Annotated in this window: 52 protein-coding genes and 1 pseudogene (1 of these 53 only partly in view); 35 read left to right on the forward strand and 18 right to left on the reverse strand. The window is 58.9% G+C overall.

Annotated features, from left to right (window positions below; genetic code table 11):
* The first annotated feature begins 126 nt into the window (after window positions 1-126).
* Window positions 127-1,695, forward strand: a complete 1,569-nt coding sequence (locus tag AC3WN7_RS11575) for a SulP family inorganic anion transporter (protein ID WP_102673701.1) — start codon at window positions 127-129, stop codon at window positions 1,693-1,695.
* 90 nt (window positions 1,696-1,785) lie between these two features.
* Here AC3WN7_RS11575 and aroE read toward each other — a convergent pair whose 3' ends face one another.
* Both aroE and hemF read right to left on the reverse strand, forming a co-directional pair.
* Window positions 1,786-2,607, reverse strand: coding sequence for a shikimate dehydrogenase (aroE, locus tag AC3WN7_RS11580; RefSeq protein ID WP_095964429.1), 822 nt, complete (start codon window positions 2,605-2,607; stop codon window positions 1,786-1,788).
* A gap of 13 nt (window positions 2,608-2,620) precedes the next feature.
* A complete protein-coding gene (gene hemF / locus AC3WN7_RS11585) occupies window positions 2,621-3,535 on the reverse strand; it encodes an oxygen-dependent coproporphyrinogen oxidase (RefSeq protein ID WP_015092863.1) in 915 nt (304 codons plus the stop codon).
* A gap of 164 nt (window positions 3,536-3,699) precedes the next feature.
* Here hemF and AC3WN7_RS11590 point away from each other — a divergent pair, with 164 nt between their 5' ends.
* On the forward strand, window positions 3,700-4,677 hold the full coding sequence (locus AC3WN7_RS11590; protein WP_102673702.1) for an NADPH:quinone reductase: 978 nt from the start codon (window positions 3,700-3,702) through the stop codon (window positions 4,675-4,677).
* A gap of 116 nt (window positions 4,678-4,793) precedes the next feature.
* Here the strand turns inward: AC3WN7_RS11590 and tsaC are convergent, their stop codons facing one another.
* From tsaC to AC3WN7_RS11605, 3 genes and pseudogenes are all read right to left on the reverse strand, one after another.
* Window positions 4,794-5,351: an L-threonylcarbamoyladenylate synthase type 1 TsaC gene (gene tsaC, locus AC3WN7_RS11595; RefSeq protein ID WP_095964427.1), complete on the reverse strand. Its 558-nt coding sequence runs from the start codon at window positions 5,349-5,351 to the stop codon at window positions 4,794-4,796.
* 54 nt (window positions 5,352-5,405) lie between these two features.
* Window positions 5,406-6,512: a DNA-processing protein DprA gene (gene dprA, locus AC3WN7_RS11600; protein WP_095964426.1), complete on the reverse strand. Its 1,107-nt coding sequence runs from the start codon at window positions 6,510-6,512 to the stop codon at window positions 5,406-5,408.
* Between the two features lie 81 nt (window positions 6,513-6,593).
* Window positions 6,594-7,373: pseudogene (locus AC3WN7_RS11605) on the reverse strand (peptidoglycan-binding protein); the annotation flags it as partial.
* Window positions 7,374-7,605: 232 nt separating this feature from the next.
* On the opposite strand from AC3WN7_RS11605, the gene def reads away from it, so the two are divergent.
* The 5 genes from def (at window position 7,606) to AC3WN7_RS11630 (ending at window position 12,321) form a co-directional block, all read left to right on the forward strand.
* Window positions 7,606-8,112, forward strand: a complete 507-nt coding sequence (gene def / locus AC3WN7_RS11610) for a peptide deformylase (RefSeq protein ID WP_007969867.1) — start codon at window positions 7,606-7,608, stop codon at window positions 8,110-8,112.
* 57 nt (window positions 8,113-8,169) lie between these two features.
* Window positions 8,170-9,129 carry a methionyl-tRNA formyltransferase gene (gene fmt / locus AC3WN7_RS11615; protein WP_095964424.1) on the forward strand — a complete coding sequence of 320 codons (960 nt, stop codon included), beginning with the start codon at window positions 8,170-8,172 and terminating at the stop codon, window positions 9,127-9,129.
* Complete coding sequence (rsmB, locus tag AC3WN7_RS11620) at window positions 9,126-10,436, forward strand: 16S rRNA (cytosine(967)-C(5))-methyltransferase RsmB (protein WP_102673703.1); 1,311 nt, start codon at window positions 9,126-9,128, stop codon at window positions 10,434-10,436. The genes fmt and rsmB overlap by 4 nt, the downstream gene beginning before the upstream one ends.
* Before the next feature lie 22 nt (window positions 10,437-10,458).
* Window positions 10,459-11,835, forward strand: a complete 1,377-nt coding sequence (gene trkA / locus AC3WN7_RS11625) for a Trk system potassium transporter TrkA (protein ID WP_046042728.1) — start codon at window positions 10,459-10,461, stop codon at window positions 11,833-11,835.
* Window positions 11,836-12,003: 168 nt separating this feature from the next.
* Entirely contained in the window at window positions 12,004-12,321 is a 318-nt protein-coding gene (locus AC3WN7_RS11630) for a tetratricopeptide repeat protein (RefSeq protein ID WP_102673704.1), read from the forward strand.
* On the opposite strand, the gene AC3WN7_RS11635 is transcribed toward AC3WN7_RS11630, so the two are convergent.
* From AC3WN7_RS11635 to AC3WN7_RS11645, 3 genes are all read right to left on the reverse strand, one after another.
* The gene (locus AC3WN7_RS11635) at window positions 12,312-12,551 is read right to left on the reverse strand and encodes a pilus assembly protein PilZ (protein WP_095964421.1); all 240 of its coding nucleotides are present in this window, start codon (window positions 12,549-12,551) and stop codon (window positions 12,312-12,314) included. The two genes, AC3WN7_RS11630 and AC3WN7_RS11635, sit on opposite strands and share 10 nt — an antisense overlap.
* A 73-nt stretch (window positions 12,552-12,624) precedes the next feature.
* On the reverse strand, window positions 12,625-13,512 hold the full coding sequence (locus AC3WN7_RS11640; protein ID WP_095964420.1) for a lysophospholipid acyltransferase: 888 nt from the start codon (window positions 13,510-13,512) through the stop codon (window positions 12,625-12,627).
* 40 nt (window positions 13,513-13,552) lie between these two features.
* The gene (locus AC3WN7_RS11645; RefSeq protein ID WP_007985082.1) at window positions 13,553-14,110 is read right to left on the reverse strand and encodes a DNA-3-methyladenine glycosylase I; all 558 of its coding nucleotides are present in this window, start codon (window positions 14,108-14,110) and stop codon (window positions 13,553-13,555) included.
* Window positions 14,111-14,191: 81 nt separating this feature from the next.
* On the opposite strand from AC3WN7_RS11645, the gene glyQ reads away from it, so the two are divergent.
* From glyQ to AC3WN7_RS11665, 4 genes are all read left to right on the forward strand, one after another.
* Window positions 14,192-15,145 (forward strand): glycine--tRNA ligase subunit alpha, encoded by a 954-nt coding sequence (gene glyQ / locus AC3WN7_RS11650; RefSeq protein WP_003187265.1) that lies wholly within the window; start codon window positions 14,192-14,194, stop codon window positions 15,143-15,145.
* A complete protein-coding gene (gene glyS / locus AC3WN7_RS11655; RefSeq protein ID WP_102673705.1) occupies window positions 15,142-17,196 on the forward strand; it encodes a glycine--tRNA ligase subunit beta in 2,055 nt (684 codons plus the stop codon). Before glyQ ends, glyS begins: the two co-directional genes overlap by 4 nt.
* A 6-nt stretch (window positions 17,197-17,202) precedes the next feature.
* Window positions 17,203-17,736 (forward strand): D-glycero-beta-D-manno-heptose 1,7-bisphosphate 7-phosphatase, encoded by a 534-nt coding sequence (gmhB, locus tag AC3WN7_RS11660; protein ID WP_095964418.1) that lies wholly within the window; start codon window positions 17,203-17,205, stop codon window positions 17,734-17,736.
* Between the two features lie 82 nt (window positions 17,737-17,818).
* A complete protein-coding gene (locus AC3WN7_RS11665) occupies window positions 17,819-18,598 on the forward strand; it encodes a lysophospholipid acyltransferase family protein (RefSeq protein WP_095964417.1) in 780 nt (259 codons plus the stop codon).
* Between the two features lie 371 nt (window positions 18,599-18,969).
* On the opposite strand, the gene gyrB is transcribed toward AC3WN7_RS11665, so the two are convergent.
* From gyrB to dnaA, 4 genes are read right to left on the reverse strand one after another with little or no spacing between them, the layout of a single operon-like run.
* On the reverse strand, window positions 18,970-21,387 hold the full coding sequence (gene gyrB / locus AC3WN7_RS11670; RefSeq protein ID WP_007969881.1) for a DNA topoisomerase (ATP-hydrolyzing) subunit B: 2,418 nt from the start codon (window positions 21,385-21,387) through the stop codon (window positions 18,970-18,972).
* A 5-nt stretch (window positions 21,388-21,392) separates the two neighbouring features.
* Window positions 21,393-22,496 carry a DNA replication/repair protein RecF gene (recF, locus tag AC3WN7_RS11675; RefSeq protein WP_102673706.1) on the reverse strand — a complete coding sequence of 368 codons (1,104 nt, stop codon included), beginning with the start codon at window positions 22,494-22,496 and terminating at the stop codon, window positions 21,393-21,395.
* A 20-nt stretch (window positions 22,497-22,516) separates the two neighbouring features.
* A complete protein-coding gene (gene dnaN, locus AC3WN7_RS11680; RefSeq protein ID WP_007969885.1) occupies window positions 22,517-23,620 on the reverse strand; it encodes a DNA polymerase III subunit beta in 1,104 nt (367 codons plus the stop codon).
* A 39-nt stretch (window positions 23,621-23,659) separates the two neighbouring features.
* Window positions 23,660-25,183, reverse strand: coding sequence for a chromosomal replication initiator protein DnaA (gene dnaA / locus AC3WN7_RS11685; protein ID WP_095964415.1), 1,524 nt, complete (start codon window positions 25,181-25,183; stop codon window positions 23,660-23,662).
* Window positions 25,184-25,749: 566 nt separating this feature from the next.
* Between dnaA and rpmH the strand changes: the two genes are divergently transcribed.
* The 19 genes from rpmH (at window position 25,750) to glmU (ending at window position 43,206) form a co-directional block, all read left to right on the forward strand.
* Window positions 25,750-25,884 carry a 50S ribosomal protein L34 gene (rpmH, locus tag AC3WN7_RS11690; protein ID WP_003213577.1) on the forward strand — a complete coding sequence of 45 codons (135 nt, stop codon included), beginning with the start codon at window positions 25,750-25,752 and terminating at the stop codon, window positions 25,882-25,884.
* A 16-nt stretch (window positions 25,885-25,900) separates the two neighbouring features.
* The gene (gene rnpA, locus AC3WN7_RS11695; protein WP_015097448.1) at window positions 25,901-26,302 is read left to right on the forward strand and encodes a ribonuclease P protein component; all 402 of its coding nucleotides are present in this window, start codon (window positions 25,901-25,903) and stop codon (window positions 26,300-26,302) included.
* Entirely contained in the window at window positions 26,295-26,540 is a 246-nt protein-coding gene (yidD, locus tag AC3WN7_RS11700) for a membrane protein insertion efficiency factor YidD (RefSeq protein ID WP_010207715.1), read from the forward strand. Before rnpA ends, yidD begins: the two co-directional genes overlap by 8 nt.
* A gap of 2 nt (window positions 26,541-26,542) precedes the next feature.
* Complete coding sequence (gene yidC, locus AC3WN7_RS11705; RefSeq protein WP_102673707.1) at window positions 26,543-28,222, forward strand: membrane protein insertase YidC; 1,680 nt, start codon at window positions 26,543-26,545, stop codon at window positions 28,220-28,222.
* Between the two features lie 80 nt (window positions 28,223-28,302).
* A complete protein-coding gene (gene mnmE, locus AC3WN7_RS11710; protein ID WP_095964413.1) occupies window positions 28,303-29,673 on the forward strand; it encodes a tRNA uridine-5-carboxymethylaminomethyl(34) synthesis GTPase MnmE in 1,371 nt (456 codons plus the stop codon).
* Between the two features lie 550 nt (window positions 29,674-30,223).
* Entirely contained in the window at window positions 30,224-32,122 is a 1,899-nt protein-coding gene (mnmG, locus tag AC3WN7_RS11715) for a tRNA uridine-5-carboxymethylaminomethyl(34) synthesis enzyme MnmG (RefSeq protein ID WP_102673708.1), read from the forward strand.
* Window positions 32,119-32,763, forward strand: coding sequence for a 16S rRNA (guanine(527)-N(7))-methyltransferase RsmG (gene rsmG / locus AC3WN7_RS11720; protein ID WP_102673709.1), 645 nt, complete (start codon window positions 32,119-32,121; stop codon window positions 32,761-32,763). The genes mnmG and rsmG overlap by 4 nt, the downstream gene beginning before the upstream one ends.
* Before the next feature lie 18 nt (window positions 32,764-32,781).
* The gene (locus AC3WN7_RS11725; protein ID WP_007969897.1) at window positions 32,782-33,579 is read left to right on the forward strand and encodes a ParA family protein; all 798 of its coding nucleotides are present in this window, start codon (window positions 32,782-32,784) and stop codon (window positions 33,577-33,579) included.
* Between the two features lie 9 nt (window positions 33,580-33,588).
* Window positions 33,589-34,461, forward strand: a complete 873-nt coding sequence (locus tag AC3WN7_RS11730; RefSeq protein WP_095964409.1) for a ParB/RepB/Spo0J family partition protein — start codon at window positions 33,589-33,591, stop codon at window positions 34,459-34,461.
* Between the two features lie 148 nt (window positions 34,462-34,609).
* Entirely contained in the window at window positions 34,610-35,017 is a 408-nt protein-coding gene (locus tag AC3WN7_RS11735) for a F0F1 ATP synthase subunit I (protein ID WP_007969901.1), read from the forward strand.
* A 16-nt stretch (window positions 35,018-35,033) separates the two neighbouring features.
* A complete protein-coding gene (atpB, locus tag AC3WN7_RS11740; protein ID WP_015097443.1) occupies window positions 35,034-35,903 on the forward strand; it encodes a F0F1 ATP synthase subunit A in 870 nt (289 codons plus the stop codon).
* 134 nt (window positions 35,904-36,037) lie between these two features.
* Window positions 36,038-36,295, forward strand: a complete 258-nt coding sequence (gene atpE, locus AC3WN7_RS11745) for a F0F1 ATP synthase subunit C (protein ID WP_003097235.1) — start codon at window positions 36,038-36,040, stop codon at window positions 36,293-36,295.
* A 58-nt stretch (window positions 36,296-36,353) separates the two neighbouring features.
* On the forward strand, window positions 36,354-36,824 hold the full coding sequence (locus AC3WN7_RS11750; RefSeq protein ID WP_007969903.1) for a F0F1 ATP synthase subunit B: 471 nt from the start codon (window positions 36,354-36,356) through the stop codon (window positions 36,822-36,824).
* 12 nt (window positions 36,825-36,836) lie between these two features.
* Window positions 36,837-37,373, forward strand: coding sequence for a F0F1 ATP synthase subunit delta (locus AC3WN7_RS11755; RefSeq protein WP_007985049.1), 537 nt, complete (start codon window positions 36,837-36,839; stop codon window positions 37,371-37,373).
* A gap of 21 nt (window positions 37,374-37,394) precedes the next feature.
* Entirely contained in the window at window positions 37,395-38,939 is a 1,545-nt protein-coding gene (atpA, locus tag AC3WN7_RS11760) for a F0F1 ATP synthase subunit alpha (RefSeq protein ID WP_007969905.1), read from the forward strand.
* A 50-nt stretch (window positions 38,940-38,989) separates the two neighbouring features.
* Complete coding sequence (gene atpG, locus AC3WN7_RS11765) at window positions 38,990-39,850, forward strand: F0F1 ATP synthase subunit gamma (protein ID WP_007934344.1); 861 nt, start codon at window positions 38,990-38,992, stop codon at window positions 39,848-39,850.
* A gap of 27 nt (window positions 39,851-39,877) precedes the next feature.
* Entirely contained in the window at window positions 39,878-41,254 is a 1,377-nt protein-coding gene (gene atpD, locus AC3WN7_RS11770) for a F0F1 ATP synthase subunit beta (protein ID WP_007969907.1), read from the forward strand.
* A 45-nt stretch (window positions 41,255-41,299) separates the two neighbouring features.
* Window positions 41,300-41,725 carry a F0F1 ATP synthase subunit epsilon gene (locus AC3WN7_RS11775; protein ID WP_007969909.1) on the forward strand — a complete coding sequence of 142 codons (426 nt, stop codon included), beginning with the start codon at window positions 41,300-41,302 and terminating at the stop codon, window positions 41,723-41,725.
* A 113-nt stretch (window positions 41,726-41,838) separates the two neighbouring features.
* Window positions 41,839-43,206, forward strand: a complete 1,368-nt coding sequence (glmU, locus tag AC3WN7_RS11780; RefSeq protein ID WP_102673710.1) for a bifunctional UDP-N-acetylglucosamine diphosphorylase/glucosamine-1-phosphate N-acetyltransferase GlmU — start codon at window positions 41,839-41,841, stop codon at window positions 43,204-43,206.
* 109 nt (window positions 43,207-43,315) lie between these two features.
* Here the strand turns inward: glmU and AC3WN7_RS11785 are convergent, their stop codons facing one another.
* Window positions 43,316-43,573 (reverse strand): bacteriocin immunity protein, encoded by a 258-nt coding sequence (locus AC3WN7_RS11785; RefSeq protein ID WP_102673711.1) that lies wholly within the window; start codon window positions 43,571-43,573, stop codon window positions 43,316-43,318.
* Entirely contained in the window at window positions 43,563-45,581 is a 2,019-nt protein-coding gene (locus AC3WN7_RS11790; RefSeq protein ID WP_102673712.1) for a pyocin-S2/colicin E7-DNase domain-containing protein, read from the reverse strand. The genes AC3WN7_RS11785 and AC3WN7_RS11790 overlap by 11 nt, the downstream gene beginning before the upstream one ends.
* Window positions 45,582-45,872: 291 nt before the next feature.
* On the opposite strand from AC3WN7_RS11790, the gene AC3WN7_RS11795 reads away from it, so the two are divergent.
* Both AC3WN7_RS11795 and glmS read left to right on the forward strand, forming a co-directional pair.
* Window positions 45,873-46,649 carry a DeoR family transcriptional regulator gene (locus tag AC3WN7_RS11795; RefSeq protein WP_102673713.1) on the forward strand — a complete coding sequence of 259 codons (777 nt, stop codon included), beginning with the start codon at window positions 45,873-45,875 and terminating at the stop codon, window positions 46,647-46,649.
* Window position 46,650: 1 nt separating this feature from the next.
* Entirely contained in the window at window positions 46,651-48,483 is a 1,833-nt protein-coding gene (glmS, locus tag AC3WN7_RS11800) for a glutamine--fructose-6-phosphate transaminase (isomerizing) (protein ID WP_102673714.1), read from the forward strand.
* 44 nt (window positions 48,484-48,527) lie between these two features.
* On the opposite strand, the gene AC3WN7_RS11805 is transcribed toward glmS, so the two are convergent.
* From AC3WN7_RS11805 to AC3WN7_RS11820, 4 genes are read right to left on the reverse strand one after another with little or no spacing between them, the layout of a single operon-like run.
* A complete protein-coding gene (locus AC3WN7_RS11805) occupies window positions 48,528-49,553 on the reverse strand; it encodes a DUF2955 domain-containing protein (protein ID WP_102673715.1) in 1,026 nt (341 codons plus the stop codon).
* Window positions 49,543-50,661 (reverse strand): HlyD family secretion protein, encoded by a 1,119-nt coding sequence (locus AC3WN7_RS11810; RefSeq protein ID WP_102673716.1) that lies wholly within the window; start codon window positions 50,659-50,661, stop codon window positions 49,543-49,545. The genes AC3WN7_RS11805 and AC3WN7_RS11810 overlap by 11 nt, the downstream gene beginning before the upstream one ends.
* Window positions 50,654-52,165 (reverse strand): efflux transporter outer membrane subunit, encoded by a 1,512-nt coding sequence (locus tag AC3WN7_RS11815; protein WP_102673717.1) that lies wholly within the window; start codon window positions 52,163-52,165, stop codon window positions 50,654-50,656. Before AC3WN7_RS11815 ends, AC3WN7_RS11810 begins: the two co-directional genes overlap by 8 nt.
* A gap of 14 nt (window positions 52,166-52,179) precedes the next feature.
* Complete coding sequence (locus tag AC3WN7_RS11820; RefSeq protein WP_095964400.1) at window positions 52,180-53,337, reverse strand: AI-2E family transporter; 1,158 nt, start codon at window positions 53,335-53,337, stop codon at window positions 52,180-52,182.
* A 572-nt stretch (window positions 53,338-53,909) separates the two neighbouring features.
* Here AC3WN7_RS11820 and AC3WN7_RS11825 point away from each other — a divergent pair.
* The 3 genes from AC3WN7_RS11825 to AC3WN7_RS11835 form a co-directional block, all read left to right on the forward strand.
* Window positions 53,910-54,812 (forward strand): LysR family transcriptional regulator, encoded by a 903-nt coding sequence (locus AC3WN7_RS11825; RefSeq protein ID WP_095964399.1) that lies wholly within the window; start codon window positions 53,910-53,912, stop codon window positions 54,810-54,812.
* 126 nt (window positions 54,813-54,938) lie between these two features.
* Window positions 54,939-55,565, forward strand: coding sequence for a glutathione S-transferase family protein (locus tag AC3WN7_RS11830; RefSeq protein ID WP_095964398.1), 627 nt, complete (start codon window positions 54,939-54,941; stop codon window positions 55,563-55,565).
* A 63-nt stretch (window positions 55,566-55,628) separates the two neighbouring features.
* Window positions 55,629-57,531, forward strand: partial view of a pyridoxamine 5'-phosphate oxidase family protein gene (locus tag AC3WN7_RS11835; RefSeq protein ID WP_102673718.1) — the 5' portion only. Its footprint extends 128 nt past the window's final position; the window shows 1,903 of its 2,031 coding nt (coding positions 1-1,903); the start codon lies at window positions 55,629-55,631; the stop codon falls past the right edge of the window.

The raw sequence follows: 57,531 nt of genomic DNA on the forward strand, positions 1-57,531 counted from the left end.
GCTTGCTCGCGAAGGCGTCGTGTCAGTCGACATTAATGTTGTCTGACCCACCGCCTTCGCGAGCAAGCCCGCTCCCACAGATCATGTCCTGCTACCCTTGCGCAAAATTCCCGACCGAGAGGCCCCATGGCCCTGCCAAGCCGCCATTCACTCTTCCCATTCCTCAGCTGGCTACCTCGGCAAACCCGCGCCAGCGTCGGTCGTGACCTGATTGTCGGCCTCAGCGGCGCGATTCTGGCGTTGCCGCAATCCATTGCCTACGCGCTCATCGCTGGTCTCCCACCGGAATACGGCCTGTACGCCGCAATCATCCCGGTGCTGATCGCCTGCCTCTGGGGTTCGTCGTGGCATTTGATCTGCGGTCCTACAGCGGCCATCTCGATTGTCCTGTATGCCAGCGTCAGTCCTCTGGCCGTTCCGGCGACGCAGGACTACGTCACCGTGATCCTGTTGCTCACCTTACTGGCCGGCATCTTTCAATGGCTGCTGGGTTTGCTGCGATTTGGCGCGCTGGTGAATTTCGTCTCGCACTCGGTGGTACTCGGCTTCACCCTGGGGGCTGCCGTGGTGATTGCCATCGGTCAGTTGCCTAACCTGCTGGGACTGGACTTGCCCAGCCAAGCCACCGCGCTGGATAGTTTCATCACGTTATTGCGCCATCTCGGCGAAATGGACAAAGCTTCGCTGGCGCTGGGGCTGGCAACGGTGGTGGTGGGCGTGACCCTCAAACTGTGGTTGCCACGCTGGCCGACGCTACTGATCACCCTGATCCTTGGCGGATTGCTGGTCTGGCTTTGGCCGTCGATGTTCGGCCATGTGCAACTGGTCAGCGCCTTCACCGGCAAGCTGCCGCCTTTCAGTCCGTTGCCGCTGGATCTCGATTTGATCCTGCGCCTGCTGCCCAGCGCCGTGGCGGTTGGCATGCTCGGGCTGGTCACCAGCCTGTCGATTGCCCGCTCGATCTCGGCACGTTCGCAGCAATTACTCGACGCCAACCAGGAAGTTCGCGCCCAGGGCTTGTCGAACATGGTCGGCGCGTTTTTTTCCGGATCGCTGTCGGCCGGCTCTTTCACTCGCTCAGGCCTGAGCTATGAAGCGGGCGCCTGTTCGCCACTGGCCGGGATTTTTTCGGCATTGTGGGTTGCGCTGTTCGCGATCTTCGGCGCGAGCCTGATCGCGCATATCCCGATTCCGGCCATGGCCGGCAGCATTCTGTTGATCGCCTGGGGCCTGGTGGACCATCGCGGCATTCGCGCGTTGTTGCGGGTCAGCCGCGCCGAGTTCGTGGTCATGGCGCTGACCTGCGTCGCTACGCTGCTGCTGGAATTGCAGACGGCGATCTACGCCGGCGTACTGGCCTCGCTTTTTTTCTATCTCAAACGCACATCCCAGCCACGGGTGCAGCATGTACGTGATGGCGATGAGGACATTCTGCGGGTCGGCGGTTCGATCTTTTTCGGTGCCAGCCACTACCTGCAAGTACGCCTGCAACGCATGCACGGCGCGCGCGTGGTGATCGAGGCGCAGCAGATCAACTTCATCGATTACTCTGGGGTGGAAATGCTGCACCAGGAGGCGCGACGATTGCTGCGCCAGGACCGCAGCCTGACCTTGCGCCGGGCCCGGCCGCAGGTGGTGGAAGAGCTGAGGAAGCTGGAAGGGGCGGAGAAATGCCCGATCCGGTTTGAGGATTGAGCCGAAATCGGTGTCGCGCCATTCGCGAGCAGGCTCGCTCCCACAGGTTCTTGGTGACCCCCTGTGGGAACGAGCCTGCTCGCGAAGCTTTTAAAGGGCCAACTGCCGACGCAACTCAGCCAGCACCGGCGCTGTATCCGGTCGCACGCCGCGCCACAGGAAAAACGCTTCCGCGGCCTGCTCGGCCAGCATCCCCAAGCCATCCATAACCACCGCAGCCCCGTGTTCGCTGGCCCAGTGGCAGAACGAGGTCGGCTCCTTGCCGTACATCATGTCGTAGCACACCGTTTTGCCCGGTTCGATCAGGCTCGGCGCAATCGGCGGCACATCGCCCGTGAGGCTCGCGGAAGTCGCGTTGATGATCAGGTCCACCGACTCTTGCAACCAGTCGTAGCCACTGGCCGAGACCGGCCCCAGATCGCAGAACAGTTCAGCCAGCAACTCGGCCTTGTCCACCGTACGGTTGGCGATGATCACCGAAGCCGGTTGCTCGGCCAGCAGCGGCTCCAGGGCACCGCGCACCGCGCCGCCAGCACCAAGCAACAGGATGCGTTTGCCCTTGAGGCTGAATCCGGCGTTGACCGTCAGGTCCCGCACCAGCCCGGCACCGTCGGTGTTGTCGCCCAACAGACTGCCATCGGCCAGTTTGCTCAAGGTATTGACCGCACCGGCGCGCTGCGCCCGCGCCGTCAGGCTGTTCGCCAGCCGGTAGGCCTCTTCCTTGAACGGCACCGTCACATTGGCGCCGCGTCCTTCAAGGAAAAACGTCCGGGCACAGGTGGAAAAGTCGTCGAGTGGCGCCAGCATTGTGTTGTAGTCCAGCTTTTGCGCGGTCTGCTCGGCGAACAGGCGGTGGATCAACGGTGATTTGCTGTGGCCAATCGGGTTACCGAATACGACATAACGGTCCATCAGGATTCCTCGTTCAAGCTTCGGCCAACCAATCGCGGTCCTGCAGGAAGTACTCGGTCAGGCGCGCTTCTTCGCTGCCAGGCTCGGCCTTCCAGTCGTAGCCCCAGCGCACTTGCGGTGGCAGCGACATCAAGATCGACTCGGTACGCCCGCCCGATTGCAGGCCGAACAACGTGCCGCGGTCGTAGACCAGATTGAATTCAACGTAGCGGCCACGGCGGAACTCCTGGAACTCGCGCTGTTTAGCCGTGAACGCGTCGTTCTTGCGACGCTGCACGATCGGCAGGTAAGCATCGATGTAGGCGTCACCGATGGCACGCATGAAGGCGAAACTGGTGTCGAAATCCCACTCGTTCAGGTCGTCGAAAAACAGCCCGCCGATGCCACGCGGCTCGTGACGATGCTTGATGTGGAAGTAGCTGTCGCACCAGGCCTTGTAACGCGGGTAGACGTCCGGGCCGAACGGCGCACAGGCCTGCTCGGCGATGCGATGCCAGTGGATGCAGTCTTCTTCGTTACCGTAATACGGGGTCAGGTCGAAGCCGCCGCCAAACCACCAGACCGGTTCTTCACCTTCTTTTTCAGCGATGAAAAAGCGCACGTTGGCGTGGGAAGTCGGCACATGGGGGTTGTGCGGGTGAATCACCAGCGACACGCCCAAGGCTTCAAAACCACGACCCGCCAGTTCCGGCCGGTGGGCGCTGGCTGAGGGTGGGAGACCGCTGCCAAAGACATGGGAAAAGTTCACGCCACCCTTTTCAATCACCGTGCCGTTTTCAATCACGCGGGTGCGACCGCCACCGCCGGCCGGCCTGGTCCAGGCGTCTTCAACGAATTGCGTGCCACCGTCTTCGGCCTCCAGGGCGGCGCAGATACGGTCTTGCAGGTCGAGCAGGTAGGCTTTTACGGCCTCGGTGCGGGTCGTCATGTCATCACCTTGAATCGGGCAAAACTACGCGGCGCTCCATTGGAGCGGGGGGCAGCGCAAATGGGCCCGTAGCATACCATCGCAAGTCCACCCGTCGCAGTTGACGAAGATCAAGCTTAGGAGTCCGATAGGGCGCTTGGTAAAACGACCTATGGAGAGTTCCGATGGCAAAGCGTATCCAGTTCCGCGCCCATGGCGGCCCCGAAATGCTCGAGTATGTGGATTACCAACCCGCCGAGCCAGGTCCGAAGGAAGTGCGCGTAACCAACAAGGCCATCGGCCTGAACTTCATCGACACCTATTACCGTAGCGGCCTGTACCCGCCGCCATCCCTGCCATCGGGCCTCGGCTCGGAGGGTGCAGGCGTGGTCGAGGCGGTCGGCAGCGACGTGTCCCGCTTCAAGATCGGCGATCGCGTGGCCTATGGCAGCGGCCCTCTGGGCGCCTATAGCGAAGTTCATGTGTTGCCCGAGGCCAATCTGGTGAAACTGCCGGACGCCATCAGCTTCGAACAGGCCGCTGGCGTGATGCTCAAGGGCCTGACCGTGCAGTACCTGCTGCGTCAGACTTATGAACTCAAGGGTGGCGAAACCATCCTGTTCCACGCCGCAGCCGGCGGGGTAGGCTCACTGGCCTGCCAATGGGCGAAGGCCTTGGGCGTGAAGCTGATCGGTACGGTCAGTTCGGCCGAGAAAGCCGCACTGGCCAAGGCCAACGGTGCTTGGGCGACCATCGACTACAGCCATGAAAACGTCGCCCAGCGCGTGCTGGAATTGACCGACGGCAAAAAAGTCCCGGTGGTGTACGACGGCGTTGGCAAGGACACCTGGCTGACGTCACTCGACAGCGCCGCACCGCGTGGCCTGGTGGTGAGTTTCGGCAATGCGTCCGGCGCGGTCGACGGCGTGAACCTGGGGATCCTGGCGGGGAAAGGCTCGCTGTACGTGACTCGGCCGACCCTGGGCACTTATGCGAACAACGCCGAGAACCTGCAACGCATGGCCGACGAGTTGTTCGAGATGATCATCAGCGGCAAGCTGACCGTGGACATCAGTCAGCGTTTTCCACTGGCTGACGCGGCGAAGGCGCAGACCGAGTTGTCGGCACGGCGTACGACGGGTTCGGTTGTTCTGTTGCCCTGAATGGGTAGTTGACTGGTAGGGCCCCTTCGCGAGCAAGCCCGCTCCCACACTGGATTTGTGAACGACAAAGATCCAGTGTGGGAGCGGGCTTGCTCGCGAATGAGGTCAACCCGGTCTCAATCCGGGCGCACAACCTTGCCGGTCGCCAGATCGCGAATCACGCTCGGGTTCTTGCGCCCGCCCAGATTGCCACCCAGTACCAGATCCAACTGCCCACGGAAGTACTGCTCGACGCGAAGCCGCGTGCGTGCCGCCGGGCGTCCCTGCGGGTTGGCTGACGTCGACACCAGCGGCCCGACCAGTGCGCACAAGTCCCGCACCAGTGGGTGATCGCTGACCCGCAGCGCCACGGTTTCATGCACACCGGTTATCCACTGCGGCAGCAGGTTCTGGTGCGGCACCAGCCAGGTGTTCGGTCCCGGCCAGGTACTGGCCATGCGGTCCATCCACAATTCGGGGAAGTCTTCGAAGAGGAAATCGAACTGACGGATGTTGTCGGCGACCAGGATCAGCCCTTTATCCTCAGACCGCCCCTTGATCAGCAGCAGACGCTCCACCGCTTCCTCGTCCCACGGGTCACAACCCAGGCCCCAGACTGCTTCGGTTGGGTAGGCAATCACCGCCCCGGCGCGAATTGCTTGCGCGGCTTGTTGCACACGCCAACTGTTGACCATGAAAAACTCTCCAGAATAAGGCTCTGCGCAGTTTACCGATCTTGTTTATAAAACCTAGCTCACCCGTGCAAACCAGCGCCCGCTTTCGCAAATAGCGCGACCGTCCATTTCCAGTTCCGTCAACGCCGCCAGCACTTTCGGTAAGGCCCAGCCGCTTGCGTCGGCCAACGCTTCACTGGTCAGAGGTGCGGCATGCAGCAACTTCAACAGGGGGTGAGTCGTTTCAGGGGTAAAGGATTCTGTGGATAACGGCAGTCGTTGCCAGCCGCGCAAGGCTTCGAGGATATGTTCGATGGTTTCCACCAGCACCGCACCGTCACGGATCAACTGATGGCAGCCGCGGGCACCGGGATGATGGATCGACCCGGGCATCGCAAACACCTCGCGCCCCTGTTCCGCCGCCAGCCTCGCGGTGATCAGTGAACCGCTGGCGACACTGGCTTCGACCACCAGCACCCCGAGGGACAAACCGCTGATGATCCGGTTGCGCCGGGGGAAGTTGCCGGCGCTGGGGCCTGCATCCAGCGGAAACTCCGAAAGTACCGCGCTGCCCGAGGCGATCATGGCGTCCGCCAGGCGTCTATTGCGCTGTGGATAAAACTTCTCGAGCCCCGTGCCGAGCACACCCACCGTTTGCCCGCCGACGTCGAGCGCGGCCTGGTGTGCGGCAGCGTCAATGCCCAGGGCCAGGCCGCTGGTAATGACAAAACCAGCACCCGCCAGGCTGCGGGAAAACGCAGCAGCGGTGTCCATCCCCGGCCGGGAAGCGCGACGGCTGCCAACCATCGCCAGTTGTGGTTTTTCCAGAATGCCGGGATCGCCGGCGACAAATAACAGCGGTGGTGCATCGCTGATTTGTGCCAGCAGCGCCGGGTAGTCCGGTTGGTCCCACATCAGCAAATGCTGGGCCGGATGCTCCAGCCAGGCCAATGCATGACTAGCGCCGTCACGGATCTCAGCGCTACGCCTGGCCTCGGAACAGGCCAGTGGCAAACCCAGCGCGCGCCAGGCACTGGCCGGTGCACTGAGGGCTTTGGATGCCGAGCCGAAGGCTTCGAGCAATTTCCTGAAACGCGCCGGGCCGAGTTCCGGCAAACGGTGCAGACGTAAACGAGCTTCCAGTTCCGCGGGGGAAACCGGTGTAACGGCAGGCAGCGACATGGATCATCCTTGATCGTTATGAGCACCCGTACAAACGGGAATAAGCTGTGGATAACTCTGTTGGTAACTTGTGAAACACTCTTACGGATTTCGTACCTTATCCATCACCGACAGCGAGCGCGAAGCGCTGAGCACCAACCCATAACTGAGTTTGTCGTAGGTACGGAAAACCATCAGCAGACCGGCGCGTTCATCGGGAATTTTCAACGGCTGACCGGTGATCCGGTCCCGCACTGTTTCGCCGGTTTTCATCACTGCCAGCAGATTGCCTTCGACCAGACCGTCGCGCTGCCCCTTGTTCAGCGTAACCACGTCCAACTCGCCGATCTGCGTGACCCCGCGCGGAACATCGATAATCAGACCGTTGATTTCGTGGCTCGGCGCCCTAGGCGTGAAGGTCGAGTTGATCGCGTGCTCTTCACCGCTGAACAAACGATCGCCGAGGCGGACCTCCTGGGTCGTGCGTTGCAACTCCAGAGTGGCGACGTCACCTTCGATGGCCACGACATCGCCGCCGCCGATGTCGTCGGCGTTGATCCCCAGGATTTCCTTGCTCTGCGGATCGGTGTAGACCTTGCCTTGGCGGAAGATACCGTACGCCGGTTGCGCCGGATCGAAATGGCCACGGGCAAAGATGCGGTCACCCGCGCCGCTGAGCACCCGTTCGGAATCACCAGCGACGATGTAAGGCGCCTGGGTGAAATCCTCGGCCTTGTCGACGATGCGGTTGCTCAGCAGAAAGCTGTTGATCGATTTCAGCGCAATGCCGGGGATAACCTCGGTCACCGGGCTGCTGCGAACCTGAGGCGACAGCTTTATGGTGGGAATATCTTCCCGAAGTTGCACCTGCCCGTACGCCCAACCTGCCGAAGCCAGGAGCAGCAGGGCGAGTAGTGATTTCCTCATGCGGTGAATCCCTTTATTATGTGCATTCGCGTGAAACGCCAGAGCCGTCAGTGGCTCGCTCCCGGCATGCTTGTCAAAACTTGCTTGTCAACAGAAGGGAGCTACGTTTTACAACGGTAGCCTGCATTTCTTCGGACCCGCCAGGCCATCGACCCGACCTTACTTCACACGTGCACTGATCAAGCTTATGGCCATTTTAAACATCCTCGAATTCCCTGATCCGCGTCTGCGCACTATCGCCAAGCCAGTGGCCGTAGTGGACGACGAAGTGCGTCAGTTGGTCGACGACATGTTTGAAACAATGTATGAAGCGCCTGGCATCGGCCTCGCCGCTACCCAGGTCAACGTGCACAAACGTATCGTCGTGATGGACCTCTCCGAAGACCGCACCGAGCCTCGAGTGTTCATCAACCCCGAGCTCGAACCGCTGACCGACGACATGGGCCAGTACCAGGAAGGCTGTCTGTCGGTGCCGGGCTTCTACGAAAACGTCGATCGCCCGCAACGGGTCAAGGTCAAGGCGCTGGACCGCGACGGCAAGCCCTACGAACTGATCGCCGAAGATTTGCTCGCGGTGTGCATCCAGCACGAATGCGACCACCTCAATGGCAAATTGTTCGTCGATTACCTGTCCACGCTCAAACGCGACCGCATCAAGAAGAAACTGGAAAAGCTTCATCGCCAGAACGCCTGATGCCCATCTTCAAAGGCTTGCTGCGGCAAGCCTTTTTCTTTTCAAGAGACGTCACCCATGACTGAGCCACTGCGCATTGTCTTTGCCGGCACCCCGGAATTCGCCGCCGAACACCTCAAGGCCCTGCTGCACAGCCCTTACGAGATCGTCGCGGTCTACACCCAACCGGATCGTCCGGCCGGTCGCGGGCAAAAACTGATGCCGAGCCCGGTCAAGCAGCTTGCTCTGGAGAACAACATCCCGGTGCTGCAGCCGCCAACCCTGCGCAACGAAGACGCACAAGCCGAACTGGCCGCGCTGGAACCGGACTTGATGGTAGTGGTCGCCTACGGCCTGATCCTGCCGCAAGTGGTGCTGGATATTCCGCGCCTGGGTTGCATCAACAGTCACGCCTCGCTGTTGCCGCGCTGGCGCGGTGCGGCGCCGATCCAGCGTGCCGTGCAAGCAGGTGATGCCGAAAGCGGCGTGACCGTGATGCGCATGGAAGCCGGCCTCGACACCGGGCCGATGCTGCTTAAAGTCACCACGCCGATCAGTGCCGAAGACACTGGCGGCAGCCTTCACGACCGTCTGGCCGAAATGGGTCCACCGGCCGTGGTTCAGGCGATTGCCGGCCTCGCCGCGGGTACGCTGGAAGGCCAAGTGCAGGACGACAGCCTGGCCACCTACGCGCACAAATTGAACAAGGACGAAGCTCGCATCGACTGGACTCGTCCGGCGCTTGAACTGGAGCGTCTGGTGCGTGCCTTCAACCCGTGGCCGATCACCCACAGCACCTTGAATGGCGAAGCACTGAAGGTGCTGGCTGCCAACCTCGCCGAAGGCAAGGGCGCCCCGGGTGAAATCCTCAGCGCCAGCAAGGACGGTCTGATCGTCGCGTGCGGCGAGCAGGCCTTGTGCCTGACCCGTCTGCAATTGCCCGGCGGCAAGGCGCTGAACTTCAGCGACCTGTTCAACAGCCGCCGCGAGAAATTCGCCACCGGCACCGTCCTCGGTCAAGCGGCGGACGCTCAATGAATCCGCGTCTGGCCGCCGCCAAGGCACTTGCCGCTGTCCTGAACGGAAAAGCCTCGCTCAACAGTTCGCTGCCGACGCAGTTAGACAAGGTCGAGGACCGTGATCGCGGCTTCACCCAGGACCTGGCGTTCGGCACCGCACGCTGGCAGCCACGTTTGTCGGCGCTGGCGGCCAAGTTGCTGCAAAAGCCATTCAAGGCTGCCGATGCCGATGTTGAGGCGCTGCTGTTGGTCGGCCTCTATCAGTTGCTCTACACCCGCGTCCCGGCCCATGCCGCGATTGGCGAGACGGTCGGTTGCGCCGACAAGTTGAAAAAGCCGTGGGCCAAGGCCTTGCTCAATGCGGTTCTGCGTAACGCTCAGCGTGAAAGCGAAACGATTTTCGCCGAACTGGAACGCGATCCGGTGGTGCGCACCGCCCACCCGCGTTGGCTGCAGAAATCCCTGAAAGCGTTCTGGCCAGAGCAATGGGAAGCCATCTGCGCCGCCAACAATGCGCATCCGCCAATGATCCTGCGGGTCAACCGTCGCCATCACAGCCGGGATGCCTACCTCGGTTTGCTGACCGATGCCGGTATCGCCGCCACACCCTGTGTGTACAGCCGCGACGGTATCGTGCTCGAAGCCGCCGCCGACGTGCGCAGCCTGCCGGGTTTCGCCGAGGGCTGGATCAGCGTGCAGGACGAAGCGGCGCAACTGGCCGCTGATCTGCTCGATCTGGCACCGGGCCAACGGGTACTTGACGCCTGCTGCGCTCCCGGCGGCAAGACCTGCCATATTCTCGAAGCCGAGCCAAAACTGTCCGGGGTGGTGGCGGTAGACTTGGAAGCCAAGCGTCTGGTGCGAGTGCGGGAAAACCTCGAACGCCTGAAACTGAGCGCCGAACTGATTGCCGCCGACGGCCGCGACACGCAGGCGTGGTGGGACGGCAAGCCGTTCCAGCGCATTCTGCTGGACGCACCATGCTCGGCAACGGGCGTGATCCGTCGTCATCCGGACATCAAGCTGACCCGCCAGCCCGACGACATCGCCGCGCTGGCGCTGCTGCAAGGCGAGCTGCTCGACGCCATGTGGAACACCCTGGAAGTCGGCGGCATTCTGCTATACGCCACCTGCTCAACGCTGCCGACCGAGAACACCGAAGTCATCGAAGCGTTCCTCGCCCGCACGCCGGGCGCCCGTGAACTGGACCTCGCCACGACGGCCGGCATCAAGCAGCCCCATGGTCGCCAGTTGCTCGCCCAGGAAGGCGGCCACGACGGGTTCTACTACGCCAAGCTGATCAAGATCGCCGCCGCACGCGGTTAAACGGATTCAATGGAGTGACTGGATGAAAATCATCATCCTCGGCGCAGGGCAGGTCGGCGGTTCGCTGGCGGAACACCTGGCCAGCGAAGCCAACGACATCACCGTGGTCGACACCGATGGCGAACGCCTGCGCGACCTTGGCGACCGCCTGGACATCCGCACGGTGCAGGGCCGCGGTTCGTTTCCGACCGTGCTGCGTCAGGCCGGCGCCGACGACGCCGACATGCTGGTCGCCGTGACCAACAGCGACGAAACCAACATGGTCGCCTGCCAGGTCGCCCATACCCTGTTCCACACCCCGACCAAGATCGCCCGGGTTCGTGAGGCCGCGTACCTGACCCGCGAAGAGCAGTTGTTCCAGAATGAAGCGATTCCGGTGGACGTGCTGATCAGCCCGGAACAAGTGGTGACCAACTACATCAAGCGCCTGATCCAGCATCCCGGCGCCCTGCAGGTAATCGACTTCGCCGAAGGCAAGGCGCAACTGGTGGCGGTGCGGGCGTACTACGGCGGGCCGCTGGTGGGCCAGCAACTGCGACAGTTGCGTGAACACATGCCGAACGTCGAAACCCGCGTGGCCGCCATTTTCCGTCGCGACCGGCCGATCCTGCCCCAGGGCGATACCGTGATCGAGGCCGACGACGAGGTGTTTTTCATTGCCGCCAAAGCGAACATTCGCGCGGTCATGAGCGAAATGCGCCGTCTCGACGAAACCTACAAGCGCATTGTCATCGCCGGTGGCGGGCAGATCGGCGAGCGTCTGGCCGAGGCCATCGAAAGCCGTTATCAGGTAAAGATCATCGAGATGAACCCGGCACGTTGCCGTCACCTCTCGGACCACCTCGACAGCACCGTGGTGTTGCAGGGCAGCGCCTCGGACCGCGACCTGCTGATGGAAGAGAACATTGCCGACGCCGACCTGTTCCTCGCCCTGACCAACGACGACGAAGCCAATATCATGTCTTCGCTGCTGGCCAAGCGCCTCGGTGCGAAGAAGGTGATGACCATCATCAACAACCCGGCCTATGTCGACCTGATCCAGGGCGGCGACATCGACATCGCTATCAGCCCGCAACTGGCCACCATCGGCACCTTGCTGGCCCACGTACGCCGTGGCGACATCGTCAGCGTGCACTCGCTGCGCCGTGGCGCGGCAGAGGCCATCGAGGCGATTGCCCATGGCGATGCGAAATCAAGCAAGGTGATCGGCAAGGCCATCGAGAACATCGGCCTGCCGCCGGGCACCACCATCGGTGCGATTATCCGCGACGAAGAAGTGATCATCGCCCACGATGACACCGTGATCGAAGCGGGCGACCATGTGATTCTGTTCCTTGTGGATAAAAAACATATTCGCGATGTGGAGAAGTTGTTCCATGTGGGGTTGAGCTTCTTCTGACCCGGATTTAGCGCTGGCCTGCCTTTGTAGGAGCGAGCTTGCTCGCGAAGAACCCGAGAGCGACGCGCGGGGTGTCTGGTTTCCTGCATTATCGTTGACGACCATCGCGAGCAAGCTCGCTCCTACAACAAATCAACGCCTGAAATGCTTCAGGCAAGGAATCCACCGATGATCGAATCCCTGGAAAAAATGCTCGCCAAGGGTGTGGATAACTCATTGCTGCGCTTCGGCCTGGGCAAGGGTTATCTGGATCTGGGGGAGAACGCCAAGGCGGCGAAGCATTTTCAGCGCTGCGTCGAATTCGATCCGAAGTATTCGGCGGCGTGGAAACTGCTGGGCAAGGCCCATCTGGCGCTGGCGGACTTTGCAGCCGCGCGGCAGGCCTGGGAACAAGGCCTGGAAGCCGCTCGCAACCATGGCGACAAGCAGGCAGAAAAGGAAATGACGGTGTTTCTGAAAAAGCTGGATCGCTCCGTTCAGAGATAGCGCAAGCCAATCCCTTCGGCATCCACCAACACCACTTCCATGCGTACCCGCGGTGCGCCTGTGGGTAAGTCTTGCACCCGCCCGTAGACCACCGCGCCCCGGGGCAACGCCGACAGTTTCGGATGCTTGACGTAAACCCCGGTGGTCGACAGGTTGCGCGTCTGGCCCAGGCATTCGCCGATGTTTTCGTGACTGATCTTGATGCGGAATGACTTGCGGTGTTCGGACATCTTCTGCGCCCTTTGATGAACGGTTGTGGATAACCCCCGATCCCAGGGTTATCCACAGATCATGCCAATTGAATCAATACCAGCGCTCTTCACCCGGTGGCCGCTTCTTGAAGCGCTTCATGCTCCACATGTACTGGCTCGGATAGGCCCCGACATAACGCTCGACCACTTTACTCATGGCCGCACAGGACTCCGCCGTATCGGTGCTGTACATGGCCTCTGGCGCGGCTTCGAGGATCACTTTGTAGCCTGAACCGTCGGGCAGGCGCAGGGCATGCAGGAACACGCCGACCGCTTTGCCACCGGCGAGCATGTTCGGCACGAATTTGCTGGTCAGTGCCTGGGTGGCGAAGAACGGCACGAAGATCCCGGCGGATTCGGCCGGTTCCGGGTCAGCGGGAATGCCCACTGCACCACCTTTGCGCACTTCCTTGATGACGCTGAGGATGCCTTCCTTGGTGGAAGCAGCGACCTTGTTACCCAGTTGCACCCGTTGCTTTTGCAGCAACTCGTCCACCGCCTTCAATTTTGGCGGGCGGTAGAAAATGATCGGTTTGCACTGGCTGCAATAGAAGTGGTTGAGCACCTCCCAGTTACCCAGGTGGCTGGTGATGCCAACCACGCCTTTGCCGGAGGCGAGGGCGTCCTTCAAAATGTCGAGGCCTTCGACCTCGCGCACCAGGTCGATGGAGCGCTGGGCCGGCCAGATCCAGGCGCAGGCGCTTTCGGTCAGGGACTTGCCGATGTCTTTAAGGCTCTGTCCGACTAAACGTTCGCGCTCGGCGGGGTCCATGTCCGGAAAGCACTTGGACAGGTTGATCCGTACCACGTCGCGGGAACGGTTCGGGGTTTTCCACATGACCCAGCCAATCGCCGAGCCCACGGCCTGCACGGACCGCCACGGAAGCAAGGCAAACAGCCGCAGAGCGCCTACCAGCAAGGCGCCTTTCAACTTATCCACAGGTCACTCCTGATCTTGTGCTGTGCGCGAGGCGGCCATTCTAACCGCCGTTCGCCAACTGCGCGTAGCGGTCGCAGTCCCGAGTGTGATCCATGACCATGCCCGAGGCCTGCATCAGCGCGTAGCAAATGGTCGGCCCGACGAACGTGAAACCGGCTTTTTTCAGGCCTTTGCTCATTTCCACGGCGGTTGGCGTCACAGCCGGGACTTCGCTGCGGTCCTTGAAATGATTGATCACAGGCGTGCCACCGACGAACGACCAGAGAAACGCCACCGGGTCCTCAAGCGCCAGCCAGGCCTGGGCATTGCGCCGGGCCGCGTTGAGCTTGAGGCGGTTGCGGATGATGCCCGGATCGAGCATCAGTTCGTCGATTTCGGCATCGCTCATCTGCGCCACGCGCTGGACATCAAAACCAAACATCACCTGACGATAATGCTCGCGTTTGCGCAGCACGGTGATCCAGGAAAGCCCGGCCTGGAACCCTTCGAGCAAAAGCAACTCGAACAATCCCTGCGCATCGCGTAGCGGCGTGCCCCACTCCTGATCGTGATAAGCCATGTACAGCGGATCTTCGGAACACCAAAAGCAGCGTGGCATAAGGCTCCAGGGGGCGTGCGCAGCAATGAATCGGGTATACTCCCGCTCTTTAAATCGCAGCCCAAGAAACAGGTGAATTTCGTGAGCCAGCCTACGCCAGCCGTGCGTACCTTCCAAGACTTGATCCTCGCCCTCCAGCAATACTGGGCCGAGCAAGGTTGTGTGGTACTTCAGCCCTACGATATGGAAGTAGGCGCCGGCACTTTCCACACCGCTACATTCCTGCGCGCCATTGGCCCGGAAACCTGGAACGCCGCCTACGTGCAGCCAAGCCGCCGCCCGACTGACGGCCGCTACGGCGAAAACCCGAACCGTCTGCAGCACTACTACCAGTTCCAGGTGGTCCTGAAGCCGAACCCGGACAACTTCCAGGAACTGTACCTGGGCTCCCTCAAGCACGTCGGCCTGGACCCGCTGGTCCACGACATCCGCTTCGTCGAAGACAACTGGGAATCGCCGACCCTCGGCGCCTGGGGTCTGGGCTGGGAAGTCTGGCTCAACGGCATGGAAGTGACGCAGTTCACTTACTTCCAGCAAGCGGGCGGCATCGAGTGCTACCCGGTGACCGGCGAGATCACCTACGGCCTCGAGCGTCTGGCCATGTACCTGCAAGGCGTGGACTCGGTCTACGACCTGGTCTGGGCTGACGGTCCGTTCGGCAAAGTGACCTACGGCGACGTGTTCCACCAGAACGAAGTGGAGCAATCGACCTACAACTTCGAACACGCCAATGTCGACAAGCTGTTCGAACTGTTCGATTTCTACGAAAGCGAAGCCAAGCGCCTGATCGAGCTCGACCAGCCGCTGCCGTTGCCGAGCTACGAAATGGTGTTGAAGGCTTCCCACACCTTCAACCTGCTGGATGCGCGCCGGGCAATCTCGGTGACCGCGCGTCAGCAATACATCCTGCGTGTACGCACCCTGGCGCGTTCCGTTGCGCAAGCCTACCTGCTGGCTCGTGCCAAGCTGGGCTTCCCGATGGCGACCCCGGACCTGCGTGACGAAGTACTGGCCAAGCTGGAGGCTGCACAATGAGTGCTCTGGATTTTCTGGTTGAACTGGGCACTGAAGAACTGCCACCCAAAGCCCTGAACACCCTGGCCGAGGCGTTTCTTGCCGGTATCGACAAGGGCCTGCAAGCTGCCGGCCTGAACTACGAGACCAAAACCGTTTATGCCGCGCCACGCCGCCTGGCTGTGCTGATCACCTCGCTGGCCACCCAGCAGCCGGATCGCAGCATCAACCTCGATGGCCCGCCACGTCAGGCTGCATTCGATGCCGAAGGCAACCCGACCCAGGCAGCACTGGGTTTTGCCAAAAAGTGCGGCGTCGAGCTGAGCGAAATCGATCAGAGCGGCCCGAAACTGCGCTACAGCCAGAGCATCGCCGGCAAGCCGACCGCGAGCCTGCTGCCGACCATCGTCGAAGATTCCCTGAACGACCTGCCGATCCCGAAACGCATGCGTTGGGGTGCGCGCAAGGAAGAGTTCGTGCGTCCGACCCAATGGCTGGTGATGCTGCTCGGTGACCAGGTCATCGACTGCACCATCCTCGCCCAGAAAGCCGGTCGCGATTCCCGTGGTCACCGCTTCCATCACCCGGAAAGCGTGCGTATCGGTTCGCCGTCCAGCTACCTGGCCGACCTGCGTGCCGCCTACGTGCTGGCCGATGCCAACGAGCGTCGCGAGATCATCAGCAAGCGCACCGAAGAGCTGGCCACCCGTCAGGAAGGCACGGCAATCGTTCCGCCGGCCCTGCTCGATGAAGTGACTGCGCTGGTCGAGTGGCCGGTGCCGCTGGTGTGCTCGTTCGAGGAACGCTTCCTCGACGTGCCGCAGGAAGCCCTGATCACCACCATGCAGGACAACCAGAAGTACTTCTGCCTGCTGGATGCCGACGGCAAGTTGCTGCCACGCTTCATCACCGTGGCCAACATCGAAAGCAAAGACCCGCAGCAGATCATCGCCGGTAACGAGAAAGTGGTTCGCCCACGCCTGACCGACGCCGAGTTCTTCTTCAAGCAAGACAAGAAGCAGAAGCTCGAAGACTTCAACCAGCGCCTGCAGAACGTGGTGTTCCAGGAAAAACTCGGCAGCGTCTACGACAAGGCCGAGCGTGTTTCCAGACTGGCTGCGTTCATCGCTCAACGCATCGGCGGCAACGCCGCGTGGGCCGCTCGTGCCGGCCTGCTGTCCAAGTGCGACCTGTCGACCGAAATGGTCGGCGAGTTCCCGGAGATGCAAGGTGTCGCCGGTTACTACTACGCCCTCAACGATGGCGAGCCGGAAGATGTCGCCCTGGCCCTGAACGAGCAGTACATGCCGCGTGGTGCCGGCGCTGAATTGCCGTCCACCCTGACCGGTGCGGCCGTGGCCATCGCCGACAAGCTCGATACGCTGGTCGGTATTTTCGGCATCGGCATGCTGCCGACCGGTAGCAAGGACCCGTATGCCCTGCGCCGAGCGGCACTGGGCGTGTTGCGCATCCTGATCGAGAAACAACTGGACCTGGACCTGACCGAGGCCGTGGCTTTCGCCGTGGATGCGTTCGGTACCAAGGTCAAGGCTGCCGGCCTCAATGACTCGGTGCTGGAGTTCATCTTCGACCGTCTGCGTGCCCGTTACGAAGACGAAGGCGTCGATGTCGCCACCTACCTGTCGGTGCGTGCCCTGAAGCCAGGCTCGGCCCTGGACTTCGACCAGCGCGTGCAAGCGGTAGAGGCCTTCCGCAAATTGCCGGAAGCCGCTGCCCTGGCCGCGGTGAACAAGCGTGTGTCGAACCTGCTGAGCAAGGTCGAAGGTTCGGTGCCTACAGTCGTGGAAGCCAAGTACTTCGACAATGCCAACGAGTTCTCCCTGTACTCGGCGATCCAGCAGGCTGACCAGGCTGTACAGCCAATGGCCGCCTCGCGTCAGTACAGCGAATCCCTGGCACGCCTGGCTGCATTGCGCGAGCCGGTGGATGCGTTCTTCGAAGCCGTGATGGTCAACGCGGAAGACGCAAAAGTCCGCGCCAACCGTTATGCATTGCTGGCGCGTCTGCGTGGGTTGTTCCTCGGCGTCGCCGATATTTCGTTGCTGGGGTAAGACTGTTTGAAACTGCTGATTCTCGATCGGGACGGGGTGATCAATTACGACTCCGACGCTTACATCAAGTCGGTGGAGGAGTGGATTCCACTCCCCGGTTCGATCGAAGCCATCGCGCAGTTGAGCAAGGCCGGCTGGACGGTAGCAGTCGCTACCAACCAGTCGGGCATCGCTCGCGGCTACTACGACCTCGCTACCCTGGATGCCATGCACGAGCGCTTGCGCGCGTTGGTGGCGGAGCAGGGTGGTGAAGTCGGCCTGATCGTCTACTGCCCCCACGGGCCGGACGAAGGCTGCGAATGCCGCAAGCCGAAACCCGGGATGTTGAAAAGCATCGCCGCACATTACAACGTATCGCTGACTGATCTATGGTTCGTCGGCGATAGCCTTGGTGACCTGGAAGCCGCTAAAGCCGTCGATTCACAGCCAGTTTTGGTTAAGACCGGAAAAGGCGAAAAAACCTTGGGCAAGACCTTACCGGCAGGCACCTTGATTTTTGACGATCTGGCGGCGATTGCCGCAGAACTTATCCACAATTAGAGCGTTTTCGAGACTCCTGACCAGGGAGTGATCGGAAGTGCGCTTTATATAGACGGGCAAAGCCCGCACGGTAACCGTCACCATGTCGATACTGCAGGCCATCAGAACCTTCCTCTTTTACCTGCTGCTGGGCACCAGCTCCTTGCTGTGGTGCAGCCTGAGTTTTTTTATCGCGCCGTTTCTGCCGTTCAAGGCGCGCTATCGCTTCATCAACGTGTACTGGTGCCGCTGCGCCTTGTGGCTGAGCAAAGCGTTTCTGGGTATCCGCTACGAAGTGAAGGGTGCCGAGAACGTCCCTAAACGGCCTTGCGTCATTCAGTCGAACCACCAGAGCACGTGGGAGACGTTCTTTCTCTCTGCCTACTTCTCGCCGCTGAGCCAGGTGCTCAAACGCGAATTGCTCTATGTGCCGTTCTTCGGTTGGGCCATGGCCATGCTGCGACCGATCGCCATCGATCGCGACAACCCGAAAGCCGCACTCAAGCATGTGGCGCAGAAGGGCGATGAGTTGCTCAAGGACAATGTCTGGGTGCTGATCTTCCCCGAAGGCACGCGCGTTCCTTACGGCACCATCGGAAAGTTCTCGCGAGGTGGCAGTGCATTGGCGGTCAACGCCGAATTGCCCGTGCTGCCGATTGCGCACAACGCCGGCAAGTTCTGGCCGAAAACTGGTTGGGCGAAGAAGCAGGGCGTCATCACCGTGATCATTGGCACACCGATGTATGCCGAAGGCACCGGACCACGAGCCATTGCTGAATTGAACGACCGGGTCCAGGCCTGGAACGAGCAGATGCAACGGGAAATGGGCTCACTGCCACCGGCTCCGCAAGCACCGGTTTCAAACGACCAGGTGGCTGTCTGAGATTCTGTGGATAACCTGTGTACCGTTTCCTTTAAAACCGTCGTTATTTGTACGTAACTTTATGATTTTTTTACATATTTCTTAGAATGATAAATCCCATAAAAACGTGCATAAGTTTTTTTTGGACGTAAAAAAACCGGCTGATATAGCCGGTTTTTTTATGCCTGTAATGTGGATGTTTCAGGCGGTGTACAAAACGAGTCGAGAGTGAAACAGGTGGGGAAAAATCAAAAGATCGCAGCCTTCGGCAGCTCCTACAGGGATATCAATTTCTGCCTGTAGGAGCTGCCGAAAGCTACGATCTTTTGACCTCAACAAATAAAAAGGCCAACGCAAGAGCGTTGGCCTTTTGTATGGCGGGGCGACCGGAATCAGAAGTCCAGGTTAGACACCGCCAGGGCGTTGCTTTCGATGAAGTCACGACGAGGTTCGACCGCATCACCCATCAGGGTGTTGAAGATCTGGTCCGCGCCAATGGCGTCTTCGATGGTCACTTTGAGCATGCGGCGCGAGCCCGGGTCCATGGTGGTTTCCCACAGCTGATCCGGGTTCATCTCGCCCAGACCTTTGTATCGCTGGATGGTGTGACGCTTGGTGCTTTCGGCCATCAACCACTCAAGGGCTTCCTTGAACTCGGTGACCTGCTTCTTGCGCTCGCCACGCTGGATGTACGCGCCGTCGTCCAGCAAGGTGCTCAGTTGAGCGCCCAGGGAAACCACGGTCTTGTAGTCGTTGCTGCCGAAGAAGTCGCGGTTGAAGGTGACGTAGTTCGACAGGCCGTGAGAGATCAGTTCGACCTCTGGCAGCCAGACGTTACGTTCACGATCTTCACGCAGGCTGGCCTTGTAGACCAGGCCCGACTTCTCGACGGTGCGCAGACGCACTTCGTACTGGGCCAGCCAATCCTGCATCGCTGCGTGATCGGACAGTTGATCCATGCTGACCGCCGGCAGGTAGATGAAGTGCTCGGTCAGTTCCTGTGGGTACAGGCGCGACAGACGCTTGAGGGTCTTCATGACCAGACGGAAGTCGTTCACCAGACGCTCAAGGGCTTCGCCGGAGATACCCGGTGCTTCCTCGTTCAGGTGCAGGCTCGCATCTTCCAGGGCCGACTGCGTCATGTACTCTTCCATGGCGTCGTCGTCTTTGATGTATTGCTCTTGCTTGCCTTTCTTCACTTTGTACAGCGGCGGCTGGGCGATGTAGATGTAGCCACGCTCGATCAGCTCCGGCAACTGACGGAAGAAGAAGGTCAGCAGCAAGGTACGGATGTGCGAACCGTCGACGTCAGCATCGGTCATGATGATGATGTTGTGATAGCGCAGCTTGTCGATGTTGTACTCTTCGCGACCGATGCCGCAGCCGAGCGCGGTGATCAAGGTGCCTACTTCCTGGGAAGAGATCATCTTGTCGAAGCGAGCCTTCTCGACGTTCAGGATCTTACCCTTGAGGGGCAGAATCGCCTGGGTCCTGCGGTTACGTCCCTGCTTGGCAGAGCCGCCCGCGGAGTCACCTTCCACGAGGTACAGTTCGGACAGGGCAGGGTCCTTTTCCTGGCAGTCCGCCAGTTTGCCCGGCAAGCCGGCGATGTCCAGTGCGCCTTTGCGACGGGTCATCTCGCGGGCCTTACGTGCCGCTTCACGGGCACGGGCCGCGTCGATCATCTTGCCGACGACCAGCTTGGCTTCGTTCGGGTTTTCCAGCAGGAAGTCGGAGAAGTACTTGCCCATTTCCTGTTCGACCGCGGTCTTCACTTCGGAAGACACCAGCTTGTCTTTGGTCTGGGAGCTGAACTTCGGATCCGGTACCTTCACCGAAATGATCGCGGTCAGGCCTTCACGGGCATCGTCACCGGTAGTGGCGACCTTGTGCTTCTTCGCCAGGCCTTCTGCTTCGATGTAGGTGTTCAGGTTACGCGTCAGTGCGGAACGGAAACCCACCAGGTGAGTGCCGCCGTCGCGCTGTGGAATGTTGTTGGTGAAGCACAACAGGTTCTCGTTGAAGCTGTCGTTCCACTGCAAGGCGATTTCCACGCCGATGCCGTCTTCACGCTGGATGTTGAAGTGGAACACCTGATTGACCGGGGTCTTGTTGGTGTTCAGGTATTCAACGAACGCACGCAGGCCACCTTCATACTTGAACAGCTCTTCCTTGCCGCTGCGCTCATCCTTGAGGACGATACCGACACCGGAGTTGAGGAAGGACAGTTCACGAATCCGCTTGGCCAGGATGTCCCAGCTGAAGTGGATGTTCTTGAAGGTTTCGCTGGAAGCCTTGAAGTGGATCTGCGTACCGGTGGTTTCGGAGTCGCCAACGATTTTCATCGGCTCTTGCGGAACACCGTGGACGTAAGTTTGTTCCCAGATCTTGCCACTACGGCGAACGGTCAGGACCAGCTCTTCCGACAGGGCGTTAACGACCGACACACCCACACCGTGCAGGCCGCCGGAAACCTTATAGGAGTTGTCGTCGAATTTACCGCCGGCGTGCAGCACGGTCATGATGACCTCGGCTGCCGAAACGCCTTCTTCTTTGTGTACGTCTACCGGGATGCCACGGCCGTTGTCGCGAACGGTGATGGACTCATCCGGGTGGATGATGATGCTGATGTCGTCGCAGTAGCCGGCGAGCGCTTCGTCGATCGAGTTATCGACCACCTCGAACACCATGTGGTGCAGACCGCTGCCATCGTCGGTATCACCAATGTACATACCGGGACGTTTGCGTACGGCATCCAGGCCTTTCAGCACTTTAATGCTCGTTGAGTCGTACGTATTTTCTTCGCTCAATGCCTTCACTCCCGATGGTCGTGGGTCTGGGTGATACGGCCCTGTTCCACTTGGAACAGAGCGACTGGCGTTTCCGTCTGCCAGCCTTCCCTCAATAATTCGTGATCTACACAGGTGATAAATACCTGGCAGCGTAAGTCTTCCAACAAGCGGCAAAGCGCGCGACGGTGGTGCTCGTCCAGCTCGGACGGCAAGTCATCCACCAGATAAATACACTGACCGCGTCGAGCCTGGCTGACCAGGTGCCCCTGGGCAATCCGCAATGCGCAAACCACCAACTTCTGCTGGCCACGGGACAAGATGTCCGCGGCGTTGTGTGCGCCCAGTCTGAGACGCAAATCAGCACGTTGTGGTCCGGCCTGGGTATGCCCCATCTGCTGGTCCCGCTGCAGAGACCCGGCGAGCACAGCACTCAGTTCACGGTCCTTGTCCCAGCCGCGGTAATAGCTGAGCGTCAAGCCTTCAAGCTCAACCAGTTCGCTCAAGGTTTGTTCAAAGACTGGTTTCAAGGCTTTGATATAAGCGCGGCGGTATTCATCAATTTCAGCGCTGGCCTGGCACAGTTCCCTGTCCCAAACCGCTTGCGAAACGGCGTCAAGTGTACCATGCCGCAGCCAAGAGTTTCTCTGGCGCAGGGCCTTCTGCAGGCGCTGCCAGGTTGACATGAAGCGCGGTTCCACGTGGAACACGCCCCAGTCGAGAAACTGTCGGCGAATCTTCGGCGCACCTTCCAGCAATCGAAAGCTGTCAGGATTGATCAGTTGCAATGGCAGGATTTCCGCCAGTTGCGCGGCGCTGCGCGCGTTCTGTCCATCGATACGGATCTGGAATTCGCCTTGGCGATCCCGCGAAATGCCCAGGGCGCTGTGCCCACCCTCCGCCAGTTCAACCTGGCCAAAGACCGTGCATGCCAGTTGCTCGTATTGAATGACCGGCAATAGCCGGGTGCTGCGAAACGAACGGGCAAGCCCCAGCAGATGGATGGCTTCCAGAACACTGGTTTTGCCGCTGCCGTTGGCGCCGTAAAGGATATTGATGCGGGGGGAGGGGGAGAAGGTCACCGGGTGCAGATTGCGCACCGCGGTGACCGAGACGCGACTTAAGGACATCTAGCTTCTGCTGGGCATGATTACAGACGCATCGGCATGACAACGTAGGCCGAGTCGTCGTTATCCGATTCCTGCACCAGCGCACTGCTGTTGGAGTCGGACAGGATCAGACGAACCTGCTCGGTGGTCATCACGCCCAGCACGTCGAGCAGGTAGCTCACGTTGAAGCCGATTTCCAGAGAGCCACCGTTGTATTCGACGCCCACTTCCTCTTCCGCTTCTTCCTGCTCCGGGTTGTTCGCCTGGATCTTCAACTGACCGCTGGCCAGTTGCAGACGGATACCACGGTACTTCTCGTTGGACAGGATCGCGGTACGGCTGAACGCTTCGCGCAGCGCCTGGCGATCGCCCAGTACCAGCTTGTCGCCGCCTTTTGGCAGAACGCGTTCGTAGTCCGGGAATTTGCCGTCGACCAGTTTCGAGGTGAAGGTGAACTCACCGGTGGTGGCGCGGATGTGGTGCTGACCCAGAACGATGCTGACATTGCCATCCGGCTCGGTGAGCAGGCGTGCCAGTTCGAGGATACCTTTGCGCGGTACGATCACCTGGTGACGATCCGGTTGACCGATATCGGCCTGCATCGAGCACATGGCCAGGCGGTGACCGTCGGTGGCCACGGCGCGGATCACACCAGCGGAAACTTCCAGCAACATGCCGTTGAGGTAGTAACGCACGTCCTGCTGGGCCATGGCGAAGCTGGTGCGCTCGATCAGACGGCGCAGCTTGCTTTGCTCCAGGCTGCAGGTCAGCGAGCCCGGGCCTTCTTCCACGGTTGGGAAGTCGTTGGCCGGCAGCGTCGACAAGGTGAAGCGGCTACGGCCGGCCTTGACCACAAGCTTCTGCTCATCGACCTTGATGTCGATCAGCGCATCGTTTGGCAGGCTCTTGCAGATGTCCATCAGCTTGCGCGCAGGCACGGTGATGGAACCCGGATCCGCCGGCTCTTCGAGTTGAACACGACCAACCAGCTCGACTTCCAGGTCGGTACCGGTCAGCGACAATTGCTGGCCTTCGACAACCAGCAGCACGTTGGAGAGCACCGGCAAGGTCTGGCGGCGTTCGACGACGCCTGCGACCAGTTGCAGGGGTTTCAACAGGGCTTCGCGTTGAATGGTGAAATGCATGGTCTAGTCCCTTGCCTTAATTAGCTGCGCTGGTGTTCATCAAGTGGTCAGTGTACGCAGCAGGTTCTTGTAGTCCTCGCGGATGTCCGCGTCGGATTCCTTAAGTTCGTTGATCTTGCGGCAGGCGTGCAAAACAGTCGTATGGTCGCGGCCGCCAAACACGTCGCCGATTTCCGGCAGGCTGTGGTTAGTCAACTCTTTGGACAAAGCCATTGCAACCTGACGCGGACGTGCGACCGAGCGAGAACGACGCTTGGACAGCAAGTCGGAGATCTTGATCTTGTAGTACTCGGCGACGGTCCGCTGAATGTTATCCACAGAGACCAGTTTATCCTGCAACGCCAACAAGTCCTTCAGGGATTCGCGAATCAACTCGATGGTGATATCGCGCCCCATGAAGTGCGAGTGGGCGATCACGCGTTTGAGCGCGCCTTCCAGCTCACGGACGTTGGAGCGAATACGCTGGGCAATGAAGAACGCGGCGTCATGCGGCAGCTCGACTTTGGCCTGATCGGCCTTCTTCATCAGGATCGCCACGCGGGTTTCCAGCTCCGGTGGCTCGACCGCTACGGTCAGGCCCCAGCCAAAGCGGGATTTGAGGCGTTCTTCAAGGCCTTCGATTTCTTTCGGGTAGCGGTCACTGGTGAGAATGACCTGCTGGCCACCTTCGAGCAGGGCGTTGAAGGTGTGGAAAAACTCTTCCTGGGAACGCTCTTTACGGGCGAAGAACTGAATGTCATCGATCAGCAACGCATCCACCGAACGGTAGAAGCGTTTGAATTCGTTGATCGCATTCAGTTGCAGGGCCTTGACCATGTCCGCCACGAAACGCTCGGAATGCAGGTACACCACCTTGGCGTTCGGGTTCTTCTTTAATAGGTGGTTACCCACAGCGTGCATCAAGTGGGTTTTACCCAGGCCAACGCCACCATAAAGGAAGAGCGGGTTGTAACCGTGCTTGGGGTTGTCAGCCACCTGCCAGGCGGCGGCGCGTGCCAACTGGTTGGATTTACCTTCGACGAAATTCTCGAAGGTAAAGGTGCGGTTCAGGTAACTGGTGTGCTTGAGCGCACCTTCGACTTGCACGGTACGTTGCTCGGCACGAACCGGGGCCTGTTGCGAACTGGCGCCGGCCATCGGATCGAAGCTGTCACGGGAAGGTTCTTCCTCGGTGACCTCGGCCATTTTTTGCGTGGTGCGCTTGGTCGAAGCCGCAGCAGGTGCTGGCGGCGGCGGACTGGCGGGTGTTTGAGCAGCCTGGGCCTGGGAAGCGGCGGCTGCCAGGGGAGCATTTGGCGCGGCACGCGGTGCCGAACTGCGTTTGCTGCCTATTAATAAGGAAAGCGCAGGCGCCATGCCATTGCCGTGCTCATCGAGCAATTCGAGAACACGCCCCAGGTACTTTTCGTTGACCCAGTCCAGAACAAAACGATTGGGTGCATAGACACGCAACTCGTCGCCTTCGGCTTCGACCTGTAGTGGACGGATCCAAGTGTTGAATTGTTGGGCAGGCAGCTCATCGCGCAGAAGCTCCACGCACTGCTGCCAAAGTTCCACTGACACGGATATCCCCTAAGTTGAAAGCCGGTGAGGCAAAAACAAGCGGCCATTGTAGCGACCAGACGCCGACTTATCCACACGAAGGTGGTTCATCGACCAAGAAGAATCGCCGTTTCATACGCAAAAAAGACGACCAGTGGTCTGTGCATAAGCTCTGTGGATAACCGGGGTTAAGGTCATTGCACAAGTGGGGGCGAAACTCGGTGGATAACCGGCCTGTGGATAAGCCGGCATTCCACACACAGGTTATCCGACAGCGCAGCACAGGCTGAACACGGTTTTTCACTGTAGTTGTCATTCTCTGTACAGCAGGTAAAACAAGGCCTGAAAGCACTTATCCACAGAAGGATGCGGGCCTAGCTTTTATAAGCTTTACAGAAAAGCTTTAAATACTTTCCTTTCTTATTTTTATATTTACCCGCGGTTCGTTCAGCGCAAAACGCCTGGAGATCTATTTATAAGGAAACGCTGGTTGGAAATTGACCTGAAGGCTTGCTTTCTCTAGAATCCCCGGTCTCTTAAAACGGGGGCCATTCCGGCCCGTTGTGGACGAACCAGGTAACACGACAATGAAACGTACTTTCCAACCAAGCACTATCAAACGCGCTCGTACCCACGGTTTCCGTGCTCGCATGGCTACCAAGAACGGTCGTGCCGTACTGTCGCGTCGTCGCGCCAAAGGTCGTGCGCGTCTGGCAGTTTGATAAGCCGGCACTGGAGGTGAGTCAGGACTTCAGTCGGGAAAAGCGTCTGCTTACTCCCCGGCATTTCAAGGCAGTCTTTGACTCCCCTACCGGCAAGGTTCCGGGGAAAAATCTCCTGCTCCTTGCGCGCAACAACGATCTTGATCACCCCCGTCTCGGGTTGGTTATCGGGAAAAAGAGCGTAAAGCTCTCCGTCGAGCGCAATCGCCTCAAACGTCTGATGCGCGAATCGTTTCGTCTGAACCAGGATTCACTGGTCGGCTGGGACATTGTTATCGTCGCGCGCAAAGGTTTGGGTGACGTAGAAAACCCCGAATTGATTCAGCATTTCGGCAAACTCTGGAAACGCCTGGCTCGCAGTTCGCCGGTACCAGCAGTCAAAACCGAAACTGTAGGGGTAGACAGTCCAGATGCGTAAACTGGCACTCGTTCCGATCCAGTTTTATCGCTATGCCATTAGTCCCCTGATGGCCAGTCACTGTCGTTTCTACCCCAGTTGTTCCTGCTACGCGTTAGAAGCCATCGAAAATCATGGCCTTCTTCGCGGTGGCTGGCTGACCTTTCGTCGTTTAGGTCGCTGTCATCCGTGGAATCCCGGTGGTTATGACCCGGTTCCACCTATCCCTACCTCCCGTTCTTCTTCGATGGCCGAGTAATCATGGATATCAAACGCACGATCCTGATCGTCGCCCTGGCAATCGTGTCCTACGTTATGGTTCTTAAATGGAACCAGGACTATGGCCAGGCTGCCCTGCCGACTCAGAATGTTGCCACCAATACGACTGCATCGAGCCTGCCGGATACGGCATCTGGCTCCAACGCTTCCGCCAGTGACGACATTCCACGTGCTGCTAGCGACACCAGCGCACCTGCCGAAACACCGGTGGCTGTGAGCAAGGACCTCATCCAGATCAAAACGGATGTACTGGACCTGGCTATCGACCCACAAGGTGGTGATGTTGCTCAGTTGACCCTGCCGCTGTATCCGCGTCGTCAGGATCACCCGGAAATTCCGTTCCAGCTGTTCGATAACGGCGGCGAACGTACTTATCTGGCACAAAGCGGTCTGATCGGCACCAACGGTCCGGATGCAAATCCGGCCGGTCGTCCGGTTTATTCCTCGGAGAAGAAGGTTTATCAGCTGGCTGACGGTCAGGACCAATTGGTCGTGGACCTGAAGTTCAGCAAGGACGGCGTCAACTACATCAAGCGTTTCACCCTGAAACGCGGCTTGTATGACGTAACCGTTTCCTACCTGATCGACAACCAGAGCGCCCAGCCCTGGACTGGTGCGATGTTCGCCCAGTTGAAGCGTGACGCCAGCGCCGATCCTTCGTCGACCACAGCCACCGGCACCGCGACTTACCTGGGCGCCGCCCTGTGGACAAGTTCGGAGCCGTACAAAAAAGTGTCCATGAAGGACATGGACAAGTCGCCGCTGAAAGAAACCGTCACTGGCGGTTGGGTTGCCTGGTTGCAGCACTACTTCGTGACCGCATGGATTCCGGCCAAGGGCGAAAACAACGTCGTCCAGACCCGTAAAGACAGCAAAGGCAACTACATCATCGGCTACACCGGCCCATCGATGAGTGTTGCCCCGGGCGCCAAGGCCGAGACCAGCGCTGTTCTGTACGCCGGCCCGAAAAGCCAGGCCGTGCTGAAAGAGTTGTCCCCAGGTCTGGAACTGACCGTCGACTACGGCATTCTGTGGTTCATTGCCCAGCCAATCTTCTGGTTGCTGCAACATATCCACGCGCTGGTCGGTAACTGGGGCTGGTCGATCATCTTCCTGACCATGCTGATCAAGGGGATCTTCTTCCCGTTGTCGGCTGCCAGCTACAAATCCATGGCGCGCATGCGTGCAGTGGCACCAAAACTGGCCGCGCTGAAAGAGCAACATGGCGATGACCGGCAGAAAATGTCGCAAGCCATGATGGAGCTGTACAAGAAAGAGAAGATCAATCCGCTGGGTGGTTGCTTGCCAATCCTCGTGCAGATGCCGGTTTTCCTCTCGCTGTACTGGGTTCTGCTTGAAAGCGTTGAAATGCGCCAGGCGCCGTTCATGCTGTGGATTACTGACCTGTCGATCAAGGATCCGTTCTTCATTCTGCCGATCATCATGGGTGCAACCATGTTCATCCAGCAGCAGCTGAACCCGACGCCTCCGGATCCGATGCAGGCCAAGGTGATGAAGCTGATGCCGATCATCTTCACCTTCTTCTTCCTGTGGTTCCCGGCGGGTCTGGTGCTGTACTGGGTAGTGAACAACGTATTGTCGATCGCCCAACAGTGGTACATCACTCGTAAGATCGAAGCGGCTGCCAAAGCAGCTGCCTGATTTACACTGTGGATAACCACTCAAGACGCCCCCCTAGTGGGGCGTTTTGCTATCTGTCACTTTTGTCTGGATACCGGTTTATGAGCGTTCCTCGTGAAACCATCGCCGCCGTCGCCACCGCTCAAGGTCGTGGTGGTGTAGGCATCGTGCGTATTTCCGGGCCGTTGGCCAGCGTTGCGGCCAAGGCTTTCAGTGGTCGCGAGCTCAAGCCGCGATTTGCCCACTACGGTCCCTTTTTTGGTGAACACGACGAGGTGCTGGACCAGGGCATCGCGCTGTATTTTCCGGGGCCAAACTCGTTTACCGGCGAAGATGTACTGGAACTCCAGGGACATGGTGGCCCGATTGTTCTGGATATGTTGCTCCAGCGCTGCCTGGAACTGGGTTGCCGGCTTGCCCGGCCGGGGGAATTCAGCGAGCGTGCGTTCCTCAACGACAAGCTTGACCTGGCCCAGGCGGAGGCAATTGCCGACCTGATTGAAGCCAGTTCTGCCCAGGCTGCGCGAAATGCGTTGCGCTCCCTGCAAGGTGCTTTCTCGTCACGTGTGCATAACCTCACCGAGCAATTGATCGGCCTGCGCATCTACGTCGAAGCGGCCATCGATTTCCCGGAAGAGGAAATCGACTTCCTCGCCGATGGCCATGTCCTGAGCATGCTCGACAACGTGCGTGACGAGTTATCCACTGTCATGCGTGAAGCCGGGCAGGGTGCCTTGCTGCGAGACGGCATGACAGTGGTCATTGCCGGTCGTCCGAATGCCGGTAAATCCAGCCTGCTCAATGCACTGGCCGGGCGCGAAGCGGCCATCGTGACTGAAATCGCCGGCACTACCCGTGACGTACTGCGTGAACATATCCACATCGATGGCATGCCGCTGCATGTGGTGGATACTGCCGGTCTGCGCGATACCGATGACCATGTGGAAAAAATCGGCGTGGAACGTGCCCTGAAAGCCATCGGTGAAGCGGATCGGGTACTGCTGGTGGTCGATGCCACCGCACCGGAAGCCCTCGATCCGTTCGCACTGTGGCCGGAATTTCTCGAAACCCGTCCCGATCCCGCGAAAGTTACCCTGATCCGCAACAAGGCCGACCTTACGGGCGAAGCCATTGCCATGGAGATCAGCGACGACGGCCACGTCACCATCAGCTTGAGCGCCAGGTCCGGAGGTGTCGGTCTGGAGCTGCTGCGTGATCACCTCAAGGCCTGCATGGGCTACGAGCAAACGTCCGAAAGCAGCTTCAGTGCTCGCCGGCGACACCTTGAAGCGTTACGTCATGCCAGTGCTGCCCTTGAACATGGTCGTGCCCAGTTGACCCTGGCCGGTGCTGGCGAGTTGTTGGCCGAAGATCTGCGCCAGGCTCAGCAGTCGCTGGGAGAAATCACCGGCGCCTTCAGCTCTGACGATCTGTTGGGGCGAATTTTCTCCAGTTTCTGTATCGGCAAGTAGCCCTCCTGGTATTCACAGACAGGCCGTTCGTGCCTGTCTGCTCTCTCTTTTTCTGAATAAACCCTCCAGTGCCGAGCGGACTTTGCCTGCTTGAGCGGAATTCTCGTGCCTGAATTTCGGGCAAACGACACTTTTCTGTGGATTAAGCCCTGTGAATAACCGCCGCTAAGGTCAGTTGATAACAGGGCCTGAAAACTGAACATAACCGCCTCTGTGGATAACCAGCCCTTTCATCCACAGGCTTACACCGGTTATCCAAGGGCCTCATTGGCACATGAACACAGGGTTTTGAATCGCTGTACATATTGAAAATAAAGGCCTGTAGAGATCTATCCACAGAAAGGCAGGTGCATAGAAATAAACATAAAAACAAAGATTTAATAAATTTCTCTCTTTTTAATTTCTATAACTCCGACTTTTCCACAGCTGGTTAAATTTTGTGCAAAGGGTTCTTTAGGGAGGGCGAAGTCCCTATACTTGTCGACCAGGTCCGAAAACCTGAGCTCAAACTATTCCTGAATTACCTACTTAAGCAGGCACGAGGTGCGTGGTGGATTTCCCTTCCCGTTTTGAAGTGATCGTCATCGGCGGCGGTCATGCCGGTACCGAGGCAGCACTGGCCTCAGCACGTATGGGGGTGAAAACCCTTTTGCTGACGCATAACGTGGAAACCCTCGGAGCCATGAGTTGCAACCCGGCCATTGGCGGGATCGGCAAAAGCCACCTGGTGAAGGAAATTGACGCCCTCGGCGGCGCGATGGCCATGGCTACCGATAAAGGCGGCATCCAGTTTCGTGTGTTGAACAGCCGCAAAGGCCCGGCCGTGCGTGCAACCCGCGCACAGGCCGACCGGGTTCTGTACAAGGCAGCTGTCCGCGAAATCCTGGAAAACCAGCCGAACCTGTGGATATTTCAACAGGCCGCTGATGACCTGATCGTCGAGCAGGAACAAGTGCGCGGCGTAGTGACCCAGATGGGCCTGCGTTTCCTCGCCGACTCGGTGGTTTTGACCACAGGCACCTTCCTCGGTGGACTTATCCACATTGGTTTGCAGAATTTCTCCGGCGGACGTGCCGGTGATCCTCCGTCGATTGCCCTGGCTCACCGTCTACGTGAATTGCCTTTGCGGGTCGGTCGCCTGAAGACCGGTACGCCGCCGCGTATCGACGCCCGTTCTGTGGATTTCTCGGTGATGACCGAGCAAGCCGGCGATACGCCGATCCCGGTGATGTCGTTCATGGGTTCCAAAGAGCAGCATCCACGTCAGATCAGTTGCTGGATTACCCACACCAACGCCCGTACCCACGAAATCATCGCGGCCAACCTCGACCGTTCGCCGATGTATTCCGATGCAGGCGAGATCGAAGGCATCGGTCCGCGTTACTGCCCGTCGATCGAAGACAAGATTCATCGCTTTGCCGACAAGGAAAGCCACCAGGTCTTCATCGAACCGGAAGGTTTGACCACGAACGAGCTGTACCCGAACGGGATATCCACATCCTTGCCGTTCGATGTGCAATTGCAGATCGTGCAATCGATCCGCGGCATGGAAAACGCACACATCGTGCGCCCGGGCTACGCCATCGAGTACGACTACTTCGATCCGCGCGACCTGAAGTACAGCCTGGAAACCAAAGTGATCGGCGGTCTGTTCTTCGCCGGGCAAATCAACGGCACCACCGGTTACGAAGAAGCCGGCGCCCAGGGTTTGCTCGCCGGAACCAACGCCGCACTGCGCGCGCAAGGCAAAGACGCCTGGTGCCCGCGTCGCGACGAGGCCTATATCGGTGTGTTGGTCGACGACCTGATTACCCTCGGCACCCAAGAGCCGTACCGGATGTTCACCTCCCGCGCCGAATACCGTTTGATTCTGCGCGAAGACAACGCTGACCTGCGCCTGACCGAAAAAGGTCGCGAACTGGGCCTGGTGGATGACGCGCGTTGGGCGGCTTTCTGCAAAAAACGCGAAAGCATCGAACTGGAAGAGCAGCGCCTGAAAAGCACCTGGGTTCGCCCGGGCACTGAACAGGGCGATGCGATTGCCGAAAAATTCGGCACGCCGCTGACCCACGAATACAACCTGCTGAATCTCTTGAGCCGTCCGGAAATCGACTACGCTGGTCTGATCGCCGTGACCGGAGGCGGTGCAGAAGATCCACAAGTCGCCGAACAGGTCGAAATCAAGACCAAGTACGCCGGCTACATCGATCGTCAACAGGATGAAATCGCCCGCCTGCGCGCCAGCGAAGACACCCAATTGCCTGTGGATATCGATTACACGAATATTTCCGGTCTCTCCAAAGAGATCCAGAGCAAGCTCGGTGCGACCCGCCCTGAAACCTTGGGCCAGGCCTCGCGTATCCCGGGCGTAACGCCGGCAGCCATTTCGCTGTTGATGATTCATTTGAAAAAACGCGGCGCGGGCCGTCAGTTGGAGCAAAGCGCTTGAGTTCGTTGGTCACTTCGCAACATGCAGAAGAGTTATCCACAGGTGCCCGCCAGCTTGGCGTCACGCTGACAGAAACCCAGCACGCGCAACTGCTGGGTTATCTGGCCCTGTTGATCAAATGGAACAAGGCTTACAACCTCACCGCCGTGCGTGATCCGGACGAAATGGTCTCCCGTCACCTGCTCGACAGTCTGAGCGTGATGTCATTCATCGAAAACGGACGCTGGCTCGACGTTGGTAGCGGCGGCGGCATGCCCGGCATTCCGCTGGCTATCCTGTTTCCCGAGTCCCAGGTGACATGCCTGGACAGCAACGGCAAGAAAACCCGCTTCCTGACCCAGGTCAAACTCGAACTCAAACTGGATAACCTGCAAGTTATCCACAGTCGCGTCGAAGCGTTCCAGCCTGCCCAGCCCTTCAACGGGATTATTTCCCGGGCGTTCAGCAGCATGGAAAACTTCAGCAACTGGACTCGTCACCTCGGCGACGCCAAAACACGCTGGCTGGCAATGAAGGGCGTTCATCCGGCCGATGAGCTGGTAGCATTGCCGGCAGACTTCCACCTCGATAGCGAACACGCCCTGGCCGTACCTGGTTGCCAAGGCCAACGCCATCTGCTGATACTGCGCCGCACGGCATGATTGGGAACACAAGCAAGAATGGCTAAGGTATTCGCGATAGCGAACCAAAAAGGTGGCGTGGGCAAAACCACCACCTGCATCAACCTCGCAGCATCCCTGGTCGCGACCAAGCGCCGGGTGCTGTTGATCGACCTCGATCCACAGGGCAACGCCACCATGGGTAGCGGTGTGGATAAACATGGTCTGGAAAACTCGGTCTACGACCTGTTGATCGGTGAGTGCGACCTGGCCCAGGCCATGCACTTCTCCGAACACGGTGGTTACCAGCTGTTGCCGGCCAACCGCGACCTGACCGCGGCCGAAGTGGTGCTGCTGGAAATGCAGATGAAGGAAAGCCGTCTGCGCAGCGCGCTGGCGCCGATCCGGGAAAACTACGATTACATTCTGATCGACTGCCCGCCGTCGCTGTCGATGCTGACCTTGAATGCACTGGTTGCCGCCGATGGGGTCATTATCCCCATGCAGTGCGAGTACTTCGCGCTCGAAGGCTTGAGCGACCTTGTGGATAACATCAAGCGTATCGCTGAACTGCTCAATCCGAACCTCAAGGTCGAAGGCCTGCTGCGGACGATGTACGACCCGCGCCTGAGCCTGATGAACGATGTCTCGGCGCAGCTCAAGGAACACTTCGGCGAACAGCTCTACGACACCGTCATTCCACGCAACATCCGTCTGGCCGAAGCGCCAAGCTACGGCATGCCGGCGCTGGCGTACGACAAAGCGTCGCGAGGTGCCGTTGCCTATCTGGCATTGGCGGGCGAAATGGTTCGTCGTCAACGCAAAAACTCACGCATCGCCGCCGCTCAGGCAACTTAAGGAATCCCCATGGCCGTCAAGAAACGAGGTCTCGGACGTGGACTGGATGCTCTGTTGAGTGGTCCGACTGTCAGCTCGCTGGAAGAACAAGCGGCGCAAGCCGATCAGCGTGAGCTGCAACACCTTCCCCTGGATCTGCTCCAGCGCGGCAAATACCAGCCGCGTCGTGACATGGACCCGCAGGCGCTGGAAGAACTGGCGCAGTCGATCAGGGCCCAGGGTGTCATGCAGCCCATCGTGGTTCGCCCGATCGGTAGTGGTCGTTTTGAAATCATTGCTGGCGAACGTCGCTGGCGTGCCAGCCAGCAGGCGGGGCAGGAAACCATACCGGCGATGGTTCGCGATGTACCCGACGAAACCGCGATCGCCATCGCCCTGATCGAGAACATCCAGCGCGAAGACCTGAACCCGATAGAAGAGGCGGTGGCCCTGCAGCGTTTGCAGCAGGAGTTCCAGCTGACCCAGCAACAGGTCGCCGAGGCCGTGGGCAAGTCCCGGGTGACCGTGGCCAACCTGCTGCGCCTGATTTCCTTGCCGGAAGTCATCAAGACCATGTTGTCCCACGGCGACCTGGAAATGGGTCATGCCCGTGCTTTGCTCGGTTTACCGGAAAATCAACAGGTTGAAGGGGCGCGACATGTTGTCGCACGCGGGCTGACCGTGCGCCAGACTGAGGCACTGGTTCGCCAGTGGTTGAGTGGCAAACCGGAGCCTGTGGAACCCCAAAAAACGGACCCGGATATCGCCCGCCTCGAACAGCGCCTGGCTGAGCGCCTAGGCTCTGCGGTGCAGATCCGCCACGGCAAGAAGGGTAAAGGGCAGTTGGTGATTGGCTACAACTCCCTGGATGAGCTTCAAGGCGTACTTGCACATATTCGCTGAAACATTTCCTCATGTAGCGCGCAGTCGGAAATCACTACCTGACAGTTGAATAGGGGCAGAACCGCCCCTATACTCTGCGCGCATTTTGTCGGCACAAATTATGCCAAGTTATTGAATTCTGGCAGCCGACCATTGGAGAGCAAAAGTGATGGAAACCCGCACGCCAAACCGCTTGCCCTTCCATCGCCTGGCAGTTTTTCCGGTGTTAATGGCTCAATTTGTCGTTTTGCTCATCGCTGCTTTGGCGCTCTGGCAATGGCGGGGAGTCGTTGCCGGGTACTCGGGACTTTGCGGAGGCCTGATAGCCTTGCTGCCCAATGTTTATTTCGCTCACAGGGCATTTCGGTTTTCCGGCGCCCGAGCAGCCCAGTCCATCGTCCGGTCTTTTTATGCCGGCGAGGCAGGCAAACTGATTTTGACGGCAGTGCTGTTTGCACTGGTGTTTGCAGGTGTGAAGCCATTGGCGCCGATTGCAGTATTCGGTGTCTTCGTGCTGACTCAGTCAGTCAGCTGGTTCGCTCCCCTGCTGATGAGAACAAGACTTTCGAGACCTTAGGGCGTTTGAGGCAACCATGGCAGAAACAACCGCTTCGGGCTATATCCAGCACCACTTGCAGAACCTGACCTTCGGTCAGCACCCAACCGGCGGCTGGGGCTTTGCCCACACCGCAGCAGAAGCCAAGGAAATGGGCTTCTGGGCTTTCCACGTCGATACCCTCGGCTGGTCGGTCGCATTGGGTCTGATCTTCGTTCTTCTTTTCCGCATGGCGGCAAAGAAAGCGACCTCGGGTCAGCCAGGTGCTTTGCAGAACTTCGTTGAAGTATTGGTCGAATTCGTCGATGGCAGCGTGAAAGACAGCTTCCATGGCCGTAGCCCGGTGATTGCACCGCTGGCACTGACCATCTTCGTCTGGGTGTTCCTGATGAACGCCGTCGACCTGGTACCGGTCGACTGGATTCCTCAACTGGCCATCCTGATCTCCGGCGACGCACACATCCCGTTCCGTGCCGTGTCGACCACTGACCCGAACGCGACCCTGGGCATGGCGTTCTCGGTTTTCGCACTGATCATTTTCTACAGCATCAAGGTCAAGGGCCTCGGCGGCTTCATCGGCGAGCTGACCCTGCACCCGTTCGGCAGCAAGAACATCTTCGTTCAAGCCCTGCTGATTCCGGTGAACTTCCTGCTGGAATTCGTGACCCTGATCGCCAAGCCGATCTCCCTGGCTCTGCGTCTGTTCGGCAACATGTATGCCGGCGAACTGGTCTTCATTCTGATTGCTGTGATGTTCGGCAGCGGTCTGCTCTGGCTCAGCGGCCTGGGCGTCGTTCTGCAGTGGGCGTGGGCTGTGTTCCACATCCTGATCATCACCCTGCAGGCGTTCATCTTCATGATGTTGACCATCGTCTACCTGTCGATGGCGCACGAAGAAAACCATTAAGACCAGTCTCGACTAGTCTGATGTCCTTCCCGGTCAAACGGGAAGGGGCTCTTCACGGGGCCTCTGAAACGATTTGTTTTACCGCTTTAAATTAAAAAAACCTAAACCATACGACGTAAAAGTCGGGAGGAAAGATGGAAACTGTAGTTGGTCTAACCGCTATCGCTGTTGCACTGTTGATCGGCCTGGGCGCACTGGGTACCGCAATTGGTTTCGGCCTGCTGGGCGGCAAGTTCCTGGAAGGCGCAGCGCGTCAGCCAGAAATGGTTCCAATGCTGCAAGTTAAAATGTTCATCGTTGCCGGTCTGCTCGACGCCGTAACCATGATCGGTGTTGGTATCGCTCTGTTCTTCACCTTTGCGAACCCGTTCGTTGGTCAGATCGCTGGCTAATTACTCGGATCTTCCGGGTAATTTGGTGTGATGGACAACGTAACTGCGAGGTGTTGGCGTGAACATTAATGCGACCCTGATTGGCCAGTCCGTTGCGTTCCTGATTTTTGTACTGTTCTGCATGAAGTTCGTATGGCCTCCGGTCATCACGGCTCTGCACGAACGTCAAAAGAAGATCGCTGATGGTCTGGACGCTGCCAGCCGAGCAGCTCGCGACCTGGAGTTGGCCCAAGAAAAAGCGGGTCAGCAACTGCGCGAAGCGAAAGCTCAGGCAGCTGAAATCATCGAGCAAGCCAAGAAACGCGGTACCCAGATTGTCGACGAAGCCCGTGAACAGGCTCGCGTCGAAGCTGACCGTGTGAAGGCTCAGGCTCAGGCCGAGATCGAACAGGAACTGAACAGCGTCAAAGACGCGCTGCGCGCCCAAGTGGGTAGCCTGGCCGTTGGCGGTGCTTCGAAGATCCTGGGCAAAGCAATCGATCAAAACGCGCACGCAGAGCTGGTTAACCAACTGGCTGCTGAAATCTAAGCGAGGGCGATCATGGCAGAACTGACCACGTTGGCCCGACCTTACGCTAAGGCGGCCTTCGAGCACGCTCAGGCCCACCAGCAACTGGCCAATTGGTCAGCCATGCTCGGCCTGGCAGCAGCGGTGTCGGAAGACGACACCATGCAGCGCGTGCTCAAGGCCCCGCGACTGACGAGCGCAGAAAAGGCCGCCACGTTCATTGACGTGTGCGGCGACAAGTTTGATGTAAAGGCACAGAACTTCATTCACGTCGTTGCCGAAAACGACCGTCTCCCGCTGTTGCCGGAGATCGCCGCTCTGTTCGACCTGTACAAGGCCGAGCAAGAGAAATCGGTAGACGTTGAAGTGACCAGTGCCTTCGCATTGAACCAAGAACAGCAAGACAAACTCGCCAAGGTTCTCAGTGCACGACTCAACCGGGAAGTGCGCCTGCAAGTCGAGGAAGATTCATCCCTTATTGGGGGTGTTGTCATCCGCGCCGGCGACCTGGTTATCGATGGCTCGATTCGCGGCAAAATCGCGAAACTTGCCGAAGCATTGAAATCTTGAGTTTGAAGGGGCAGCAGAGCAATGCAGCAACTCAATCCTTCCGAAATAAGTGAAATTATCAAGGGCCGCATCGACAAGCTCGATGTGACCTCCCAAGCCCGTAACGAAGGCACTGTCGTCAGCGTATCTGACGGCATCGTGCGGATTCACGGTCTGGCCGACGTAATGTACGGCGAGATGATCGAGTTTCCGGGCGGCGTCTTCGGCATGGCCCTCAACCTGGAGCAAGACTCTGTAGGTGCCGTTGTATTGGGCGCATACCAGACTCTGGCTGAAGGCATGAGCGCCAAGTGCACTGGCCGCATCCTGGAAGTTCCGGTTGGTAAGGAACTGCTGGGTCGCGTAGTCGACGCACTGGGTAACCCAGTTGACGGCAAAGGTCCGCTGAACAACACCGAGACCGACGCGGTCGAGAAAGTTGCTCCAGGCGTGATCTGGCGTAAGTCGGTAGACCAGCCTGTACAGACTGGCTACAAGGCTGTCGATGCCATGATCCCTGTCGGCCGTGGCCAGCGTGAGCTGATCATCGGTGACCGTCAGATCGGTAAAACCGCTCTGGCGATCGACGCGATCATCAACCAGAAAGACAGCGGCATTTTCTGCGTATACGTAGCGATCGGTCAGAAACAATCGACCATCGCCAACGTTGTTCGCAAGCTGGAAGAAAACGGTGCACTGGCTAACACCATCATCGTTGCAGCGAGCGCTTCGGAATCTGCAGCACTGCAGTTCCTGGCTCCGTACTCCGGTTGCACCATGGGCGAATACTTCCGCGACCGCGGTGAAGACGCGCTGATCGTTTATGACGATCTGTCCAAGCAAGCAGTGGCTTACCGCCAGATTTCCCTGCTGCTGCGCCGTCCACCAGGCCGTGAAGCTTACCCAGGCGACGTGTTCTATCTCCACTCCCGTCTGCTGGAGCGCGCATCCCGCGTTTCGGAAGAGTACGTAGAGAAGTTCACCAACGGCGCAGTGACCGGCAAAACCGGTTCCCTGACCGCACTGCCGATCATCGAAACCCAGGCTGGCGACGTTTCCGCGTTCGTTCCGACCAACGTGATTTCCATCACCGACGGTCAGATCTTCCTGGAATCGGCCATGTTCAACTCGGGCATCCGCCCTGCAGTGAACGCCGGTGTTTCGGTATCCCGTGTGGGTGGTGCCGCTCAGACCAAGATCATCAAGAAGCTGTCCGGTGGTATCCGTACCGCTCTGGCTCAGTACCGTGAACTGGCGGCATTCGCCCAGTTCGCTTCTGACCTGGACGAAGCGACCCGTAAGCAACTTGAGCATGGTCAGCGCGTTACCGAGCTGATGAAGCAGAAGCAATACGCGCCAATGTCGATCGCCGACATGTCGCTGTCGCTGTATGCCGCTGAGCGTGGGTTCCTGACCGACGTTGAAATCGCCAAGATCGGCAGCTTCGAACAAGCGCTGATTGCTTACTTCAACCGCGATCACGCCGACTTGATGGCGAAGATCAACGTGAAGGGTGACTTCAATGACGAAATCGATGGCGGCCTGAAAGCCGGTATCGAGAAGTTCAAGGCCACCCAAACCTGGTAAGCCGCAGCGGGAGCCTAGCGGCTCCCGCTTGCTAACCTGATAGGTGTTACATGGCAGGCGCAAAAGAGATTCGCAGTAAGATTGCGAGCATCAAAAGCACGCAAAAGATTACCAGCGCCATGGAAAAAGTGGCGGTCAGCAAAATGCGCAAGGCACAAATGCGCATGGCTGCTAGCCGTCCTTATGCGGAGCGCATCCGCCAGGTTATTGGCCATCTGGCCAACGCTAACCCGGAATATCGCCACCCGTTCATGATCGACCGTGAAGTAAAGCGTGTCGGTTATGTCGTAGTGAGCAGTGACCGTGGTCTGTGTGGTGGCTTGAACACCAACCTGTTCAAGGCTTTGGTCAAGGACATGGCGGTAAACCGCGAAAACGGCGTCGAGATCGATCTGTGTGTAGTTGGTAGCAAGGGTGCGGCTTTCTTCCGCAACTTCGGCGGTAACGTCGTTGCAGCTATCAGCCACCTGGGTGAAGAGCCGTCGATCAATGATCTGATCGGCAGCGTCAAGGTGATGCTGGATGCCTACCTGGACGGCCGTATTGACCGCCTGTCCGTGGTGTCCAACAAGTTCATCAACACCATGACACAACAGCCTACCGTGGAGCAGTTGATTCCACTGGTGGCAACCCCGGATCAAGAACTCAAGCACCACTGGGACTATCTCTACGAACCGGATGCCAAGGAGCTGCTCGACGGCTTGATGGTCCGTTACGTGGAGTCGCAGGTCTACCAGGCGGTGGTCGAGAACAACGCGGCTGAACAAGCTGCGCGGATGATCGCGATGAAGAACGCTACCGACAACGCCGGTGATTTGATCAGCGATTTGCAGCTGGTCTACAACAAGGCGCGTCAGGCTGCGATCACCCAAGAGATCTCGGAAATCGTCGGCGGCGCTGCCGCGGTTTAACGGTTCAAATATTCAGAGGATCCAGCTATGAGTAGCGGACGTATCGTTCAAATCATCGGCGCCGTTATCGACGTGGAATTCCCACGCGACAGCGTACCGAGCATCTACGACGCCTTGAAAGTTCAAGGCGCCGAAACCACTCTGGAAGTTCAGCAGCAGCTGGGCGACGGCGTGGTTCGTACCATTGCGATGGGCTCCACCGAAGGCTTGAAGCGCGGTCTGGACGTCAACAACACTGGCGCAGCCATCTCCGTACCGGTCGGTAAAGCGACCCTGGGCCGGATCATGGACGTACTGGGCAACCCGATCGACGAAGCTGGCCCGATCGGCGAAGAAGAGCGTTGGGGCATTCACCGTCCTGCGCCAACCTTCGCTGAACAAGCCGGTGGCAACGAGCTGCTGGAAACGGGCATCAAGGTTATCGACCTGGTTTGCCCGTTCGCCAAGGGTGGTAAAGTCGGTCTGTTCGGTGGTGCCGGTGTAGGCAAGACCGTAAACATGATGGAACTGATCCGTAACATCGCCATCGAGCACAGCGGTTATTCCGTGTTCGCCGGTGTGGGTGAGCGTACTCGTGAGGGTAACGACTTCTACCACGAGATGAAGGACTCCAACGTTCTGGACAAAGTGGCACTGGTTTACGGTCAGATGAACGAGCCGCCGGGAAACCGTCTGCGCGTAGCACTGACCGGCCTGACCATGGCCGAGAAGTTCCGTGACGAAGGTAACGACGTTCTGCTGTTCGTCGACAACATCTATCGTTACACCCTGGCCGGTACTGAAGTATCCGCACTGCTGGGCCGTATGCCTTCGGCAGTAGGTTACCAGCCGACCCTGGCTGAAGAGATGGGCGTGCTGCAAGAGCGCATCACTTCGACCAAGCAAGGTTCGATTACTTCGATCCAGGCGGTATACGTACCAGCGGACGACTTGACCGACCCGTCGCCAGCGACCACCTTCGCCCACTTGGACGCCACCGTCGTTCTGTCCCGTGACATCGCTTCCCTGGGTATCTACCCGGCGGTAGACCCACTGGACTCGACTTCGCGTCAGCTGGACCCGAACGTGATCGGCAACGACCACTACGAAACCGCTCGCGGTGTTCAGTACGTGCTGCAGCGTTACAAAGAACTGAAGGACATCATTGCGATCCTGGGTATGGACGAGCTGTCGGAAGCCGACAAGCAGTTGGTAAACCGTGCTCGTAAGATCCAGCGCTTCTTGTCGCAGCCGTTCTTCGTGGCTGAAGTCTTCACCGGTGCATCGGGTAAATACGTTTCCCTGAAAGACACCATTGCTGGCTTCAAAGGCATCCTCAACGGTGACTACGACCACCTGCCAGAACAAGCGTTCTACATGGTTGGCGGCATCGAAGAAGCGATCGAGAAAGCCAAGAAACTGTAATCCCGGCGCCCGGCAACGGGCGCTAATTTAGGTTGAGGCAATCAGATGGCTATGACAGTCCATTGCGATATCGTCAGCGCGGAAGGGGAAATCTTTTCCGGTCTGGTCGAGATGGTGATTGCGCACGGTGCACTGGGTGATCTTGGTATCGCCCTGGGTCACGCGCCGCTGATCACTAATCTGAAGCCAGGTCCGATCCGCCTGGTCAAGCAGGGCGGGGAAGAGGAGGTGTATTACATCTCCGGTGGTTTCCTCGAGGTTCAGCCGAACATGGTCAAGGTACTTGCCGACACCGTGCAACGTGCTGCCGATCTGGATGAAGCCTCCGCTCAGGAAGCCGTTAAGGCTGCCGAGAAGGCCTTGCATGAACGTGGCGCTGAATTCGATTACGGTTCTGCTGCCGCACGTCTGGCCGAGGCTGCAGCCCAGCTGCGCACCGTCCAGCAGATCCGCAAGAAGTTCGGCCACTAAGGTTGCGCTTGTTGTGCGATTGATTAAAAAGGGTAGCCTCGGCTACCCTTTTTTCTTTTCCGTTTTTTACAACCTGGTCGCAGCCGCTGACCACCCAGGATTGGTAGCCAGTCATGTCACTTGAAATCGTTATTCTCGCTGCTGGCCAAGGCACGCGTATGCGTTCAGCTTTGCCGAAAGTTTTGCACCCGATTGCCGGCAACTCCATGCTCGGCCATGTTATCCACAGCGCCCGGCAACTTGATCCACAGCGCATTCACGTGGTGATCGGCCACGGCGCCGATGCCGTGCGCGAACGTCTGGCGGCGGATGATCTGAACTTCGTCCTGCAGGATAAGCAGCTGGGTACCGGTCACGCCGTTGCTCAAGCCGTGCCGTTCATTCAGTCCGACACCGTGCTGGTGCTTTATGGCGATGTGCCGTTGATCGAAGTCGATACCCTGCAACGTCTGCTCAAGCAGGTGGGGCCAGAGCAATTGGGCTTGCTGACCGTAGAGCTGGATGACCCGACCGGTTACGGCCGCATTGTTCGTGATGTGCAGGGCAAGGTCACGGCCATTGTCGAGCAGAAAGATGCCAATGAAGCCGAGCGCAAAATCACCGAAGGCAATACCGGCATTCTGGCGCTGCCTTTTGCCCGTCTTGGCGACTGGATGAGCCGTCTCTCCAATAACAACGCCCAGGGCGAGTACTACCTGACCGACATCATTGCCATGGCCGTGAGCGATGGTCTGGTGGTGGCCACCGAGCAACCGCACGACGCCATGGAAGTGCAGGGCGCCAACGATCGCAAGCAGCTTTCCGAACTGGAACGGCATTATCAATTGCGCGCCGGTCGTCGTTTGATGGCTCAAGGTGTGACGCTACGTGACCCGGCTCGTTTCGATATCCGCGGTGAAGTCACAGTTGGCCGCGACGTGCTGATCGACATCAACGTGATCCTCGAAGGTAAGGTCGTCATCGAAGACGACGTGGTGATCGGCCCGAACTGCGTGATCAGGGACAGCACCCTGCGCAAAGGCGTGGTCATCAAGGCCAACAGCCATATCGAAGGTGCAATCCTGGGTGAAGGCAGCGACGCCGGTCCGTTCGCTCGTCTGCGTCCAGGTACCGTGCTGGAAGCCCGCGCGCATGTGGGTAACTTCGTCGAATTGAAAAACGCGCACCTGGGCGAAGGCGCCAAGGCCGGTCACCTGACTTATCTGGGCGATGCCGAGATCGGCGCGCGCACCAACATTGGTGCTGGCACCATCACCTGCAACTACGACGGCGTCAACAAGTGGAAAACCGTGTTGGGCGAAGATGTGTTCATTGGCTCCAACAACTCGTTGGTGGCGCCTGTGGATATCCTCGACGGCGCGACCACAGCGGCTGGTTCGACCATTACGTCGACTGTGGATAAATCCCAGTTGGCCATCGGGCGTGCTCGCCAGAAGAACATCGATGGCTGGAAGCGGCCGGAGAAGGTTAAAAAGAGCTGAGTTATCCACAACTGATACGGATGGACTTATTGTGAGTAAGTCCTCCAATTGTTGAGAAGCCTGCTTCCACTTAATAGTGGAAACAGGCTTGTTCTCGATAGCGTGCCGATTAACTACTTTTTAACCCTGGCATACCATTTTTTGCTCTCCACTCTTTGACCTCGTTAACTACACTATCAGGGGTAGGATCCATACTACTATTTGGGTAATAAATTAAGTCCGATCCGGATGGATGCCCGACAATGCGGTTGAACTCTATTACGTCGGCATGGTGTTTCTTTTCAGAGTTTTTAGCCCCATCGAATATGTCTCGTACTAAAGTCATGAACTCTGCTTCTGTATATTCAGAAAAATCCTTATTCTTCATATTTTTTCCCTCCAGAGTGAATTTCGATATGACGCTTAGGAGTGACTATCATTAAGTTGTCAACATCATAAACCGCACCACCTTTTGAAATATGTATTTTATGATGTATCTCAAAGGTTATTTTACCACCAACCATTTCATTAAAAGGTACGAGTGGGGCTCTTCCATCCATCAGCAAGGATAAGTTGTCACTGCGAAACTGCGCGGAGAATTCTGGGCTATTTGCCACTGCCTTCCAGAACGCTCTTCGGAAGGAGTCAAAGCGACCATACTGTTTACCCCGCAACTGGTCTGCAAGTTGCACGGGAACAGGTGCTCCTGTTGATTGCGATGCTGCCTCAAGCCATCCGCCCGTGACCACCGACCCTACCCCGCTTACGACACCCGGTTCGAATCGCCTACTCCTGAATGCGACGTAAATCGGTTTGAGGCCGGAGTCAGCGGGGAACCAAACAATGTAGTCATCGAAATCCAGGTCGGCAATTGCTGGTAATGTTTCAACCTGCGGCTGAACCGGAGTGACACTTGCACCCGGATACACGGGCGTTTCGATAGGAACCGCAGGGCTTTCTGTTGAACTGTTACCTGGGTTTACGATTGGTGTCCAGGTCAGGTGCCTAGGGGGCGTTTCTGTCGTGGTGAGTCCATAGGTACCCGATTTCGGGTCCCATAGAGCAATAACGCTTCGAACTGAAGATGGAATTCCAGCTGTGTTCGTAGCCACTAGTAAGTAGCTTTCGTTCCCGTCACTTAGTCCTGCCCCAATCCGCACTGGCAAGTCGATCAAATTCCCGGCGCGGTGTTGCCAATTGCTTTCGGCAAGAGGGTCTAGCTCTGACAGTGGAACGCTGACCGCATAACGATCACCGTTTCCAAGGTTTGGTGAGTACAGCGCCAGTGAGGCAAAGGTTGCGACAAGTGCGCCAGGGCCGGCTGTTGCAACGGTAATAAGTTCGGCGACACCTGCACGTATCACTGCCGATAAGGTAAGGCCAGCGGCTTCAACTTCCGCGAGAATACCTGCCGCCCCCATGATGAATGGACGGCTGGTCGCAACAGCGCCGGCGGCCGTATAAGTATTGCCTGCGTTAATTTTTGCTTTAGCAGCTTCTTGCTCCGCCCGGAGGCGTTGCTCATCCTCTCTGCGTTTTTGCTCCTGAGCTACTCGCTTGGCTTCTTCCTGAGCTTTTAGAGTCTCGGCCTCTCGTTGAGCTTGAAGCGCACGAGCCTCTGCTTCGCGCTGGGCCTGAAGCGCCCGGGCTTCGGCTTCTTGCTGGGCGCGTAGTACCTGGGCCTCTCGTTGGGCCTCTAATGCGCGGGCCTGTGCTTCCTGCTGGGCCTTTAGCGCTTGAGCCTCGGCCTCTTGTTGGGCTTGCTGAGCGAGGGCTGTTGCATACCGGGCGGTGAGTGAGTCCGCACGCTGGTTCAACTGCCTCAACGCTTCTTCCACCAGCTTGGTCGATTGTGCTGCGGAATAGGAGGTGGCCCAGGCTGGATAGATGTCACGTATCTCCTTAGTAGGAGTGACATCAAGGTCTCGTTGTTCAATGGTGTTGATGAAGTCTTGTCGACTTTTTGTCAGAGGATCACTTGAAAAAAATAGATTGGCTTCATATTTGAGTTGAGAGAGTGTCAGGTTTCTCTGATGTATAAGTTGCCGAACAGCATTTAACTCTCTGGTGATACTTCCGGTCAGTGAAAAATCCGGCGATGGTCCAGCCGCACTCAAAATTGTATTGAGTTCCGACTCTATAGTCGAAGGCAGTAATTGAAGTTGATGAGCGTATTCTTCGGCAAAAACCGCTTTGCTGCTTTCAGTCGTATCGATCAGCCAGTCAATGGCAGCAGCGATTCGCTGCTCAACATAGCCAGTTATAATTAACAATTGACGGCGGTCAAAAAATCCTCCTCCTCGACCACCTAATCCCAAGCGGGACCGAGTTTTTTCTTCGAAGTCATTAATCTCTATTGGCGGTAAATAAAGAGTCTGGCCATTTCCCTGTGACATACAGTTTCTCCTTTAACTGGAGGTCACAGGCTATAAAAATTCAGAATCTATGATGCGATATATAATTACTACTTCTATCTCTTAAAAAGATGTATGTAGTGAGAGTTACATGCATTTTATTTAGCGAATTTTACAAAGTTCAGAGTGGGGGCGCTAATTGAACGGCGGGTGCTCATTTAGACACATTGGTGTTCTGTGGATAAAAGAGATATAGAGAAATTCTCCAATCCTGCTTGACGCCCGTAAGATTTTAGGTTTTTATTGCTTTCGTTATCTTTCGAATCGAAACTTATGTCGAAGCGCAACACACCTCAACGCCGTCACAACATCCTCGCCTTGCTCACTGAGCAGGGCGAAGTCAGTGTGGATGAGTTGGCCAAGCGCTTCGAAACGTCGGAAGTTACGATTCGCAAGGATCTGGCGGCACTTGAAAGCAATGGTCTGTTGCTGCGTCGTTACGGCGGGGCGATCACCATGCCTCAGGAACTGGTGGCCGACCTTGGTCAACCGGTTTCCAAGTACAAACAAGCCATCGCTCGCGCCGCCGTCGCGCGGATTCGCGAGCATGCGCGCATCATTATCGACAGTGGCAGTACCACCGCTTCCATGATCCCGGAACTCGGCCAGCAACCCGGCCTGGTGGTGATGACCAACTCGCTGCATGTCGCCAATGCCTTGAGCGAACTTGAGCACGAACCGGTGCTGTTGATGACCGGTGGCACCTGGGACCCGCACTCCGAGTCCTTCCAGGGGCAGGTTGCCGAGCAGGTACTGCGCTCCTACGACTTCGACCAGCTGTTTATCGGTGCCGATGGCATCGATCTGGTTCGCGGTACAACCACCTTCAACGAACTGCTCGGACTGAGCCGGGTCATGGCCGAAGTCGCCCGTGAAGTCGTCGTGATGGTGGAGGCCGACAAGATCGGCCGCAAGATTCCCAACCTGGAGCTGCCCTGGAGCAGCGTCCATACCCTTATTACCGATGAACGCCTGCCGCTTGAGGCTCGCGCTCAGATTCAGGCCCGCGGCATCAATTTGATATGCGCGGCTGTCAATCAGGAGAAATAGCATGTGTGGAATTGTCGGCGCAGTCGCAGAACGTAACATCACCGCCATCCTCGTCGAAGGCCTGAAACGCCTCGAATACCGTGGGTATGACAGCGCTGGCGTGGCGGTCTACACCAACGATGAAAAACTCGAGCGCCTGCGTCGCCCAGGCAAGGTCAGTGAGCTGGAGCAGGCATTGACCACCGAGCCGCTGGTCGGTCGCCTGGGCATCGCCCACACCCGCTGGGCTACCCACGGCGCACCGTGCGAGCGCAATGCCCACCCGCATTTCTCCGGTGACCTGGCGGTGGTGCACAACGGCATCATCGAAAACCACGAAGCCCTGCGCGAACAACTGAAAGCCCTGGGTTATGTGTTCACCTCGGACACCGACACCGAAGTCATCGCCCACCTGCTGAACCACAAACTCAAGGATCTGAACGACCTGACCGTGGCCCTCAAGGCGACCGTCAAAGAGCTGCATGGTGCTTACGGCCTGGCAGTGATCAGCTCCAAGCAACCTGATCGCCTGGTCGCAGCCCGCAGCGGCAGCCCGCTGGTGATCGGCCTGGGCCTTGGGGAAAACTTCCTGGCCTCCGACCAGTTGGCCCTGCGTCAGGTCACTGACCGCTTCATGTACCTGGAAGAAGGCGATATCGCCGAAATCCGCCGCGACAGCGTGCAGATCTGGGACGTTGACGGCAAGGCTGTCGAGCGCGAAGCCGTGCAGTACCGTGATGGCGCCGAAGCCGCTGAAAAGGGCGAGTTCCGCCACTTCATGCTCAAGGAAATCCACGAGCAACCGTCCGTGGTGCAGCGCACCCTGGAAGGTCGCCTGAGCCAGAACCAGGTGCTGGTACAGGCATTCGGCCCACAGGCGGCCGAGCTGTTCGCCAAAGTGCGCAACGTACAGATCGTCGCGTGTGGCACCAGTTACCACGCCGGTATGGTCGCGCGTTACTGGCTCGAAGAGCTGGCCGGTATTCCTTGCCAGGTCGAAGTCGCCAGCGAATTCCGCTACCGCAAGGTGGTGGTGCAGCCGGACACCTTGTTCGTGACCATTTCCCAGTCCGGCGAAACCGCCGACACCCTGGCCGCGCTGCGCAACGCCAAGGAACTGGGCTTCCTCGCCAGCCTGGCGATCTGCAACGTCGGCATCAGCTCGCTGGTGCGTGAGTCCGACCTGACCCTGTTGACCCAGGCTGGCCGCGAAATCGGCGTGGCCTCGACCAAAGCCTTCACCACGCAATTGGTCGGCCTGTTGTTGCTGACGCTGTCCCTGGGCCAGGTTCGTGGCACCTTGGCCAAAGACGTAGAAGCGACCCTGGTCGAAGAACTGCGTCGTTTGCCAACCCGCCTGGGCGAGGCGCTGGCCATGGACAGCACTGTGGAAAAAATCTCCGAGCTGTTCGCCGAGAAAAACCACACGCTGTTCCTCGGTCGCGGCGCGCAGTTCCCGGTAGCGATGGAAGGCGCACTCAAGCTCAAGGAAATCTCCTACATCCACGCCGAAGCCTACCCGGCCGGCGAGCTGAAACACGGCCCGTTGGCGCTTGTGGATAACGATATGCCCGTGGTGACCGTGGCGCCGAACAACGAGCTGCTGGAGAAGTTGAAGTCCAACCTCCAGGAAGTCCGCGCCCGCGGTGGCCAGTTGATCGTCTTCGCTGACGAGAAGGCCGGCATGACCAACGGTGAAGGCACCCACGTGGTGCACATGCCGCACATCCACGACATCCTGTCGCCGATCCTCTATACCATCCCGCTGCAGTTGCTGTCGTACTACGTCGCTGTGCTCAAAGGCACCGACGTCGATCAGCCGCGTAACCTGGCGAAGTCGGTCACCGTGGAATAAGTTATCCACAACGAAAAAACCCCTTTTCAGGGGTTTTTTCGTTTCTAGGAGAACGTAATTCGCCGTTGCCGCCGCGTATCCAGCAAATACACCATCAAACAGGCATACAAAGTCACCAGTATGAACAGCCCCATGCGGATGGCGAAGGCGGTGTAGACGTCCTTACCCGCTGCACTGTCCTGTACAGATTGGCCGAGCAGAATGATCAGGGTTGCCAGGCTGTTAAGCCAGAAACTCGGTGGTTGTCGGGTTTTGGCCAGGCCGTAGAGTTTTCTGGCCACCAGCAAACCGAACAGCAGCATCCACAGAAAAAACATCCACAGATTCACGAACAGGCTCAGCGCGCACCAGAAAAGGATCGCCATCAGGCCGCCGAGCAGGGTCGAGCCGAGTAATTCCTGGCCGGCGTTGCGGGCGCTGGTTGCGCAGCTCTGTTGGCCGAGACTGACGGCTTTCATGATGATCGGCAGATAGCTGGCCGGGTCGATCATGGCCAGCAGGAACGTCGGCAGCACCACCAACGTGGCCCGTAGCGCCAGCCAGCTGCTTTCGGTGGGCGTAAGGTTCGGGCCGGGCTTGGCCGGTGGGGCGCTGGCGGGGTCGGGAAACAGCCAATGGCTGATGGTCAGTGTCATGACGGCCAGGAACAGTCCCTTGACCAGGGCCACGATCACCTCGAGCGCCAGGGCGAATTCAGCGGTTCCGGCGGCACTGATCAAGGTCAGGCCCACCACCAGGAACGTCGCCACCAGCGGGTTGCCACCACGCAGGCCGTAACCGAAAGCCATGAACAGGCACAGTCCGACCAGCAACACGCCACTGAACGGGTAGTAACGCAGCAGGGGGATCAGCAGCAAGCCGGTCCCGGTGGTCAGCATCAGGATCAGGATCAGACCCAGGCTGGCCTTGAACGGCAACGGCCGGTTCATCGCTGCCAGCATCATCAGCGCCAGCATCGGCGCGAGGAACGGAATGGGCAGGGCCAGGCCGAAGCTCGCCGCCAGGCACAGCGCCGTACCGAAGCCCAGGCGCAACGCGCGCTGGACCCGCGCCGGGCGCTCAATACGCATAGGACATCCAGCTCATCAGGCGCAGAAACACGCGCCCAAGAACATTCAACGGGTTGCCTTCGCTCGGAAAGGCCATGACTTCGGCCTGTCCGCCGGAGCGGATGCCTTGTGGACTGGTCAACTCACCGGGTTCGAACTCGATGATGACCGGGAAGCGCTGGGCCGGGCGGAGCCAGTCGCGACTGTTCTCCACTTTCGGCAGGCTGCCCGGCTGGGTGGTCTGGCCGATGTCGACGCCATAGCCGACGCTGCGCACATGGCCTTTGTAGATTTTCCCTGGCAGGGCATCGAGGACAATGGACACCGGCGTCCCGGGCTGGACACTGCCGAGGTTGTTTTCGGTCATGTCGGCGCTGATCCACACGTCGTGGATGGCGATCAGGGTCATCACCGGTGCACCGGCGGAGGCGAACTGGCCGACATCGGTACGCAGATCGGTGATCAGGCCGGCCGAGCGCGCGTGGACTTTGGTATTGCTCAAGTCCAGCTCGGCTTTTTCGAGGTTGCTGGCGGCGCTGAGCAACTGGGCGTTTTCGTCTTCGTTGCCGCCTTGTTGTTCCCGCGCCCGTTGCACTTCGGCCTTGGCCGCGGCGACCTGGCTGATGGACTCTTCCAGGGTGGCGCGGGAGATCTCGAGGCGGCGCAGCGAGATGGTGCCCGGGTCTTCGCGATACAGGCGCTCCAGCCGCTGGCTATCCTGGCGAGCCTTGAGCTCATTGGCCTGGGACGCGCGCAGGGACGCTAGCTTGGAATCGACGCCAGCCGTGTTGGCGCCCACCTGGCGACGGGTCGACTCAAGGTCGGCGCGGGCGCGATCGACGGCAATCTGGTATTGCTCCGGATTGACTTCAAACAGCAATTCGCCAGCCTTGACGTCCTGGTTGTTGCGCACGTGCACCTTGGTCACCCGGCCGGATACCTCGGCCGCCACCGGCACAATGAAGGCCTGCACCCGTGCCTGTTGCGTGTAGGGCGTGTAACGGTCGGCCATCAGGTACCAGACCAGGCTCAGGATGATCAGCAGTACTACCCAGTTGATGGCTTTTCTGGCCGGGTCGGCGGCGGGTGCCGATTTGTTCTCGGCGGCCGGTTGTGGGCTGTCAGTCATGGGCATTTTCCTTCGGTTCGTCGAGCAGGTCGCCCCAATCGGTCCGTTGTTGCATCTGTTGGCGGGTGGCCGGGTCGATCATCGGCTGGTCGCTGTACCAGCCACCGCCCAGCGCCTTGTACAGGGCGATCAGGCTGTTGACGGCGGTGCCACGGTTGACCAGGTAGATATCCTGCTGGGCAAACAGGGCGCGCTGGGCATCCAGTACGCGCTGGAAATCCGAATAGCCTTCGCGGTACTGGGCATTGGCCAGGGTCACCGAACGTTCGGCGGCCACCGATGCATCGCTGAGGATCCGGTCACGCTCCAGCGCCTTGATCAAACCGGTCGCGGCATCGTCAGCCTCGCGAGCAGCCTGGCGTACGCTGTCCTGGTAGATAACGATCAACTGCTGCAAGCGCGCATCCTGCACGCGGACGTTGTTGGTGATCCGGCCATGGTCGAAGATGTCCCAGCGCAGGCTGGGGCCGGCCACCATGTCGAGGGTATTGGATGCACCGTTGAGCGAGCTGGCAGACCAGACGATGCTGCCCAGCAGGCTGATGGAGGGGTACAAGTCAGTCTCGGCCACACCGATCAACGCGGACTGCGCCGCCACTTGCAGCTCGGCCGCACGAACATCGGGACGCCGCACCAACAGATTTGCCGGTACATCCTGCAGCACCGCCGTATCGAGCAATGGCACCACCCCGGTGTAGCGATCCAGGTCAGGGATGGAGCCGGGTGGCTGGCCGATCAGGGTGGACAATGCATTTCGCAAGCTCGCCACCTGGCTCTCGAAATCCGGGATGGTACTGAGGGTGCCCAGGTACTGGGTCTTGGCCTGTTGCAGGTCGAGTTCAGCCTCGGCCCCGCTTTTGAACAGGCGCTCGGTAATCTCGTAGCTGCGTTTTTGCAAGGCGGCGTTACTGCGGGCGATGGCCAGGCGTGATTCGGCGGTGCGCAAGGCGTAGTAGTTTTGCGCAAGTTGCGCGTGCAAGAGCACCAGGGCATTTTCATAGTTGGCCTGGGCGGCAAACCAGGACGCGTCGGCCGATTCGATGGCACGGCTGAAACGCCCCCAGAAATCCAGCTCCCAGCCGATATCGAAGCCGACACTGTGTTGCCAGAAATGCGTGTCCTGGGGGTTGGCACCGCCCGACTGTCGACGGTTCAGGTACAGGCTGTCGGCGCTGGCCTGCTGCAATTGTGGGTAGCGCCCACTCAGGGCGATGCCCAATTGCGCTCTCGACTCCATGACCCGCAGGCCGGCGACCTGCAGGTCGGGGTTGTGGGCATCGGCTTCGGCCATCAAGTGGTCCAGCACCGGGTCGTTAAACACGCGCCACCATTGGCGGCTATCAGGTTGCGCGTGTTGTTGGCCGGCGAGCTCCAAGGCCGGGCTGTTCCAGTGATCGACCCAAGGCTGGGCCGGCGACTGGAAATCCGGGCCCAGTTGCACGCAGCCCCCCAGAAAGGCGGTCCCACAGAGCAGCAGCCGGCTGATGCGAGCAGGACGTGGCATCAAGCGAAAACTCCTCAGAGGGGACGCTGATCGTTCATGGTCCCGATTTGCGGTGTCTCGTTCAACGCCTCGATCTCTGGTGTTTCGTTCATTAGTTCGGCAGACGGTTGGTCCTGGACCCATTGCCAGAACAGCTGGTAGCCCACCGCCAGCGCCACCGGGCCGATGAACAAACCAATGAAACCACCACTGACCATGCCGCCCAGGGCGCCAATCAGAATCACCGGCATGGGGACATCGACGCCGCGGCCAAGCATCAACGGTTTGAGGACGTTGTCGGCCATCCCGGCGATAAGGCTATAGATGCCAAACACAACAGTGGCCAAGCTCGTCCCTTCGGTGGCGAAGACATAAGCGATCACCGGAAGGGTCACCAGCAGCACCGGCAATTGCATGATCCCCATCAGCAGCGCAACCATCGCCAGCAGTCCGGCACCGGGGACGCCCATGAGCACGAAACCCACACCGACCAGCAACATCTGAATGAACGCGATGCCTACCACGCCCTGGGCCACCGCGCGGATGGTTGCGGTGCAGAGCTCGGTGATGCGTGGGCCGCGCTCCGGTCCGGAAAGGCGTGAGGTGATGGCCAGGGCGCTTCTTTCGCCGTTTTCGCCATAGGCCATGAACACGCCGGCAATGATCAGGGCGCCGATGAACAACAGAAAACCCACACCAACGTCGGCCATTTTGCCCAACAAGGTCAGGCCGATGGACTTGATGTAGGGCATCAACTTCATGAGCACGCTGCTCATGTTGGTGGCGGCCTGCATCCAGTAGTCGTAGAGCGGCTGGCCAATGAGCGGCAGCGACGCGATTTTTTCGCTGGGTAGCGGAATATGCAGCGTATCGGACTTGAGGATCGCCAGGGTGCCCTGGATCGATTCACTGATCGAGGTGCCCAGCAGGTAGATTGGCACCATCAGCAAGGCCAGGGCGACCACCACGATCAGGGTGGCAGCGCGACCGTCCTTGTTGACCACCTTGCGCTTGATCAGTGCATGCAGTGGATACAAGGTGATCGCCAGAATCAGTGCCCAGAGCATGAGGTTGAGGAAGGGGTGGAAGATCTGGAAGCAGAACAGTACCAGCACCGTAATCAGCCCGGCGCGTATCAGTACATCGAGCAAACCCCCGGACAGTGCTCTAGCGGAAATGTTAGTGCGCAACATTTTCGAACTCCTTGCGGTGTCACCAGGTTAGCCAGCCATTTAAAGTTCACTCTTCCCTACCGGTGAATCTTGAAAGCGGGATCGATGGACCGTCGTTCCAGCGTCAACAACTAACGCCTTCTTTCATGTAGGGAAAATTCAACGAGGTACCTACTAAAACTCAATAGGTAACAGGGTGGCTTGTAGTATAGGAGCAGTCGAATATTCCGCCTGATTACTCAGGCTGGAATTCTGCCGCTGTGGATAGTGTCCGCTGACGAACCCATGCCGCAAGGGAATGGGGAGTGGAGCCAAAGGCGCTTTTTCCCGGTCTGGCATTAGCCGCTTCAGCGGGCGGGGCCGGATCATTGCGGACAGTCGCACCCGTCGCAAGAAAATAACCCTCATTAATTATCAATAATCCCCGGTCCGCTCTTTGTGGGGGCCACGCTTCGTTTTTACGGTGGAGGCGCTAGAGTGCAGTAGCCCGTTGATTTAGTTGATGGTCGGGTGCCCAGCCATGTTGTTGGGCGCCCGCGCTTAACATCCCGGCCTTCGGTTGTGATTTATCTATCTGAAATGAGGACATGCCCATGGACCGCTTCCAGGAAATGCAGGTCTTCGCTGCCGTCGCCCAGGACCAGGGTTTTTCGGCGGCGGCGCGGCGTTTGGGGCTGTCGGCGGCCAGTGTCACCCGAGCAGTGGCGGCGCTGGAGCAACGTATTGGCACACAACTGCTCACGCGTACGACGCGCAGCGTGTATTTGAGTGAGGCCGGTCAGCGATATCTGGAGGACTGTCGGAGAATTCTCGCCGAGGTGCAGGAAGCGGAGGACTCGGCAGCGGGTAGCCATATCCATCCTCGTGGGCAACTGACCATCACCGCACCGGTCTTGTTTGGCGAACTGTTTGTCACGCCGCTGATGGTCAGCTACCTGACGCAGTTCCCCGAGGTCTGCATTAACGCGCTGCTGGTGGATCGGGTGGTGAGCGTGGTCGAGGAGGGCGTCGATGTGGCCATCCGTATCGGCGAGCTACCCGACAGCAATCAGCATGCAATCCGCGTCGGTGAGGTGCGGCGGGTGATCTGCGCCTCGCCTCAGTTTCTGGCCAGCCATGGTCGGCCCAGACATCCACAGGAACTGGCTCAGGCGCCGATCATTGCGACATCGGCCATTGGCCAGCTCAGGAGTTGGCCATTCATTGAAGACGGCGAAACCCTGAGTGTGCGGGCTGAACCGCGACTGGTGGTGACGGCGAATCAGGCTGCCATCACGGCAGCCAGTCTGGGGTTGGGGTTCACGCGGGTGCTGTCTTATCAAGTGGCGAGCAAGGTGGCTGCCGGTGAGCTGGAGATTGTTCTGGCTGACTTCGAACTGCCGCCACTACCCATCCACGTGCTCTATCAAGGCGGGCGCAAAGCCCCGGCCCGGGTGCGCAGTTTTGTGGATTTCGCGGTCAAGACACTGCGCGAGCACCCGTCGCTTGAGCGTTGAGTTATTTCACCCAGTGAAATAATGGATTGCGTTTGCTGGTGATTCTGTTGTTTTGCTTGTGAGTGGAAGATACGACCCACCGGCGCTGGCCTTCCTGAACAGCACCACTGACCCGAGGTGTCGACCATGCAAGCGATCAAACTCTACAACTTCCCACGTTCCGGCCACGCGCATCGAGTCGAGTTGATGCTGTCCCTGCTGAAATTGCCGACCGAATTGATCTTCGTTGACCTCGCCAAGGGTGAACACAAGCAACCGGCGTTCCTGGCGCTCAATGCATTCGGTCAGGTGCCGGTCATTGATGACCAGGGCGTGGTATTGGCCGACTCCAACGCGATTCTGGTGTATCTGGCGCAACAGTACGGCAACGGCCGTTGGCTCCCGGCTGATCCGGTGGGTGCGGCCAAGGTCCAGCGCTGGTTGTCGGTGGCTGCCGGCCCGATTGCCTTCGGTCCGGCCCGGGCCAGGTTGATCACTGTATTTGGTGCGCCTTACAACGCTGAAGAAGTGATTGCCTACGCCCATACCGTGCTCAAGGTGATCGATCACGAACTGGCCGATACAGCGTATCTGGTCGGCACTGAACCGACGATTGCCGACGTCGCCGCCTACAGCTACATCGCCCATGCGCCGGAGGGCAATGTGTCGCTGGACGAGTACCCCAATATTCGCGCGTGGCTGGCCCGTATCGAAGCCTTGCCAGGTTTTGTCGGCATGCCGCGCACCGTCGCCGGCCTGCAAAAAACAGCCTGATGCTTGCGGCCCGGTGTTGCCGGGCCGCCCCGATCTGCGCCAGTGGCGCAAGGGAGAAGCCGTATGGACCGTTCACCCTGGCATGCCGGCGAGAAACAATTGCAGGCGCATGTGGGCGTTGCCGAACGAATGGAAATTTTCGGTCGTAAGGTGATTCGCAACGAGATGCCGGACCAGCACCGCACCTTCTATCAGCAGTTGCCGTTCATGCTGTACGCAGCGGTAGATACCGACGGTCATCCCTGGGCCAGCATCCTTGAAGGTCAGCCCGGATTCGCACACTCGCCAGCACCTGGCTTGTTGCAGTTCAGCAGCCTGCCTGCCTTTGATGATCCCGCGCAGTTGAGTGATGGCGCGGCCATCGGCCTGTTGGGTATCGAGTTGCATACCCGCCGTCGCAACCGCATCAATGGACATGTGCGCGCCATGACGACCGGCGGTTTCGCGGTGACGGTGGATCAGTCCTTCGGCAATTGCCCGCAGTACATTCAGTTGCGCCAGTTTCGTTCGGTGCCGCTGACCGACCCTTCGACGCGAGTCGCGCAACATTTCAACGAACTGGATGACGCGGCCAAGGCCATGATCGCCGAGGCGGACACGTTCTTCGTTGCCAGTTATGTGGAGGTCGACGGCGAGCGCTCGGTGGATGTATCACACCGTGGCGGTCAGGCCGGTTTCGTACACGTGGAAGGCAATCGCCTGACCATTCCGGACTTCGCCGGCAACCTGCATTTCAACACCTTGGGTAACCTGCTGCTCAATCCCCGGGCCGGGTTGTTGTTCATCGATTTCAATACCGGGGATTTGCTGCAGCTCAGCGGGCGCACCGAAATCATCCTCGAGGGCCCGCAGGTCGAGGCGTTCCAGGGAGCCGAGCGCCTGTGGACAATCGAGGTCGAACACGTCGTACGTCGCCCCGCCGCCCTGGCGTTACGCTGGCGCTTCGACGGCGTATCACCCACCAGTTTGCTCACCGGCACCTGGGAGCAGGCTGCGGCGCGTTTGCAGGCCAAAGCCCTGGGCGATCAATGGCGGCCGTTGCGGGTGACGCGCATTGAAGCGCAAAGCCACAGCATTCGCTCGATTTACCTGGAGCCCGCCGACGGAGCCGGATTACCGCTTTTCCAGGCCGGGCAGCATTTGCCCCTGCGCTTCAACATTGACGGTGAAGTGCACATCCGCACGTACAGTTTATCGAGCGCCCCGTCCGATGATTTTTTCCGCATCAGCGTGAAGCGCGACGGGCGGGTCTCTACCCATTTGCATGAGCGGATTCGGGTCGGCGACCTGTTGGAGGCGCGGGCGCCGCAAGGGCATTTCACCGTGGCGCCCCATGAGCGTCGGCCATTGGTGTTGCTGGCGGCCGGGGTGGGTATCACGCCGCTGTTGTCGATGTTGCGCGAGGTGGTTTACCAGGGATTGCGCACCCGCCGTATCCGCCCGACGTGGTTTATCCAGAGTTCGCGCACGCTGGCCGACCAGCCGTTTCGCGGCGAACTGGATCGCTTGCTCGACGATGCCGGTGACGCGGTTCGGGTGGTGCGTGTGCTCAGCCAACCGGAAGCCGAGGCGGTGCAAGGAGCGGACTTCGACCTCAGTGGACGGATCGACGTCGCGCTGCTCAAGGAGCTGCTGACAGTCGAGGACTACGATCAGCCGGACTTTGTCGTCTGTGGCCCCGGAAGTTTTACCCAGGCGCTGTACGACGGCTTGCGCGAGCTGGACATTCGCGACTCGCGGATTCACGCCGAAACCTTCGGCCCGTCCACCTTGCGCCGGCGTCCGGACCCCGATGCGGTGGTTATCGAGCAACCACCTGCCGCCACTACGTCGGTGCCCGTGGTGTTCCAGCGTTCGGCCAAGGAAGCGCGCTGGCAGCCGGAGGGCGGCAGTTTGCTGGAGTTGGCGGAAAGCCGTGGCCTGCGCCCGGAATTCAGTTGTCGCGGCGGCTCCTGTGGCACCTGCA

The organism is Pseudomonas sp. FW305-70 (genome assembly GCF_058783925.1).

Bases quoted from the DNA above. Each gene is read 5' to 3' on its own strand.
- atpD (WP_007969907.1), top strand. From the start codon at position 39,878: ATGAGTAGCGGACGTATCGTTCAAATCATCGGCGCCGTTATCGACGTG.
- yidC (WP_102673707.1), top strand. From the start codon at position 26,543: ATGGATATCAAACGCACGATCCTGATCGTCGCCCTGGCAATCGTGTCC.
- AC3WN7_RS11755 (WP_007985049.1), top strand. From the start codon at position 36,837: ATGGCAGAACTGACCACGTTGGCCCGACCTTACGCTAAGGCGGCCTTC.
- atpG (WP_007934344.1), top strand. From the start codon at position 38,990: ATGGCAGGCGCAAAAGAGATTCGCAGTAAGATTGCGAGCATCAAAAGC.
- AC3WN7_RS11635 (WP_095964421.1), bottom strand. From the start codon at position 12,551: ATGTCCGAACACCGCAAGTCATTCCGCATCAAGATCAGTCACGAAAAC.
- AC3WN7_RS11730 (WP_095964409.1), top strand. From the start codon at position 33,589: ATGGCCGTCAAGAAACGAGGTCTCGGACGTGGACTGGATGCTCTGTTG.
- AC3WN7_RS11790 (WP_102673712.1), bottom strand. From the start codon at position 45,581: ATGTCACAGGGAAATGGCCAGACTCTTTATTTACCGCCAATAGAGATT.
- glmS (WP_102673714.1), top strand. From the start codon at position 46,651: ATGTGTGGAATTGTCGGCGCAGTCGCAGAACGTAACATCACCGCCATC.
- AC3WN7_RS11775 (WP_007969909.1), top strand. From the start codon at position 41,300: ATGGCTATGACAGTCCATTGCGATATCGTCAGCGCGGAAGGGGAAATC.
- rsmB (WP_102673703.1), top strand. From the start codon at position 9,126: ATGAATCCGCGTCTGGCCGCCGCCAAGGCACTTGCCGCTGTCCTGAAC.
- AC3WN7_RS11810 (WP_102673716.1), bottom strand. From the start codon at position 50,661: ATGACTGACAGCCCACAACCGGCCGCCGAGAACAAATCGGCACCCGCC.
- AC3WN7_RS11645 (WP_007985082.1), bottom strand. From the start codon at position 14,110: ATGCCACGCTGCTTTTGGTGTTCCGAAGATCCGCTGTACATGGCTTAT.
- aroE (WP_095964429.1), bottom strand. From the start codon at position 2,607: ATGGACCGTTATGTCGTATTCGGTAACCCGATTGGCCACAGCAAATCA.
- glmU (WP_102673710.1), top strand. From the start codon at position 41,839: ATGTCACTTGAAATCGTTATTCTCGCTGCTGGCCAAGGCACGCGTATG.
- dprA (WP_095964426.1), bottom strand. From the start codon at position 6,512: ATGTCGCTGCCTGCCGTTACACCGGTTTCCCCCGCGGAACTGGAAGCT.
- rpmH (WP_003213577.1), top strand. From the start codon at position 25,750: ATGAAACGTACTTTCCAACCAAGCACTATCAAACGCGCTCGTACCCAC.
- AC3WN7_RS11725 (WP_007969897.1), top strand. From the start codon at position 32,782: ATGGCTAAGGTATTCGCGATAGCGAACCAAAAAGGTGGCGTGGGCAAA.
- glyS (WP_102673705.1), top strand. From the start codon at position 15,142: ATGAGTGCTCTGGATTTTCTGGTTGAACTGGGCACTGAAGAACTGCCA.
- recF (WP_102673706.1), bottom strand. From the start codon at position 22,496: ATGTCCTTAAGTCGCGTCTCGGTCACCGCGGTGCGCAATCTGCACCCG.
- AC3WN7_RS11785 (WP_102673711.1), bottom strand. From the start codon at position 43,573: ATGAAGAATAAGGATTTTTCTGAATATACAGAAGCAGAGTTCATGACT.
- AC3WN7_RS11665 (WP_095964417.1), top strand. From the start codon at position 17,819: ATGTCGATACTGCAGGCCATCAGAACCTTCCTCTTTTACCTGCTGCTG.
- mnmE (WP_095964413.1), top strand. From the start codon at position 28,303: ATGAGCGTTCCTCGTGAAACCATCGCCGCCGTCGCCACCGCTCAAGGT.
- AC3WN7_RS11825 (WP_095964399.1), top strand. From the start codon at position 53,910: ATGGACCGCTTCCAGGAAATGCAGGTCTTCGCTGCCGTCGCCCAGGAC.
- AC3WN7_RS11805 (WP_102673715.1), bottom strand. From the start codon at position 49,553: ATGCGTATTGAGCGCCCGGCGCGGGTCCAGCGCGCGTTGCGCCTGGGC.
- AC3WN7_RS11590 (WP_102673702.1), top strand. From the start codon at position 3,700: ATGGCAAAGCGTATCCAGTTCCGCGCCCATGGCGGCCCCGAAATGCTC.
- atpA (WP_007969905.1), top strand. From the start codon at position 37,395: ATGCAGCAACTCAATCCTTCCGAAATAAGTGAAATTATCAAGGGCCGC.
- yidD (WP_010207715.1), top strand. From the start codon at position 26,295: ATGCGTAAACTGGCACTCGTTCCGATCCAGTTTTATCGCTATGCCATT.
- AC3WN7_RS11820 (WP_095964400.1), bottom strand. From the start codon at position 53,337: ATGTTGCGCACTAACATTTCCGCTAGAGCACTGTCCGGGGGTTTGCTC.
- dnaN (WP_007969885.1), bottom strand. From the start codon at position 23,620: ATGCATTTCACCATTCAACGCGAAGCCCTGTTGAAACCCCTGCAACTG.
- atpB (WP_015097443.1), top strand. From the start codon at position 35,034: ATGGCAGAAACAACCGCTTCGGGCTATATCCAGCACCACTTGCAGAAC.
- tsaC (WP_095964427.1), bottom strand. From the start codon at position 5,351: ATGGTCAACAGTTGGCGTGTGCAACAAGCCGCGCAAGCAATTCGCGCC.
- hemF (WP_015092863.1), bottom strand. From the start codon at position 3,535: ATGACGACCCGCACCGAGGCCGTAAAAGCCTACCTGCTCGACCTGCAA.
- trkA (WP_046042728.1), top strand. From the start codon at position 10,459: ATGAAAATCATCATCCTCGGCGCAGGGCAGGTCGGCGGTTCGCTGGCG.
- AC3WN7_RS11575 (WP_102673701.1), top strand. From the start codon at position 127: ATGGCCCTGCCAAGCCGCCATTCACTCTTCCCATTCCTCAGCTGGCTA.
- AC3WN7_RS11815 (WP_102673717.1), bottom strand. From the start codon at position 52,165: ATGCCACGTCCTGCTCGCATCAGCCGGCTGCTGCTCTGTGGGACCGCC.
- AC3WN7_RS11735 (WP_007969901.1), top strand. From the start codon at position 34,610: ATGGAAACCCGCACGCCAAACCGCTTGCCCTTCCATCGCCTGGCAGTT.
- AC3WN7_RS11630 (WP_102673704.1), top strand. From the start codon at position 12,004: ATGATCGAATCCCTGGAAAAAATGCTCGCCAAGGGTGTGGATAACTCA.
- AC3WN7_RS11795 (WP_102673713.1), top strand. From the start codon at position 45,873: ATGTCGAAGCGCAACACACCTCAACGCCGTCACAACATCCTCGCCTTG.
- fmt (WP_095964424.1), top strand. From the start codon at position 8,170: ATGACTGAGCCACTGCGCATTGTCTTTGCCGGCACCCCGGAATTCGCC.
- def (WP_007969867.1), top strand. From the start codon at position 7,606: ATGGCCATTTTAAACATCCTCGAATTCCCTGATCCGCGTCTGCGCACT.
- AC3WN7_RS11830 (WP_095964398.1), top strand. From the start codon at position 54,939: ATGCAAGCGATCAAACTCTACAACTTCCCACGTTCCGGCCACGCGCAT.
- atpE (WP_003097235.1), top strand. From the start codon at position 36,038: ATGGAAACTGTAGTTGGTCTAACCGCTATCGCTGTTGCACTGTTGATC.